At 62.1% G+C, this 57,671-nt stretch carries 42 protein-coding genes (1 of these 42 cut by a window edge); 18 read left to right on the top strand and 24 right to left on the bottom strand.

What is annotated here, in order from left to right:
* Together LPB405_RS07390 and LPB405_RS07385 are read right to left on the bottom strand one after the other, a co-directional pair.
* On the bottom strand, nucleotides 1-4,133 hold the 5' portion of the coding sequence (locus LPB405_RS07390) for an ATP-dependent DNA helicase (RefSeq protein ID WP_219100988.1). Its footprint begins 655 nt before the window's first position; 4,133 of the gene's 4,788 nt are visible here — the first part of the coding sequence; its start codon is at nucleotides 4,131-4,133; its stop codon lies beyond the left edge, outside the window.
* A 94-nt stretch (nucleotides 4,134-4,227) separates the two neighbouring features.
* Entirely contained in the window at nucleotides 4,228-8,088 is a 3,861-nt protein-coding gene (locus LPB405_RS07385; RefSeq protein WP_219100987.1) for a UrvD/REP family ATP-dependent DNA helicase, read from the bottom strand.
* A 173-nt stretch (nucleotides 8,089-8,261) separates the two neighbouring features.
* Between LPB405_RS07385 and LPB405_RS07380 the strand changes: the two genes are divergently transcribed.
* The 6 genes from LPB405_RS07380 to LPB405_RS07355 all read left to right on the top strand — a co-directional run bounded on the left by LPB405_RS07380 (nucleotide 8,262) and on the right by LPB405_RS07355 (nucleotide 15,336).
* Complete coding sequence (locus LPB405_RS07380) at nucleotides 8,262-8,957, top strand: 3'-5' exonuclease (RefSeq protein WP_219100986.1); 696 nt, start codon at nucleotides 8,262-8,264, stop codon at nucleotides 8,955-8,957.
* Nucleotides 8,958-9,109: 152 nt separating this feature from the next.
* Entirely contained in the window at nucleotides 9,110-10,477 is a 1,368-nt protein-coding gene (locus tag LPB405_RS07375; RefSeq protein WP_219100985.1) for a threonine/serine exporter family protein, read from the top strand.
* Nucleotides 10,478-10,687: 210 nt separating this feature from the next.
* Nucleotides 10,688-12,037: a glutamate-1-semialdehyde 2,1-aminomutase gene (gene hemL / locus LPB405_RS07370; RefSeq protein WP_219100984.1), complete on the top strand. Its 1,350-nt coding sequence runs from the start codon at nucleotides 10,688-10,690 to the stop codon at nucleotides 12,035-12,037.
* 32 nt (nucleotides 12,038-12,069) lie between these two features.
* The gene (locus LPB405_RS07365) at nucleotides 12,070-13,248 is read left to right on the top strand and encodes a sugar dehydrogenase (RefSeq protein ID WP_219100982.1); all 1,179 of its coding nucleotides are present in this window, start codon (nucleotides 12,070-12,072) and stop codon (nucleotides 13,246-13,248) included.
* A 154-nt stretch (nucleotides 13,249-13,402) separates the two neighbouring features.
* The gene (locus tag LPB405_RS07360; RefSeq protein WP_219100980.1) at nucleotides 13,403-14,602 is read left to right on the top strand and encodes a carboxylate transporter; all 1,200 of its coding nucleotides are present in this window, start codon (nucleotides 13,403-13,405) and stop codon (nucleotides 14,600-14,602) included.
* Between the two features lie 86 nt (nucleotides 14,603-14,688).
* Nucleotides 14,689-15,336: a hypothetical protein gene (locus LPB405_RS07355; RefSeq protein ID WP_257604892.1), complete on the top strand. Its 648-nt coding sequence runs from the start codon at nucleotides 14,689-14,691 to the stop codon at nucleotides 15,334-15,336.
* Between the two features lie 89 nt (nucleotides 15,337-15,425).
* Here the strand turns inward: LPB405_RS07355 and hemB are convergent, their stop codons facing one another.
* From hemB to hemE, 7 genes are all read right to left on the bottom strand, one after another.
* The gene (hemB, locus tag LPB405_RS07350) at nucleotides 15,426-16,427 is read right to left on the bottom strand and encodes a porphobilinogen synthase (RefSeq protein WP_219100978.1); all 1,002 of its coding nucleotides are present in this window, start codon (nucleotides 16,425-16,427) and stop codon (nucleotides 15,426-15,428) included.
* 55 nt (nucleotides 16,428-16,482) lie between these two features.
* A complete protein-coding gene (locus tag LPB405_RS07345; protein ID WP_219100976.1) occupies nucleotides 16,483-17,403 on the bottom strand; it encodes a uroporphyrinogen-III synthase in 921 nt (306 codons plus the stop codon).
* Between the two features lie 5 nt (nucleotides 17,404-17,408).
* Nucleotides 17,409-18,542, bottom strand: coding sequence for a hydroxymethylbilane synthase (locus LPB405_RS07340; RefSeq protein WP_219100974.1), 1,134 nt, complete (start codon nucleotides 18,540-18,542; stop codon nucleotides 17,409-17,411).
* 187 nt (nucleotides 18,543-18,729) lie between these two features.
* A complete protein-coding gene (locus LPB405_RS07335) occupies nucleotides 18,730-20,169 on the bottom strand; it encodes a ferrochelatase (RefSeq protein ID WP_219100973.1) in 1,440 nt (479 codons plus the stop codon).
* Nucleotides 20,166-20,987, bottom strand: coding sequence for a hydrogen peroxide-dependent heme synthase (gene hemQ, locus LPB405_RS07330; protein ID WP_070507612.1), 822 nt, complete (start codon nucleotides 20,985-20,987; stop codon nucleotides 20,166-20,168). The genes LPB405_RS07335 and hemQ overlap by 4 nt, the downstream gene beginning before the upstream one ends.
* Before the next feature lie 117 nt (nucleotides 20,988-21,104).
* The gene (hemG, locus tag LPB405_RS07325) at nucleotides 21,105-22,655 is read right to left on the bottom strand and encodes a protoporphyrinogen oxidase (protein ID WP_219100972.1); all 1,551 of its coding nucleotides are present in this window, start codon (nucleotides 22,653-22,655) and stop codon (nucleotides 21,105-21,107) included.
* Between the two features lie 130 nt (nucleotides 22,656-22,785).
* Nucleotides 22,786-23,982, bottom strand: a complete 1,197-nt coding sequence (hemE, locus tag LPB405_RS07320) for a uroporphyrinogen decarboxylase (RefSeq protein ID WP_219100971.1) — start codon at nucleotides 23,980-23,982, stop codon at nucleotides 22,786-22,788.
* Nucleotides 23,983-24,204: 222 nt separating this feature from the next.
* On the opposite strand from hemE, the gene LPB405_RS07315 reads away from it, so the two are divergent.
* From LPB405_RS07315 to LPB405_RS07295, 5 genes are all read left to right on the top strand, one after another.
* Nucleotides 24,205-25,467, top strand: coding sequence for a glutamyl-tRNA reductase (locus tag LPB405_RS07315; protein ID WP_219100970.1), 1,263 nt, complete (start codon nucleotides 24,205-24,207; stop codon nucleotides 25,465-25,467).
* A gap of 200 nt (nucleotides 25,468-25,667) precedes the next feature.
* The gene (locus tag LPB405_RS07310) at nucleotides 25,668-25,895 is read left to right on the top strand and encodes a DUF3107 domain-containing protein (RefSeq protein WP_219100969.1); all 228 of its coding nucleotides are present in this window, start codon (nucleotides 25,668-25,670) and stop codon (nucleotides 25,893-25,895) included.
* A 531-nt stretch (nucleotides 25,896-26,426) separates the two neighbouring features.
* Entirely contained in the window at nucleotides 26,427-28,154 is a 1,728-nt protein-coding gene (locus LPB405_RS07305) for a DEAD/DEAH box helicase (protein WP_219100968.1), read from the top strand.
* A gap of 8 nt (nucleotides 28,155-28,162) precedes the next feature.
* Nucleotides 28,163-29,428, top strand: a complete 1,266-nt coding sequence (locus LPB405_RS07300) for a DNA-methyltransferase (protein ID WP_219100967.1) — start codon at nucleotides 28,163-28,165, stop codon at nucleotides 29,426-29,428.
* A 637-nt stretch (nucleotides 29,429-30,065) separates the two neighbouring features.
* Nucleotides 30,066-31,730: a transcriptional initiation protein Tat gene (locus LPB405_RS07295; protein WP_257604890.1), complete on the top strand. Its 1,665-nt coding sequence runs from the start codon at nucleotides 30,066-30,068 to the stop codon at nucleotides 31,728-31,730.
* Between the two features lie 53 nt (nucleotides 31,731-31,783).
* On the opposite strand, the gene LPB405_RS07290 is transcribed toward LPB405_RS07295, so the two are convergent.
* Nucleotides 31,784-32,611: an S-layer homology domain-containing protein gene (locus LPB405_RS07290; RefSeq protein ID WP_246823834.1), complete on the bottom strand. Its 828-nt coding sequence runs from the start codon at nucleotides 32,609-32,611 to the stop codon at nucleotides 31,784-31,786.
* A 179-nt stretch (nucleotides 32,612-32,790) separates the two neighbouring features.
* Nucleotides 32,791-33,759, bottom strand: a complete 969-nt coding sequence (locus tag LPB405_RS07285; RefSeq protein ID WP_219100965.1) for a PHP domain-containing protein — start codon at nucleotides 33,757-33,759, stop codon at nucleotides 32,791-32,793.
* 216 nt (nucleotides 33,760-33,975) lie between these two features.
* Here LPB405_RS07285 and LPB405_RS07280 point away from each other — a divergent pair, with 216 nt between their 5' ends.
* Nucleotides 33,976-35,505 (top strand): aminopeptidase P family protein, encoded by a 1,530-nt coding sequence (locus LPB405_RS07280; protein ID WP_219100963.1) that lies wholly within the window; start codon nucleotides 33,976-33,978, stop codon nucleotides 35,503-35,505.
* A 147-nt stretch (nucleotides 35,506-35,652) separates the two neighbouring features.
* Here LPB405_RS07280 and LPB405_RS07275 read toward each other — a convergent pair whose 3' ends face one another.
* On the bottom strand, nucleotides 35,653-36,657 hold the full coding sequence (locus LPB405_RS07275) for a hypothetical protein (RefSeq protein WP_219100961.1): 1,005 nt from the start codon (nucleotides 36,655-36,657) through the stop codon (nucleotides 35,653-35,655).
* Nucleotides 36,658-36,787: 130 nt separating this feature from the next.
* Here LPB405_RS07275 and LPB405_RS07270 point away from each other — a divergent pair, with 130 nt between their 5' ends.
* From LPB405_RS07270 to LPB405_RS07260, 3 genes are read left to right on the top strand one after another with little or no spacing between them, the layout of a single operon-like run.
* Nucleotides 36,788-38,116 carry a magnesium transporter MgtE N-terminal domain-containing protein gene (locus tag LPB405_RS07270; RefSeq protein WP_219100958.1) on the top strand — a complete coding sequence of 443 codons (1,329 nt, stop codon included), beginning with the start codon at nucleotides 36,788-36,790 and terminating at the stop codon, nucleotides 38,114-38,116.
* On the top strand, nucleotides 38,109-39,023 hold the full coding sequence (locus LPB405_RS07265) for a DUF1003 domain-containing protein (protein WP_219100956.1): 915 nt from the start codon (nucleotides 38,109-38,111) through the stop codon (nucleotides 39,021-39,023). Before LPB405_RS07270 ends, LPB405_RS07265 begins: the two co-directional genes overlap by 8 nt.
* Nucleotides 39,013-40,215, top strand: a complete 1,203-nt coding sequence (locus LPB405_RS07260) for a P-loop NTPase (protein ID WP_219100954.1) — start codon at nucleotides 39,013-39,015, stop codon at nucleotides 40,213-40,215. Before LPB405_RS07265 ends, LPB405_RS07260 begins: the two co-directional genes overlap by 11 nt.
* 88 nt (nucleotides 40,216-40,303) lie before the next feature.
* Here the strand turns inward: LPB405_RS07260 and LPB405_RS07255 are convergent, their stop codons facing one another.
* The 4 genes from LPB405_RS07255 to dapE all read right to left on the bottom strand — a co-directional run bounded on the left by LPB405_RS07255 (nucleotide 40,304) and on the right by dapE (nucleotide 43,973).
* Nucleotides 40,304-40,681, bottom strand: a complete 378-nt coding sequence (locus LPB405_RS07255) for a twin-arginine translocase TatA/TatE family subunit (protein ID WP_012903155.1) — start codon at nucleotides 40,679-40,681, stop codon at nucleotides 40,304-40,306.
* 279 nt (nucleotides 40,682-40,960) lie between these two features.
* Entirely contained in the window at nucleotides 40,961-42,319 is a 1,359-nt protein-coding gene (locus LPB405_RS07250; protein WP_219100952.1) for a hypothetical protein, read from the bottom strand.
* A gap of 5 nt (nucleotides 42,320-42,324) precedes the next feature.
* A complete protein-coding gene (locus LPB405_RS07245) occupies nucleotides 42,325-42,705 on the bottom strand; it encodes a taurine ABC transporter substrate-binding protein (protein ID WP_219100950.1) in 381 nt (126 codons plus the stop codon).
* Between the two features lie 89 nt (nucleotides 42,706-42,794).
* The gene (gene dapE, locus LPB405_RS07240) at nucleotides 42,795-43,973 is read right to left on the bottom strand and encodes a succinyl-diaminopimelate desuccinylase (RefSeq protein ID WP_219100948.1); all 1,179 of its coding nucleotides are present in this window, start codon (nucleotides 43,971-43,973) and stop codon (nucleotides 42,795-42,797) included.
* Between the two features lie 101 nt (nucleotides 43,974-44,074).
* Between dapE and dapD the strand changes: the two genes are divergently transcribed.
* Both dapD and galE read left to right on the top strand, forming a co-directional pair.
* Nucleotides 44,075-45,040 (top strand): 2,3,4,5-tetrahydropyridine-2,6-dicarboxylate N-succinyltransferase, encoded by a 966-nt coding sequence (gene dapD / locus LPB405_RS07235; protein WP_005505235.1) that lies wholly within the window; start codon nucleotides 44,075-44,077, stop codon nucleotides 45,038-45,040.
* A 443-nt stretch (nucleotides 45,041-45,483) separates the two neighbouring features.
* The gene (gene galE / locus LPB405_RS07230; protein WP_070685409.1) at nucleotides 45,484-46,497 is read left to right on the top strand and encodes a UDP-glucose 4-epimerase GalE; all 1,014 of its coding nucleotides are present in this window, start codon (nucleotides 45,484-45,486) and stop codon (nucleotides 46,495-46,497) included.
* 134 nt (nucleotides 46,498-46,631) lie between these two features.
* On the opposite strand, the gene dapC is transcribed toward galE, so the two are convergent.
* From dapC to LPB405_RS07205, 5 genes are all read right to left on the bottom strand, one after another.
* Nucleotides 46,632-47,771: a succinyldiaminopimelate transaminase gene (gene dapC, locus LPB405_RS07225; RefSeq protein WP_219100946.1), complete on the bottom strand. Its 1,140-nt coding sequence runs from the start codon at nucleotides 47,769-47,771 to the stop codon at nucleotides 46,632-46,634.
* Nucleotides 47,772-47,968: 197 nt separating this feature from the next.
* Nucleotides 47,969-48,289 (bottom strand): ferredoxin, encoded by a 321-nt coding sequence (gene fdxA, locus LPB405_RS07220; protein WP_049354209.1) that lies wholly within the window; start codon nucleotides 48,287-48,289, stop codon nucleotides 47,969-47,971.
* Between the two features lie 500 nt (nucleotides 48,290-48,789).
* On the bottom strand, nucleotides 48,790-50,139 hold the full coding sequence (locus LPB405_RS07215; RefSeq protein ID WP_219100944.1) for a PIG-L family deacetylase: 1,350 nt from the start codon (nucleotides 50,137-50,139) through the stop codon (nucleotides 48,790-48,792).
* Between the two features lie 396 nt (nucleotides 50,140-50,535).
* The gene (gene typA, locus LPB405_RS07210) at nucleotides 50,536-52,446 is read right to left on the bottom strand and encodes a translational GTPase TypA (RefSeq protein WP_219100942.1); all 1,911 of its coding nucleotides are present in this window, start codon (nucleotides 52,444-52,446) and stop codon (nucleotides 50,536-50,538) included.
* A 210-nt stretch (nucleotides 52,447-52,656) separates the two neighbouring features.
* On the bottom strand, nucleotides 52,657-53,589 hold the full coding sequence (locus tag LPB405_RS07205; protein WP_219100940.1) for an NAD(+) diphosphatase: 933 nt from the start codon (nucleotides 53,587-53,589) through the stop codon (nucleotides 52,657-52,659).
* 128 nt (nucleotides 53,590-53,717) lie between these two features.
* Here LPB405_RS07205 and pgi point away from each other — a divergent pair, with 128 nt between their 5' ends.
* Complete coding sequence (gene pgi / locus LPB405_RS07200; protein WP_219100938.1) at nucleotides 53,718-55,394, top strand: glucose-6-phosphate isomerase; 1,677 nt, start codon at nucleotides 53,718-53,720, stop codon at nucleotides 55,392-55,394.
* A 127-nt stretch (nucleotides 55,395-55,521) separates the two neighbouring features.
* Here the strand turns inward: pgi and LPB405_RS07195 are convergent, their stop codons facing one another.
* The 3 genes from LPB405_RS07195 to LPB405_RS07185 form a co-directional block, all read right to left on the bottom strand.
* Nucleotides 55,522-56,226 carry a pyroglutamyl-peptidase I family protein gene (locus LPB405_RS07195; protein WP_219100936.1) on the bottom strand — a complete coding sequence of 235 codons (705 nt, stop codon included), beginning with the start codon at nucleotides 56,224-56,226 and terminating at the stop codon, nucleotides 55,522-55,524.
* Nucleotides 56,227-56,268: 42 nt separating this feature from the next.
* Complete coding sequence (locus tag LPB405_RS07190) at nucleotides 56,269-56,856, bottom strand: LOG family protein (protein ID WP_219100934.1); 588 nt, start codon at nucleotides 56,854-56,856, stop codon at nucleotides 56,269-56,271.
* 148 nt (nucleotides 56,857-57,004) lie between these two features.
* Nucleotides 57,005-57,523 carry an NUDIX hydrolase gene (locus LPB405_RS07185; RefSeq protein WP_257604889.1) on the bottom strand — a complete coding sequence of 173 codons (519 nt, stop codon included), beginning with the start codon at nucleotides 57,521-57,523 and terminating at the stop codon, nucleotides 57,005-57,007.
* Nucleotides 57,524-57,671: the final 148 nt, after the last annotated feature.

Raw genomic sequence — 57,671 nt, 5'->3', positions numbered from 1 at the left:
CCAATTGTTGCCGCACGCGAGGGACGCTGAGGCACCGGGCGCATCAGCTGATGCATCGTGCCCTGCGGGTCCTTGCTCAGGCGGATGAACGTGGATGCGGACAGATGCCCCGGCAGCTGGTTGCTGGGCACCGGGTCGGTCTGCCCCATCATGAGCAGTAGCAGGTCGGCTTCGCGTTCCCAGTCCACCGCCTGCTGGCGCAGGGAATCGGGAATGGCGGACTCACCCTGTGCCGCGGCTGCGGCAGATGCGGCGGGTGCAGGGTGGCTTGCGCTCTCCCCCGCGACATCCCCGCTCTGGTGCAGGTCATCGTCACCCGCGCCGACGGCGAGCTCCACCGCCAGGGCGGCACGCTCCACCGCCTCGCGACGGCTCGAGGAGTTTATCGCAATCTCACGTTCCAGGTGCTCATGCTGGCCGCGGCGAAGCATCTCCTTCGTACCCTGCGTGAGAGCGTCATCAGAAGCCCAACGCCAAATTACGGGGCGCTCCAGCGGATCAAAAGGCCACATGGCGGTCAGCACCGCACCCAGGTTCGGGTTCCTGTCCTCGTAGTTCTTCTGAGCGAATTGGCCGCGCACCTCAATCGGCAGCGCCGCCGCCACCGTGGGCGAGAAACCGGGCTGAGGCGGTTGCGTCTCACGCCATTTCTCCCGCTCGGTGGCTTCGATGATCCATTCGGGCACCGGCAGGTTCAGGCGGGTACAGTTCTCCGCCACCGTGCGTGCTCGTACGGAAGGAGCCGCCAGCTGCCAATCCTGCGCGAGGGCGGGAGCCATAGCCTCAACCAGCGCCCAAGCGTAGCGTTGCACCTGCTCGGCGTATTTTGCCCGAGCGTTCGCGCGCGCCTCCGCCTGTACGGGGATTAGCTCGTCGGCGTCTACGGGGTAGAGTTCCAGCTCTTCCAGCAGTGCCGCCTCATCTGGGGCGGGCGGCAGGTTCGAGGGGTCCACGACCGTACCGTGCACCAGGGTCACCGGCTCCGCCAGGCGGTACTTCGATTCAGCCAGCTGCTCAGCCCAGCGGCGCACATGGTTCAGGTGCACCTTCTTGCGCTTATCGGCGGGATTCGGCATCGTGTACGACAGGCCCATGCCCACCAGCTGCGGCGCCGCCCAGGGGGTATCCATCGTCTCTTCGAAGCGCACAGAGGGCGCGTCTACCGTGGGGGTGCCCATGTCAAAGAGCGACTTGAAAAGCATCTCCATCAGCTCCTCCCAGAAGGGCTGCACCGGCAGGGGGAGCATAGCGGCGCTCTTCCAGCGGTAGGCGCTCAACGCCAGCAGGTTACGGGCACGGGTCATCGCCACGTACATGAGGCGGCGGTCCTCCATGCCGGCATGCTCGGCGGCATCATCCTTGTGCTCGGCCAGGTAGTCTTCCAGGTCCTTCGCCTTCTCGAAGGCGGTAATCTCCTCCGGGGTCTCAAGGATCGAGGGAAGGTACTCGCGGTCGCCACGCAGCGGCCAGGGCAGCGCCGTATTAGCCGACATCTGCCACAGGTTCGGGGTCTGCCCGCCGGTGGCGCTACCGCACAGGCCCGGCAGAAGCACGTGATCCCACTCCAGGCCCTTCGCGGCGTGCATGGTCATCAGCTGCACCGCGTTCGGGTCAGGTTCCACAGTGCCCAGCGCCAGGCCTTTCTCCTCGTCATCGGCACGTTCAAGCCACGCGAGGAAGCCCATCACGTAGCTCACGCCGCCCGAAGACAGCAGGAAGCGGCGCGCACCCGGGTCGCCTTCCTCCGCGCTCACGCCGTCAGAGCCGGCGTAAATCATCGCGTTAATACGCGGCGCCGACATGCCGTAGGCGGCGGCCACCTCGTGGAAAGCGTCCAGGTTCGCGCGTGAACCCAGCGGGTCGGTACCCGGGCGGACCGCCAGCTCAATATCCAGCAGCATGGTCCGCTCAATCTCGTACAGCAGCGTGCCCAAGTCCTCGCTCAAACCGGCACGCAGCACGCGCATCTGCTCGGCAAAAGCACGCAGACGCTCCAGCGCCGCCGGGGAGAAACGGCGGCCGCGGTACTGCTCACCGTAGAGAGGTTCGCCGTCCGCGCCGTCCTGCGGTAGGTTCTCCACCGCCTCAATCAGGGAGGCGTAGCCGGAGGAATCCTCCACCGCGCCCTTGAGGGTTTCGTCCAGGCGTTCCTGGGCAGCACGCAGGTGCTCCGCCTGCAGGTTGATAGCAGCAGCGTCGTCGGCGTCGTCGGCGTCTTCAGCCTCCGCGAGCATACGCAACGCCATCTGCTCACGCAGGGCACGCTCACGCTCACGCACCAGCGACTGCGCCCAATCACCCAGCGCCAGCATATCTGCCGCGCCCAGGCGCCAACGCGCACCCGTCAGCAGGCGCGCCAGCGCATCCGAACGGTTCGGATCAGCCAGCACACGTAGCGCCGACACCAAATCCACAACCTCCGGCTGGGAGAGCAAACCGCCCAAACCCACCTGCTGCACCGGAATACCCAGACGCTCACACTCCACACGAATCGGGTCCAGCTGACCGTGCACACGCGCCAACACCGCAATCTCGGGCATCTTCAGGCGCGGACGCACCGAACCATCGCCGGAACGATGCGCCGCGTAGGCGCGCTCATACTCGCGCACCGCCTGCGTGCGCATCGCCGCAATACGCTCGGCGATAGCCACAGCCTCCTCGCGGTCAGAGTCGTGGTACGTCAAATCGACGCGCCCCACCATGCCCGCGGCAGCCTGCTCAAAAGCGGGCGAGCCAGGCTCCCCCACCAGGGCGCAGCGCGGGCGCAGGTCAGGAACCTGAGCGGCGGTAATATCGCCGTCGGCGGCACGCACCCACTCGGGAACTTCCTTCAGCTTTTCCGCCACGTGGTTCGCCGCGTTCAGCACCGAAATGTCGTTACGCCACGCAATGGACAGGAACAGCGGCTGCACATGCTTAGTCGGGAAATGACGGTAGAAGCTGAACATCTGGCCGTCCGAAGCACCACGGAAACCGTAAATCGACTGCTTCGGGTCACCCACAGCCATCACCGGATGCGCCGGAATACCCGCCGCCTCATCGGCACCGTAAATCGAGGAGAACAAGCTCATCTGCGCGTGCGAAGTGTCCTGGAACTCGTCCAGCAGAACCACCTTGAAGCGGGCACGCTCACCCTCGCGGATCGCCGGGTCAGCCTCCGCAATGCGGGCGGCAAAGCGCATCAGGTCACCAAAATCCAGCACCTGCATGCGCGCCTTCACGCGGGCGTAGCTCATCGCCATGCGCGCGTACACCCGGCGGTTACGCAGCAGACGCTGAACCTTCTGAATATCCCTCTCGGTCTTCGTCGCACGGCGCGGATCGGGCACCGCCGCGTACGCCGCCAGCTGCTCGGTGCAGAAGTCAATAACGTCCTGCGGGTCAACCAGGTGCTCCGCACACTCATCAGAGAGCTGCAGCAGCTGGTTAATCATGGTCGCCGCAGACACCGGCACGTCGTCCTTGTCGAGGGGCAGCTCCCCCTCCCAGTACTGCACAATCTGCGCGGCAAGCTGCCACTTCTGCGCGTCGCCAAGCATCTGCGCGTCCTGCTCCACGCCCAGGCGCAGACCGTACTCTTTGACCAGGTTGTTCGCGTAGGAGTGGTAGGTGAGCACGGTCGGGTCAGCGATGCCCTCGCGCAGCTCCTCATCGGTCGGGGCGACGCGGCGGCTACGGCGCAGAGTGTTCAGACCGGCACGCATACGGCTGCGCAACTCGGTTGCCGCCTTGCGGGTGAAGGTCACACCCAGCACCTCTTCAGGGCGCACAAAACCGTTGTCGACCAGCCAAATCACGCGGTCAACCATGGTCGCGGTCTTACCCGAACCCGCACCGGCAATGACGAGGGTCGGGGCGGGGCCCGCCTCAATCATGCGGATCTGCTCGGGGGTCGGCTTCTTACCGTCAACGCCGTTGAGCATCTCGGCAATATCAAGGGCGCTGCGGTAGTCGGCAGGCTTCAGCGCGGGGTCGTTCGAGGCGGCTTCTGCCGAGAAGAGCACGCCGTTGGGTAGCTGCCAGCTATTGTGCTCGCACCACTGGGCGGGGGTGAGCATGCCGGCGCCAGAACCGGGGTGAGTACCGGGGCGAGCGCCCGGGTGAGTAGCGCCGTATGCGCCAGAGTCAGTCATGATTCCTCTTCCTCATGGATCATTCTCATGGGAGGTTCGGGGTGAGTGATATCGAAAGTAAACGGGGGTGCGCGGCTACTAGGGTACGCGACTACTAGGGCTGCGTCACCTGACGGCCGCGCGTACAAATCGGGCAGATCTCCGGCAGACGGCACCCATAGCCGCCCTCACGGTGACGAGCCTGCACCTGCGAGCCAGCAATCAGCTCCGCGGCGTGCTGCACCAGCTCAGCCGCCCACGAATCGTGCTCCGTCAGGGCGGGCTGAACCTGCAGGCGAGTCTTGCTCTCATCGTTCACGCCCGAGGCGCCCAGCTGCACGAGCGCCGCGCCTCCGGAACGACCCGTATAGCCGGTGTACTCCAGCTCCCGAGGGCGGGCATCCGGTAGCGGTTCACCCGCCTCCAGGGCGGCGGCTTCGGCGCGGTAACGATCCTCCAGCTGCTCGCCCGCGCCAGCCTCCACCGCAATCTGGTAGGCGGCAAGCTGCGGATGCGTCTCCATCTCCGCACCGGTCGGCTTAGACTTGCCGGTTTTTAGGTCAACAATGGCGTAGCGGCGGGTGCCGTCCTCCGCCGGGGCGGTACCCTCGAGGCGGTCCACACGACCGGTGAGCAGCGCATCCAGCTCGCCGACTTCACCGGCGGGGTCGAAGGGCACGGGCACACGCACCGAGAAGGAGCCTTCAACACCGAGGTTCTGCCAGCCGGCGTCGCCCATGTGCTGACGGTAGTAGTAGCTCAGGCGCAGAATCATGCGCTTGGCGCGCTCGTAGAGGGCGTAGGATTCCCAGGGCACGCGCTCGCGGTACTCTTCGTCGGTTTCGTCCTCCTTGCGGGCGGGCACGCCGAGGGAGCTAATGCGCTCGTCGAGGGCGGTTTGGAGCTCTTCGAGGGTGCCGGTCGGGTATTCCTCGGCGATGGCGTGAACGAGCGTTCCGAGGGAGCGGGACAGGTCGGTCTGGGCCTCGGCGCGGGCGGCGGAAACCAGCCAGTCCAGCGGGGAGCTGTGAATGGTTTCCAAGCGTGAGGGCGAGAGCGCAATGGTGCGGCGACCGGGGTTTTCGGCAGGCTCTTCACCGTGGCTTTCGCCGTCTTCACCGTGGTTTTCGTCCAGTTCAGCGTGGTCTGCCGGGCTGTGCGCAAAGAGCAACTCCGTGCTAGAAAGCGGCAGCAAACCCCACCACTCGTCGGGTGCGGCGCCGGGTGCCTGCGCATTCGCCAGGCGCGCCAGAGTGCGGGAGGCGGCATCGAGTCGGTACGCGGAAGCCTCTGGGGTGAGCGCTTCCTCCTCCGGTGCGTTGTGCACCTGTGCGCCGTGCTGAGCGTCTTCGGCACGCATCGCGTTCATCGATTCCTCAACGAGGGTGCGGCGAAGCTCCGCCACCAGGGAACGCAGGGTGGCGGGGCGGCGCACGCGGGTGATGGGCACGTCCGTGGAGTCGCCGACCGCGTCGGTGGGTAGCACGAAGTCGAAGAACTCGCCGGGTGCCTGATCGTCGTTGCGTACGGCGGTGAGCACGAGGCGGGTGCTGGCTCGGGTGGCGGCAACGGCGAACATGCGCAGCTCGTCGTGGCGGGTGTCGCGCACGCGTTCGGGGTAGCTACGGATGCGGGCGGGCGGCACCGGCTGCTCACTCTCCCCCGTCTGTTGTTCTGCCTGCTGGGCACGCTGGCGGAGGCGCGCATCGCACAGATCCACGAGGTCACCGGTACTCAGCAGGGAGCCGCGCACGGTGGTGTTGGGCCAGGTACCTTCCTGCAGACCGCATACATATACGGTGCGCCAGGACTGACCGGCGGCGAGTGCGGGGGTGAGAATCTCGACCGCGTCTTGGCGTACGCCGCGGGCGGCGAGGGTGTCCATGGGCAGGTCCTGCGCGTCGATGAAGTCGAGGAACTGCTCGGCACCGGCGCCGCGCATCTGCTCGTCGAAGCGGTCGGCAGCTTCGAAGAGACCAATCATGGCGTCGAGGTTGCGGTGGGCGGCATCGGCGTCGGGGCCTGCGCCGCGCGACTGGGCGACCCAGACCTTTTCGAGGCCGCTGGCTTCCCAGAGTGCCCAGAGCACTTCGGTGCTGGTGGATTCGGGGCGGGCGAGTGCTTTACGTCCGGCGGAGAGCACGGCTGCGATGCGGTGCACGGCGCGTCCTACGCCCTCTTCGGGGAGGGTTTCGGGGTGTAGCAGGGCACCGAGGAGCAGGTCGTCACTGGGTCGGTGGCCACCGCTTTGCAGTTCGATGGATCGCAGCTGCTGGCGGAGTCGTCGCACGTCCATACTGGATGCGCCACCGAGTCGGGATGTGAGCAGGGTGATGGCGCTCTGCGCGCCACCGAGGGGGTTGGCGCGGCTTTCTTCGGCGATGACGTCGTCGAGGCTTCGGCGCATGAGCTCTTCAGCTTCGGTGGCGCTGAGGGTTTCGTAGCCGCCACGCTCCGCCGCCTCCGCACCTTCTGCACCTTCTGCGGCGGGCATGTGCACGGCGGGGTTGAGCGCCTTCTCGCCGCGCTTACGGGCATAGACGAGCAGACTGAGCGCGTCGAGGAAGGGGCGTACGGCGGGCTCGTCGCGCACCGGCACGAGCGCCGCGGAGGTACGCGAGGGAATACCGTTCGAGGAGAGCACGCGGCGAATGCGCGCCACGTCCGCACTGCTACGCACGATGATGGCGGACTCGCGGTAGGGGTGGTTGCCGTAGATGCGTTCTTCGAGCAGCATTTGGGCGATGAGGTTCGCCTCGTCCTGAGAACTGGAGAGCGCATACTTATACACACCGGCGGGTGCGGTGCGGTAGTGCGCGGGGTCGAGGATTTTGCCGTCGGCACCCAGGTGCAGCAGCGGTTCGTCGGCGGCACCCCAGGTGAGGGCTTCGTCGGCGGGGGTGGTGTTGATGCGTCCGAAGGTTGCGGGCGCACCGTTCTTTACCCCCTCCTGCACACCATTCTTCGCCCCACCCTGCTCGGCGGTGAGCGGCACGAACCGGGTGTAGCGCGGCAGGCGGCGGCGAATGTCTGCCACGAGCGGCATCATGAGTGCGGGCAGGCGGTACGAGGTGGTGAGCGTGCGGGTGCGCATGCTCGGGAAGCTTGCATGCAGGGTGGTGACGAGGTCGGGGCGGGCGCCTCGGAAGCCCTGGACGACGGCTTCATCGCTGTAGGTCATGACAACCTGGGGGCCTTCAGCGAAGAGGTCGGGGTGGGTTTCGGTCAGGTGCGCGGCGTCTGCGGGGGCAACTTCTGCGGCGATGAGGCGCAGCAGTCGGTAGATGGAGGGGCTGAGTTCCTGCACGTCGTCGATGAGGATCAGGTCGTAGCGGCGGCGTTCTTCGGCGAGGAATTCGGGGGCGCGCAGTAGCAGCCGGCAGGCGTCGTTGATGAGTACTGCCGGATCGTAGGCGTTTTTGGCGCGGAGGGCTCGCACGGCACGGTATTCGGTGTGCAGCTGGGCGAGGGCGTGCCAGGCGGGCTGGTTGTGTTCGGTGGCGAGGCGGTGTACGTCGTCGGCGGTGAGGTCGTATTCTGCCATGCGGTCGAAGAAGTCGCGGATTTCGTGGCGGAAGCCGCGGGTGGGTAGGGCGTCGCGGAGCACGTCGGGCCAGGTGGGGCCGGGTGCGATGCCTTGGGCGTGGTTGGCGAGTAGTTCGCCGATGATGACGTCTTGCTCGGGGCCGGAGAGGAGTTTGAGGTTGCCTTCTACGCCGCTGAGGAGCCCGCGGGTTTGGGCTCGTTTGAGCAGGTCGAAGGCGTATGCGGCCCAGGCGCGGGTGGGTGCTACGGAGAGGCTTCGGTCGCTGGATGCGGCGATGGTGTCTCGCATGCGGGTTGCGGCGGTGCGGGTGGGTGCGAGGATGAGTAGCCGGGCGGGGTCGTTCCCGTCGGCGAGGTAGCGCAGGGCGCGGTCGGTGAGGTGGTGGGTTTTACCGGTTCCGGGGATGCCGGTGAGAAGTTGGGTTGTCATGGTTTCAGTCTATCGGCTGTAGCGCGGTTGTACCTTGTCGGTTGTCATTCGGGCTCGTCGGTGGCTTATGCGCCGCCCCGGTGACTTATATATGTCGCCCTACCAGGGGGCTTATCCACAGCCGCGTGACGACCGGGCGCGCGCCTGCACCGCCGCTGGGTTAGTCTTATAGCATGACCTGGATGAACGGCCTGCGCGCCACTTTTGACCTTGAAACCACCGGTGTGGACGTCACCACCGCCCGCATCGTGACTGCTTCCCTGATTCTGCTGGATCCTCAGGGTAATGTGGTGCGCCGTGGCGAGTGGCTGGCTGACCCCGGTGTTGAGATCCCTGCCGGTGCCGCCGCCGTGCACGGTATTACGACCGAGTACGCGCGTAAGCACGGTCGTCCCGCCCGCGAGGTCGTGTGGGAGCTTGCCGGCGCGATTGGTGCGCTGAACCTTGACGGCGTGCCGATTATTGCGTTCAATGCCGCCTACGATTTTTCGGTGCTGCACCACGAGATGCTGCGCCACAATATTGCTAACGGTGAGCTACCGCCCGGTGTGGTGCTCGACCCGTACGTTCTGCATAAGCACGTGATTCCGCGTAAGCGCGGCAAGCGCACCCTGGAGGTTCTTGCCGCCGAGTACGGTGTCTCCCTGGAGAATGCGCACACCTCCGCTGATGATGCCCTGGCGGCGGAGCGTCTGCTCGTAAAGCTGACCGAGCAGTTCCCCGAGGTCCTCAACGTGGATGCGCGCCAGCTACACGAGCAGCAAATTCAGTGGGCGGTGGAGCAGGCGGCGAGCTTCCAGGCGTGGTTGCGTACGCAACCGGGTAAGGAATCTGAGGTCATTGACGGCCGCTGGCCGGTGCGCCGATAAAACTGCGCCGCTAAAAACCTAGGCAACATCCTCAAACACCTCTCCTTTACTGACGGGCTGACACTATCCCCGTTTGGGCTTCTCCCCTATGCTAGATAAGGAACCACACCTACACGAATAGCACGTGAATAGCACGACCCGGAAGGCCTCTCATGGATGATCAGCCCCGCACTACCGAGCCGTACCCTGACACTAATACGCGCAGTATTTATCTGGGGTCTACCCGTCTGGCTCATGAGCACCTGGTGGCGCAGTCGCAGGTGGTGCTCCGCCTGGGCCGCATCCTGATGAAGTCGGGTGCGAGCGCCTACCGTATTAAGGCGTCGATGGCGCGTTTGGCGAAGGCTGTGGGGTTGAAGGAGCATCACGCGCAGGTGACCTTCACCGAAATTTCGACTTCTTCGTACACTGACGGTAATTTCCGTACCGAGGTCGCTGAGCAGCGCACGATGGGCATTAACGCCCATAAGCTGGATCAGTTGGGTAAGTTCATTTCTGAGCTTCCTGAAAAGATTACTCCGGCGGAGGCGAATGCTGAGCTTGACCTTATTGATTCGGCGAAGCCTCTGTACACCCGCTGGATGTTGGCGCTGGCGTCGGCGGTGGCGTGTGCCGGGTTCGCGTTCTTGAACCGTGGCGGTCTGGTGGAGTGCACGGTGGTGTTCTTCGCGGCGGGTGCCGGCCAGTTTTTGCGTTCGACCCTGCTCAAGCGCGGGGTGAGCCATTTGGCAACGTGGATGGCGTGTGGCTTCCTGGCGGCGGGCCTGTACATTGCGATTGTTAATGTGCTGGTTGCGGCGGGTTTGATTAGTCACAATCATATGATTGGTTTTATTTCGTCGGTGCTGTTCTTGGTGCCGGGTTTCCCCATGGTGACGGGCATGCTCGATATTTCCCGCATGGACTTTTTGGCGGGTATTTCGCGTCTAACCTATGTGGGTTTGTTGTTGCTGAGTGCGTCATTTGCGGTGTGGGTTTTGGGTTCACTCTTCCACCTGCCGTTGGCGGCTCCTGCGCCTCTTAACCTTGACCCGACCCTGTATTTGGTGTTGCAGGTGCTTTCCTCGGGTGTTGCGGCGGCTGGCTTCGCGATGCTTTTTGCCGCTTCCCCGGTGGCGTGTGTGTGGGGCGGCGTGATTGCGGCGGTGGCGAACCCCATCCGTATTCATATGGTGGAGGCGGGTATGCCCGCGCATATGGCAGCGACGATTGCCGTGTTTGGTGTGGGTATTTTGGCTGAGATTGTGGCGCCGCTGCATCAGCGCAAGTACACGCGTATTTCCCTGTCGGTTCCGGCGGTGGTGACGATGGTTCCGGGTGTTCCGTTCTACCGTTCGATGTCGCATTTTGCTAGCGGTGACATGTACTCGGCGGCGAGCGGTTTCGTGCAGTCCCTGCTGATTTTCATGGCGTTGGGTATGGGCCTGGCGTTTGTGCGTCTGCTCTTTGATAAGAACTGGCTGTTCGATCAGGACACTCAGGTGCTCAACCGTCTGGACACTGACCGGCACCTGCGTTAGCGCGTTGCGCATCCTCTCTGTTCCCTAACTTGTCTGTTGTGTTTTATCGTCACCTTTCGGTACGTTCAGGTGCTTGTCACCTGCGGTTCATCTGTAGCGCCTATGATGGTTAGGGTACGGGACGTTAGTAGCGTGCGGGCTCCGTTGCCCGTTGCACGTCGTCCCTTGTAATTCTTTAGTTCGCCGTCTCGTTTGAAAGGCACCGATACGATGACTTCCTCTTCTACTCACCCGCTGCATCATGAAACCAGTGAGAAGCTTTTTGAGCGTTCTCGCGCGGTGATTCCCGGCGGCGTGAATTCCCCGGTGCGCGCTTTCAATTCTGTGGGCGGCACCCCCGCGTTTGCCGCGAAGGCTAAGGGCGCGTACCTGTACGATGCGGACGGCAACGAGTACGTTGACCTGGTCTGCTCGTGGGGTCCGTCGATTCTGGGTCACGCGCATCCGCAGGTGGTTGAGGCTGTTCAGCAGGCGGCTGAGCGCGGCCTGTCTTTTGGTGCGGCGAGCGCGCCGGAGGCTGAGCTGGCTGAGCTGGTGGTCAACCGTATTAACGCGGCGATTCCCGGCGCGATTGATCAGGTGCGTATGGTGTCTACCGGTACTGAGGCGACGATGACTGCGATTCGTCTGGCGCGCGGTGTGACCGGTCGTGACAAGATTATTAAGTTCGCAGGCTGCTACCACGGTCACGTGGATGCGCTGCTTTCCGAGGCTGGTTCGGGTGTGGCTACCCTGGCGCTGCCGGGTTCTGCTGGCGTGACTGCCGCAACCGCCGCGGAGACCATCGTTCTGCCCTATAACGACCTGGACGCTGTGCGTGAGGCGTTCGCGAACCATGAGGGTCAGATTGCCGCAATTATTACTGAGGCGGCGCCCTGCAACATGGGCGTGGTGACCCCCGAGCCCGGTTTCAACCGTGGCCTGCACGAGATTGCGCACGCGAACGGTGCGCTCGTCATTTTTGATGAGGTGCTGACCGGTTTCCGTGTGTCTTCGGCTGGTTACTGGGGTTACGCTGCTCCCGAGGACGGCGGCTGGGTTCCCGATATTTTCACGTTCGGCAAGGTTATTGGTGGCGGTATGCCCATCGCGGCGCTGGCCGGTAAGCGTGAGGTCATGGAATACCTGGCGCCGGTCGGCCCCGTCTACCAGGCTGGTACTCTCTCCGGTAACCCGCTGTCCGTCGCGGCGGGTATTACGACCCTGACCCTGGCTGATGCCGCCGTCTACGCGCACCTGGATTCGCGTAGCGCCCAGCTGCAGCAAGCTCTGACCGAGGCGTTCAACGCCGCCGGTGTGGACCACTCCATCCAGAGCGCCGGTAACCTCTTCTCGGTGGCGTTTGGCACCTCCGAGGCGGGCGTGCACAACTACGCCGACATCAAGGCGTCGGCAACCAGCCGCTACAACGCGTTCTTCCACTCCATGCTCGAATCCGGCGTGTACCTGCCGCCGAGCGCATTCGAGGCATGGTTCGTTTCTGCCGCCCACGACGATGAGGCGATGGAACGTATCATCTCGGCTCTTCCGGCTGCCGCCGCTGCGGCTGCCTCCGCGTAAGGGTTTGAGAGACGTAAGGAGGTGAGCGGCTCATGGATTTGAGCGCTCTGAGCCTGCCCATGGAGCAGCTACGCGACGTGTGGCTGGTCGCCTTCATGGTGTACGTGGGCTTGTGCCTGCTGGTGGATATCGCCTACCCGGTGCCCATCAAGAAGGAGAAGGCAGCCGACCTGTACCTTGAGGTGTCCGGTTCGCCCGTTGATGAGGCGCGCCGCGCCACCGCGGAACGTACCGCGATGGGTGCGCCGCTGAGCTCGTCCCGCAAGGGTAGCGCCACGAAGAAGGCGAAGAAGAAGCTGGATTCTATTGAGGGTGCCGGCGTGTTTAGCGGCTGGTTCCACACGGTCATGTACCTGTGGGCCTGGATTGTGGCGGTCTCTATCTTCACCCTGTACTGGGATATCGTGTATGACGGTGTTGTACTGCCGGCGTTGCTTCTGCCGTTCCTCATGGTGTACCTGGGTGCGCGTATTGGCCGCCGTCAGTGGCGTGCAGTTCGCGGATACAGCAAGGACAACCGTGTGCTGGGTATGCCGCGCATCTACTCGGCGACGCTGGGTAAGCTGAGCGCACCGTTCCGTGTGCGCGGCACCGTTCCGGGTGTGGAGCCGATTCGTGAGGACCGCACCGTCTACTGGGGGCTCAACGGTATTGCGTTCCTGCTCGCCTCGGTCTTCTTGATTTCGTTGGCAGGTATGAGCGACGAGGATTGGGGATCAATCTATATCGGTCACGCTTCTTGGTTCTTGGCGGCGGCGTACATTCCGCTGATCATCATGCTGCTGATGTACAACCGCGATTACGTGGTGTACAACCCGGATTCGTTCCAGGCTGGGCGTCTGCTCCTTCCGGCGAAGTCCCGCCCCTACTCTGAGGTTCGCGCGTTCCGTGTGTACCCGAAGAACCCGGACGCTATTAAGCTGAACCCGAAGGACGCGAGCCAGTGGCGGCTGGAGATTCTGCTTCCCAGCGGCCGCAAGCACGACTATGCGCTCAATGATCACCAGATTGATTGTTTGGTGGCGCAGATTGCGTTCAAGATTGAGCAGGAACGCTGGGCGCAGCTGGATTCGCCGGCGGACCGTGAATTGTTGGCGAAGTACTTCGTGGACGGCCGCGTGATCTGCACGACCATGGGTTACAAGCCTGCCGGTAAGCATGCGGAGGAGGCGGCACGCCGCGCGTCCTTCCAGAAGGCGCAGTACAAGTAGGCGGGTTGCTCCTAACCGCTCTTATACCGCGAGAAGCCACATGTGTTTCGAGAAGCCACATAAGACGTGGCTTTTCGAAACACATGTGGCTTCTGAGCACCATAGACACACCATCACCGATACCCCGTGGAGAGACACCGTAGAGAGGACAATCATGGACCTTGCCGCCCTCGGCCTGCCCCTAGAGCAGGTGCGCAACGTGTGGCTGGTGGCCTTCTTCATCTACCTGGCGTGCTGCCTGCTGGTGGAGGTCGCCTACCCGACGCTCATTGGTGCCTCGCGAGCGCGTGAAGTCTACGCGTCGGTGATGGGCTCCCCCGTCGAGGATACGAAAAAGGCAATCGCAGAGCTCGCTCAGGATGGCAATCCCCTCACTCCCGAGCAGGAAGAATCAGCAATCCGCAGGGCTGAGGCTCAGCTGGAAAGCATCAAGGGTTCGAACGTCCTTATGGATTTTGGGCATATCCTCGTGTACGGCTGGGCGTGTGTCATCGTCTATTCGACGTTCGCCCTGTACTGGGATATGGCGTATGACGGGATCCTGATTCCTGGGCTGATTCTGCCGTTCCTCATGGCGTATTGGGCGGCGCGCTGGGGCCGCCGAAGCTGGCGTACCGCACGCGGTTTCAGTCCGAACGAACGTCACCTGGGCATGCCCGCTATCTATACGAGGACGCTGGGGCGGCTCAGCGCCCCGTTCCGCGGCACGGTCGCGATGCCCAGTAGTGAGCCCATTCAGGTTGATTGGAAGGGGCAGGGAATCTTCCTCTTTGTGGCTCTTCCCGTCGGTGGTTTCTTCTTGCTCTGCTACCTTCATTCGCTCGCGAACACTGAGCTACTCGAGTATGTGCCCACCTATATCGGTAAGACGTCAATAGCGTTTCTTGTTGTCTACGCGTTGGCTATTCCGTACCTGTGGTGTACGGTGCGTTCGTACTACCAGTTCACGCCAACCGTGGTGAAGCGCGGGCGGTTTTTCCGTTCGCCTAAGGTCTACCAGTACTCCGATATTGAGCGGTTCAAGGTTTACCCCTGGTACACGGGCGATCCCGAGGATATTGACCCTGATGAGCAGATGCCCAGTGATTGGCGTCTTGCCGTCACCTTCTCCAACGGTGCCCAGCAGATTTTTGGTTTGGGGGATTACCGCATTGATTGTTTGGTGGCGCATATTGCGTTCAAGCTGGAGCAGGAACGCTGGGCGGATGTGGATTCCCCGGCGGACCGCGAGAAGCTGCCCCTGTATTTTGTGGAGGGGCGCGCCATCTGCCTGACGCTGGGGTACAAGCCGACGAACGAGCTGACAGAAAAGGCAGTGGCGCGCATCGTAGCGTCCTACAGTAAGACGGACTAGCGGCTAATACGTGCAGATATTAGCCAGCGACCTTTAACCGACGCGAGGCCACACACCATCACCGATACCCGTGGAGAGGACAATTCATGGAGCTAAGCGCTTCCGCACCCCTGGAGGAGATTCCTCCCCGAGCCAGACGAGTCTGGAAAAGAAACCAGTTCTATTTTGAAACCCACTTTGTGCTGTTCCTAGCCTTCTGCGTTTTCTTCTACGCGCTCATTGGCTGGACCATTCTGGGTGTCCGTCCGATGTCCCGCCGCGACGCGTCCATCATGCTGGGGATTGTCGCCGCGATAACCTTTGCGACTCGGTGGTACTGCAGGAGGCGGTACTTGCTGTTCAACCCCGATTCGTTCTACATTGGGCGGCTTTTCCTACCGGCGAAGAAGTACAGTTACCCCGACATTGAGGAGTTCTGCGTCTTCCCGAAGAATCCCGAACAGATCAAGCCGACCTTCTACGAGCCGTCGCAATGGCAGATAGAAATCAAGGTGCCGTCCAAAATCCCGCCGAACCTTGCCAAGCGCATGCCGTGGCTGCGCAGGCACATTGTGGCGGTGCACGATGAGCGCGTCGTCTGCCTGACCTCCCAGGTTGCGTTCTACCTTGAGCAGGAACGCTGGGCGGACCTGCGCTCCCCCGCTGACCGTGAGAAGCTCGCGGAGTACTTCACCAACGGCAACATTGTGTGCACCTCCCTCGGGTACAAGCCAGTCAGCGAAGAACAAGCCTAAACGGTGAAAAGCCACATGTGTTTCGAGAAGCCACCAAAGATGTGGCTTTTCGAAACACATGTGGCTTCTCAGCGTCTAGAAGAGAGGGGTTAGGCATCCAGCTCGTGGAGCCAGCCTGCCGCCTCCGTACCGTAATAGGTCAGGATGACGTCCGCACCGGCGCGGTGAATCGAACGTAGCGACTCCAACACCACAGCCTTACGGTCAATCCAGCCGTTCGCCGCAGCCGCCTCAATCATCGCGTACTCACCCGACACCTGATACGCCGCCACCGGCACCGGCGAAAACTCCGCCACCTCGCGCACAATATCCAGGTAGCTACCGGCAGGCTTCACCATGACCATATCCGCGCCCTCCTCCAGGTCAGCGCGCACCTCCAGCAGCGACTCGCGGCGGTTCGCCGGGTCCTGCTGATACGTCTTACGGTCACCCGTAAAGCTGGACTCCACCGCGTCACGGAACGGGCCAAAGAACGCCGAAGCGTACTTCGCCGAATACGCCAGAATCGACACATCCTCAAAGCCTGCCTCGTCCAGGGCGGCGCGCATCGCCGCAATCTGGCCGTCCATCATGCCCGACGGGGACACCGTGTGCGCACCCGCACGCGCCTGCGAAACCGCCATCTTGCAGTACAGCTCCACAGTCTCGTCATTATCCACCACGAGCGTGCCGTGGCCGTCATCAACCAGCACGCCGCAGTGGCCGTGGCTCGTGAACTCATCCAGGCAGGTATCAGCCATAACCACCAGGTCATCACCGAACTCCTCACGGCACACCGCAATCGCACGGTTCAGGATGCCCTGCGGATCCCACGCGGTCGAGCCGACCTCGTCCTTATCCTCATCGCGAGGAATGCCGAACAGGTCAATGCAGCGGATGCCCGCCTCGTAGGCCTCACGCACGGCGGGGATGATGCTCTCCAGGGTGTGCTGGAACTGACCGGGCATCGAACGAATCGGCTGCGGCTCGTCGATGCCGTCGCGAACGAAGAACACCTGAATCAGCTGCGCGGGGCGCAGAGTGGTCTCGGCGACGAGGGAGCGCATGGCTGCGGTGGTGCGCAGACGGCGCGGGCGGCGGGTGAGGTTCATGATCTCTCCTGAAAACTCGATAAAAATATGTGGTCTTAGTAGATGAGGGATGCGCCTACATGAGGGACGCGGCGGCGCGCGCCAAATCCTGCGGTGACGGCGAATCGGCCTGCACGTAGCGCAGGTTCAGGGCGCGGCATGCGGAGGCGGTACTCGCCCCAATCGCCACCACCGGCGGCATGGATTCGGGTCCTAGCGCGGGTGCGCCGTCGAGTAGGGCGTGCAAGCGGGAGGGGGCGGTCACCACCAGCACATCCGGCGAGGGGGTTTCCGGGGCGGTGATTTCCGGGTCGGCGGCATCTACGGCATTCCCCTGTACGAGCGAGCGAGCGGTGCTGAGGCTCAGCTCGCCGGGTGCCACCTGCTCGGCGGGCACCATATCGTAGAGTACACAGCGGCGGCTGTCCCAGCCCAGGTTTTTGAGGCCTTCGCGCAGGGTCGGGCGGGCGTTGGAACCCTCCAGAACCAGCACGGCGGCGGAATCAGTCGCGGCGGAATCAGCTGCGGGGTCTACGGGGGCGGGGCGCCCAAACTCCGCGAGCATACCGGCGGCGCTCTGCACCTGCGGCTGAAAATCCGTGCCCAGCCCCAGCTGAGCGTGTACAGCGCGGGCGGTTGCCGCACCCACACAGGCAATGCGCACTCCCCCGCTCGCGCAGGCGGGTGCAAACTCCGCGCCCCACAGCTCGGCGCAGGCGCGAACAGTGTTGGCGCTCGTGAAGCTCACCCACGCGTAGCGACCGGAGGCGAGCGCCTCCAGCGCGGCGGCGTGCTCTGCCCCCGGTTCGACGGTGCGTGCCTGCTGTAGCGGGGCGAAGAGTACCCGGGGCTCCCCCAACCCGTTCTGTGCGCTTTCCTCGGCGAGGGCGCGGGCAAAGGCGGCGCCCTGGGCGGCGGAGCGGGTCAGCAGAACCGTGCGCGGGGCATCAGCCTGCCGGGATTCAGAACGCGAGGTATCAGAAGGCGGGGCAGACATGACGCCTACTTCAGGTCCAAACCGGCAAGGGCAGCGGCACCCATCTGCAGCAGGTCTTCCGCCACGCGCACGCCCAGGCGTTCGGCGCCGGGCACATCCAGTTCGGCGGTTGCCGAGGTGTGGCGCAGCATGTCGGTGCCGTCCGGGGACGCCACCACAACGTTAAGCACCAGGTCGCCTTCAACCACGTGCGCGTACGCGCCGATGGGCGCGGCGCATCCGGCTTCGAGGCGGCGTAGCAGGGCACGTTCGGCGCTGACGGCGAGGCGGGTTTCGTGGTGGTTTGCAGCGAGCAGGGCACGGCCGAGGGCACGCACCGGGCGCGCCACCTCGGGGTCAGCGAGCACGGCGGGGTCCGGGTTCTCGAATTCGCTTTCGCGCACTTCCAGGGCGAGCGCGCCCTGGCCGGGGGCGGGCAGCATGCGGGTGGGGTCAAGGTACTCGGTGATGAGTTCTTCCTTGCCCAGGCGCTTGAGGCCGGAGACGGCGAGCACCACGGCGTCACAGTCGCCACTGCGTTCGGTGCCTACGCCGTGGTCGGCGCGTTCAGAAGTTTCGGTGTTCTGGCGGAGCACGACCTGCTTGCCGGCGTGCTCTTCCAGGCCCTTCACGCGGCCGATGCGGGTGCCCACGTTACCGCGAATGTCCACGATTTCAAGGTCGGGGCGCAGTGCACGTAGCTGGGCGGCGCGGCGGGGTGAGCCGGTGCCCACGCGGGCCCCCTCCGGCAGGGTGTCCACGGTCAAGCCGTCGCGTGCCACGAGGGCGTCGCGGGGGTCTTCACGCTTGAGGGTTGCGGCGACCACCAGGCCGGGGCAGGGCGCGGAGGGCAGGTCCTTGAGGGAGTGTACTGCCATGTCCACGCGGTTTTCTTCGGAGGCGTTCTCGCCGTCAAGCAGGCGCTGGCGCAGTGCCGCAGCGAATACGCCGGTGCCGCCAAGGGTCGCCAGGGGTCCGGTGAGCACGTCGCCTTCGGTTTTGACGGTGCGCAGGGTGAAGTCCACGACCTCGGCATCTGCGGCGCCGTGGTGTGACTGGTGTTCGGTGTAGAGGGAGGTGACTGTTTCAGCGGCAATACGGCTTTGGGTCAGGGCGAGAGCAGACCCGCGGGTGCCCAAGATGTACTCGTGATGGCTCATATCTCTCCTTTTCGGTGATGTGTGTGATAGCCCGTAGGCGTGTGCGTTTCCCAGAGGCTGTGTGTTTGCGACGCTGTGTGTTTGTCTAAATTCTGGGGGGGGGGTAGCCTGTAGGCACGTGCGCTCCGACCCGCCCGCACACCCCGGTCAGGGGGTGTTGGGGCGAGCCGGAGCTACAGGGGTGGTGTTAGTGGGAGCAGCATCCGCCGGAGCCGCATCCACCGGAGCGGCTAGCGGGAGCTTCCTCAGACCCGGCGGTATCAGCACCGGCTGCGTATTCGGCGATGACCGGCTTCGGTGCACCGCGACCGGGCTTGCAGCAGCCGGGGTCGCACTCGTCGAACCAGCCGTACTGACCGCTCGCGCTCGGGGCGAGGACGCTCTCACGTTCGGGGCGCAGGTCGGCTGAAACACCGTTCTCCACACGCTCCTCAATGAGGCGGCGCAGCGACTCCACGTACGCCGGATGCGTGCCGGGGGTGGGGGTGCGCACGGCAACCACGCCCAGGCGTTCGCAGGTGTCCAGCGCCTCGGTGTCCAGGTCCCACTTGACTTCCATGTGGTCGGAGACGAAGCCGAGGGGCACCAGCACGACGCCTTCCACGGGGGCTTCGCCGTCCTCCGCAGGGTTGGCGGGGGTGGGTAGCGCCTCCAGGGCGTCGTTGACGTCCGGTTCCAGCCACGGCATGGACGGCGGGCCGGAACGGGACTGGTACACCAGCTCCCATTCGACGTTTTGCAGAAGCTGCGGAGCCTCGTCGCGAACCAGCGAAAGCACGGCGCGGGCGACCTGCAGGTGCTTCTCCACGTAGGCGGAGCCGCCCTCGTAGTTCACGCCGCGCGGACCTGCCTCGTTCGCCGCGGAGGTCGGCACCGAGTGGGTGCAGAACATAATCCGCAGGCGCGGGTTCAGCGAACCGCTATCGCGTGCGGCGAGCTGCTCACGCACCGTGGCGAGGCCATCCTTCAGCCCGTCAGCGAAAGCGCGGGAGAAGCCGGGCACGTCGAAGAACTGGCGAATCTTGCCCACGTGCACGCGACCTTCCAGGCCGAGCTGCTCAATCGCCATGCCGTAGTCCTCACGGTACTGGCGGCAGCTCGAGTAGCCCGGGTAGGCGCTGGTCGCCAGCACGAGCACGTTGCGGTGGCCGTTCTCGTAGGCTTCGGCGAGTACGTCCTTCACGTAGGGCTTCCAGTTACGGTTCGCCCAGGTGATCGGGATGTGCGGGCCGCGCTCGGCGAGCGCCTGCTGCAGCGCGGCGAGCAGGGCACGGTTCTGCTCGTTAATGGGCGAGACGCCGCCGTTGGCGCGGTAGTGGGTGGCGACCTCTTCGAGGCGCTCATCCGGGATGCCGCGGCCAGCGGTTACGTTACGCAGGAACGGGATGACGTCCTCCTGCCCCTCGGGGCCACCGAAGGAGGAGAGAATCACCAGGTCGTAGGGGCGCACCTCTTCGACACGTTCACGGGTGATGCTACGTTCGCTTCGGTAGTCGCCGAGGGTCTGCTCGTTGAGCGCGGCGGGGCCGTTGGAGGCGGTGTTCGCCGGGTCGGTGCGGTTGGGTACCACGTCGTCCGGCAGGAGCGTGCCGTTGAGGGTTACGCCGTTGTTCGGCTGATGGCTCACGCCAGAACCTCTGCTACTTCGTCTGCGCCGATGCGGCGGCCGGTGTAGAAGGGGGTTTCCTCGCGCACGTGCAGGCGGGCCTCGGTGTTGCGGAAGTGGCGCATCATGTCGACGAGGTCAACGAGTTCGGGTGCTTCGAGGGCGAGGACCCACTCGTAGTCGTTCATGCCGAATGCTGCGACGGTGTTTGCCAGAACCTGCGGGAAGTCGATTGCCTTCATGCCGTGGTTCTTGAGCATTTCTGCGCGGCGTTCGGGGTTCATGTAGTACCAGTCGTAGGAGCGTACGAAGGGGTAGACGCAGACCCATGCTTCGGGTGCCTTGCCGCGTGCGTAGGCGGGTGCGTGGTTGCGGGTGAACTCTGCTTCGCGGTGTACGCCCATGGTGGACCAGACGATGGTGGTGCCTGCGAAGAGTGCGGTGCGGCGGATCTTGCGGACTGCTGCCTGCAGCTTTTCGGGGGTTGCGCCGTGGGTCCAGATCATGACGTCTGCGTTGTCGCGCATTGCGGAGACGTCGTAGATGCCGCGCAGGGTCACGCCCTCTGCTGCGAGCTGTTCTACGACCTTCTCGAACTCGGCGCGTGCCTCGTCGGTGTTGGACTCTGCGGGGCGTGCGCCGGAGCGTGCGAACACAGTGTACAGGGCGTAGTGCAGGGTTTCGCCTTCTTCGCGACCGCGGCGGTTCTCGTCAGCTGCGGAGTGCTGGACTGCGTAGCCCTTGGGTGCGCCGCCGTAGCCGTGGCCTGCGTGGGTGTAGCCGCCCTGACCTGCGCCGTGTGCGCCGCCGTGGCCGTGTGCTGCGTGATCGTGAGACATTGTGTGTTCCTTTCTTCAGCGAGGGTTCGCTGTGCTGGAGGCGCGGCTTCCGTAGCTGCGCGTTTTCTCAATTTTTTGGTCTAGTTACTGGCTGAGCTTCTGCCGCCGCTGCGCCGTCTACTTGGCGGTTGCGGCCTTGGGTGCGGTGACGCCTTCCCAGTCCTGTGCCGCGTGGTAGATGAGGCGGTCGATCTGTTCGTAGGTGTCTTTGACGGTTAAGACCAGGCCGGAGCCTGCCGCCCAGGAGCCGACGGTGCTGAGGGTTCCGAGTTCGCTGGCGCGTTCGCGGAATTCCTTGACTCGGTCGCGGTGGCCGGGGGTGGAGGCGGGTAGTACACCGCGCCAGCGTACGACGTCCGCGTCAACGAGGTTGTTGTGGGTGAGGGCTACGTCCATCATGCGGCTTGCGTCGCGCAGGGCGAGGGTGATGAGCTGCTCGTCTGCGAGGGCGACTTCGGAGAAGCGGGAGTCTTCGCCGCCGCGGCCGTAGGAGAGGCGCACAACGTGGCGTCCGGGGCCTGCGGCCTCGGCGACCCACTGCCATTTGGCGGTGGCGTGGGTGAGTGCCTTGGCGCGTACGGCGGTGGCTTCTTCGGAGACGAGCAGGCCGGTACCGCGGGGGTGCTTGTCCAAGGCGGGGGCATCAACGACGAGGGTGACGAGGGCGACTTCGGGGCCGGGTTCCAGGGCGGGTAGTGCGGTGGAGACGTGCGGGCCGATGAGTCGTGCCACGGTCGGGCCGTCGGTGGCGAGCACCAGGTAGTCGGCGTAGAGGGGGGTGTTTTCGCCGTCGGTGGTGTGGCGCTGGATGATGAACCACTGGCCGGTGGATTCGTCACGGTCAACGGCGATGACGTCGAATCCGGTGACGATGCGAACACCGGCGGCGTACAGGTCTTCGACGAGACGTTCGGAGAGCTGGTTCATGCCGCCCACAATACCGGCGACCTGTGAGCCTGCGGGGGCTGCCGAGCGGAAAGCGTGCGCTGCGGCGGCGAGGGAGCGGTGCTTGCGGAAGGCTTCGCGCAGACCGGGGATGGTCGCATCGACGTCGAGCTTATCGGGGTGGGTGGAGTACACGCCGGACACGACGGGTGCGACGAGGTTGTCGAGCACTTTCTGGCCCATGCGGATGCGCACGAGCTCACCGAGGGTCTTCGCGTTCTCGCCTGCGGAGACGGGCAGGAACTTGTCCACCTGGGCGCGGCGCAGACCGTTCTTACCGATGACGGGGATCAGCGACTTATCGTTCACATTGCCGGGGATGCCCATGATGCCGGTGCTGGGGGTGCGACGGGCGCCCTGCGGCAGGTACAGCCAGGAGCCGTAGGAGTTGGGGGTGACGATCTGGTCGCCCAGGCCGAGTTCCTTGACGAGGTCGCTGACAATGGGGCTGCGGGTTGCGAAGGATTCTGCGCCGGAGTCCAGCAGAAGGCCGCCAACTTCGTGGGCACCAACGGCACCGCCAAGGTGGTAACGCTGTTCGAGCAGGGTGACGCGCATACCGGCTGCGGCGAGGCGGCGTGCGGAGATCAGGCCGGAGGGGCCGCCGCCGATGACGATGACGGTGGGTGCCTTCTCGTTGCGGGTGAAAGCTCGTGCGTTCTGGGGCGCGGCGGAGGAACTGACCTGTGCGGTGCGGTACGGTGCCTGGTTGGTGTGGCCCATGGTGGTTCTCCTTTGGTCTGTCAGCGGGTCTGCCCGGTGGCGTTGTGCTCTATCAGCGTGTGCTGGGATTGGTGCTTTGGGGGCGGTATCCTGCGGTGCTGATATGTGTTAGCCCCGCGGGTCCGTCGCTTTAGTTCGCCGTTTTCTCGTGGATGTATGCCACGAGGTCGGTGAGCACCTGCGGGTCGGTGGTCGGGGGTACGCCGTGGCCGAGGTTGACCACGTGCGAGGGGGCGGCGTTGCCTTCTGCGAGGACCTCGTCTACGTGTGCGTAGAGGTTTTCGCTGCCTGCGGCGAGCAGTGCCGGGTCGATGTTGCCCTGCAGGGGTACGGCGCCGTTGAGCAGGGTATTCGCTGCCGAGAGCGGCAGGCGGTAGTCCACGCCGATGACGTCTGCGCCGGCTTCGTGCATGGCGGGCAGCAGGGCGGTGGTGCCGGTGCCGAAGTGGATGCGCGGCACACCGTATTCGCGCACCGCGTCGAGAGCGGTTGCGGAGTGCGCCTGCACGTAGCGGCGGTAGTCGCCTTCGCCGAGGGAACCAGCCCAGGAGTCAAAGAGCTGCACGGCGGATGCGCCAGCCTCGATCTGCGCGCGGAGGAACTGGCCTGCGGTGCGGGCTGCCCAGGCGGCGAGTTCGTGCCAGGCGGCGGGGTCGGCGTGCATCATGGTGCGCGGGCGCAGGTGGTCGCGGGAGGGGCCGCCTTCGACCATGTAGGCGGCGACGGTGAAGGGGGCTCCAGCGAAGCCTATGAGCGGGGTGTCGCCGAGCATTTCTACGGTGGCGGCGACGGCTTCGCGGATGGGGTCGAGGTCGCTGTCTTTGAGTTCGGGCAGGGCGCGCACCTCGTCGAGGGTGCGTACGGGCTGATCGAGCACGGGGCCCCTACCGGGCACGATGTCGACGTTGACGCCCGCGAGCTTCATGGGGATGACGATGTCGGAGAAGAAGATGCCGGCGTCGACCTTGTGGCGGCGGACGGGCTGCACGGTGATTTCTGCGGCGAGCTCGGGGGTGAGGCAGGCATCCAGCATGGGGATGCCTTCGCGTACCTGGCGGTATTCGGGCAGGGAGCGGCCTGCCTGGCGCATGAACCAGACGGGTCGGTGGCTGGAGGGGCGGCCGGTGAGGGCGCGGAGCATGGGCGAGTCGGCGGTGGTGCCTGCGCGCAGGGGGTGGTTGGCGGGTAGGTGTGCGAGCTGCTCGTCGGTGAGCAGGGGTCGCTGGGCGTCGGTGGGGTGTGCGGGCAGGGCGGGTGCCTGTGCGGTGCCCTGTGCCGACGCGGGGCCCTTTTCCGATGCGGGGGTGGTGTGCTGGTTTTCGCTCATAGTCTCTAGTGTGACAGGTTTATGTGGGCGTTTTTGCGACACTATGTCATGGTGACTCTTACCTAATGATGGCTTTCTTAGCAGTGAGGGACACCTTAGTTCATGCCTACTCTTCGTGCCCGCATCCCCCACCGCGCAGATTTTCTTGCCCCCTACGATGATGGAACTTAGGTTCTATGAGCTTTACAGGGGCTTAGTCGGCGTGGTTATGATTAATCTCTAGTGAGTACTTATGCATTTGTGGCATCGCACCACACCGTTGATCTGACCACCGTCGCTGCGTTGAGCGCCGGTGCCTCCGGCGTACCCGATGTTCTGGCGAGCGATATGGCGCGTCAGCTGGGTGTGAAGGGTGCAGTCGTTCTTGCCACCTGTAACCGTCTTGAAATGTATGTTCAGCTACACGTATCCGCGCATGTGCCTATGCTTCGTGAGCTGATTGTCGACTCTATTGCGCGCGCCTCCGGGCTAGACAAAGAACTGGTCAATTCCAGCTTCGATGTGTACGCCGATGATGAGGCCGCACGCCACCTGCTGACGGTCGCCTCCGGCCTGGAATCTGCCGTGGTTGGCGAGCGTGAAATCGCCGGTCAGGTGCGCCGCGCCCTGGCCGCCGCGCAGGCAAAGGCACAAGAGGACGGCGTGCCCCTTCCCGGTGAGCTGGTTCAGCTATTTGAGCATGCGGCGCATACCGCTCGTCAGGTGGGTCAGCATACGGCGCTTGGCGCTCAGGGCCGCTCGATTGTGTCTGTTGCCCTCGATCTTGCGGATGAGGTTGCCGAAAAGGATTGGGCAACCCGCCGCGCCCTGATTTTTGGTACGGGTGCTTACGCGGGCGCGACCATTGCGGCTCTGCGCGAGCGCGGTTGCACCGATATTTGGGTCAATTCCCGTTCAGGTCGTGCCGCCGAGTTCGCGGCAAAGCGCGAGGTTTCTGCGGTGCCGGTGGACGGCATGGAGCAGGCGATGGCTTCTGCCGACGTCATTATTGGTTGCTCCGGCGGCTCCGATCCGCTGCTTCCCGAGCAGATTCCGGGCGGTCACCACACGATCCTCGACCTGGCGCTTTCGCGTGACTTTGACCCCTCGGTCGCTGACCTGCCGAACGTTGAGCTGATCACCCTCGAATCGGTGCGCCTTGCCGCGCCCGAGGAAACCGAAGAGTCCGTGGCGACGGCTACGCGCATCGTGGAGTCTGAGCTTACGGCGTTCCTGTCTCGTCAGCGTTCCCGCACGATTGACTCCGCGATTGTTGCGTTGCGCTCGCACACCATGGACGTGCTGGATTCCGAGCTGGAGAAGGTGCGTAGCCAATTTGGTTGCGGTGCGGCGACGGAGCAGTTTGAGCTGGCGATGCGCCGCATGGTGAAGTCTCTGCTGCACACCCCGACGGTGCGCGCCAAGAAGCTTGCGGCTGAGGGCCGCACGGAGGATTACGTGCAGGCGCTGGAGACTCTCTACGGTATTCAGGTGGAGGACTCTTAAGAGCCTGCGCTCCCCCGCTCTTCCCGGCGTTTTCGCTCGCATTTTCACGCATCCGGCGGCGAGTATTTTATTAGCCCCCGGCGAAGTACCGCCCGTTCACGATGCCGACGGGCGCAATCGCGCTAGAGTAGAAGCTAAGTAAGGTAAGTTTCTTTCCGGGCGCGCGCATAGCGGCGCCGGACTATTCTGCGAGGAGACTCATGGAAATCAAGATTGGCGTTCGCCACATTGCTCGTGAAATTATTGTTGAGACCAGTGAGGCTAAGGAAATCCTCATGGAGAAGGTCTCGAAGGCTATTGAGGATGGCTCGCTGCTGCAGATTATGGACGATAAGGGCAACACCACCCTGATTTCTGGCGCTCAGATCGGCTACGTTGAGCTGGGCTCCGACGCTAAGCGTCACGTTGGTTTCGGTATCGGCGCCTAATTAGTTCGGTAGCTGTTTACCCTTTAGCTTGAGCTTTCCCCCGCATCCGCAATGATGCGTAACCGCGCTGTATGCGCTGTGTGCGTGCGCTGTATGCGCCGTACGGTTACGCCGTGCCGGATGCGGGGGTTTGCGTTTTAAACCGCCCGTGCGAAAACCTCGCGACACCCGGTTTTGGGGCGGTATATCGCCCATCACGGGCGCACACCACAACCGGTCGGGGGTGCGCCGGAAGCAAATCCGGGTTAATATTGAGGGGTTAAGTGAATGACCGGTCGTACCCCTTTCAAGACCCCGAGGCTGCACCGCCTTCTCATCATGAATAACCATGAGCACTAACCATGTGCATTGACCATGCGTGCAGGCGGCGTCTCGGCAAGAATTTCCCCTGTAAGAATTTCCCGTGTAAGAATTTCCCGCGGCCGGCTTTCGACGCCCGCCCGTCACCGCCTCCACCGTTGGGGCGCTGGCTGGCACACCCCCGTTACGGGGAGAAACACACCCCGAACAGGGGTAGAAAGATACGGTCCAGTGACTGAAACGAACACGCAGGAAACCACTCAGACTGCAAAGTCCTTCGCCGACTTCGGCGTTCGCCAGGATATTAGCGACGCCCTCGCGGCGGTTGGCATTACCTCTCCCTTCCCCATCCAGGAGCTGACTCTTCCCGTGGCTCTGTCTGGCCAGGACATCATTGGTCAGGCGAAGACCGGTACCGGTAAGACCCTCGGCTTCGGTCTGCCCACCATTCAGCGTGTGGTCGGCCGCGACGATGAGGGTTGGGCTGATTTGGAGTACCCCGGCGCACCTCAGGCGCTGATTCTGGTTCCGACCCGTGAGCTTGCCATTCAGGTGGGTGAGGACCTGGCGATTGCTGCGAAGCTGCGCAACGCCCGCGTCGCCACCCTGTACGGTGGTGTGCCGATTGAGCCTCAGGCTGAGCTGCTGCGCCGCGGCCTGGAGGTTGCGGTGGGTACCCCCGGCCGCATTATCGACCTGTACCAGCAGGGTTTCCTGAACCTGAAGCAGGTTAAGATCGTGGTCCTCGATGAGGCGGACGAGATGCTGGATTTGGGTTTCCAGCCGTCGGTTGAGAAGATTCTCAGCTACCTGCCGGAGGACCGCCAGAGCATGCTGTTCTCCGCAACCATGCCCGGCCCGGTCATTGCGATGGCACGCCAGTACATGACCAAGCCCATGCGCATTAGCGCCGCTGACCCCGAGGACGCCTCGAAGACTAAGGCGTCGATCCGCCAGGTCGTCTACCGTGCGCACCACCTGGACAAGGACGAGATGATTGGCCGCATTCTGCGCGCTACCGGCCGCGGCCGTACCGTCATCTTCACCAAGACCAAGCGTGACGCTGCCCGCGTGGCGGAGGAGCTGGTGAACCGTGGCTTCGCTGCCGCTCCCCTGCACGGTGACCTGAACCAGGTTGCGCGTGAGCAGGCGCTGAAGGCGTTCCGCTCCGGCAAGGTCGATATTCTGGTCGCGACCGACGTGGCGGCTCGCGGTATTGACGTTGAAGACGTGACCCACGTGATTAACCACCGTGTGCCCGAGGATGAGAAGACCTACCTGCACCGTACCGGCCGTACCGGCCGTGCGGGCAATGAGGGTACCGCTGTGACCCTGGTCGACTGGGATGACCTGCCGCGCTGGAAGGTCATTAACGACGCCCTGGAGCTGGGTGTTCCCGAGCCGGTTGAGACCTACTCTTCCTCTGAGCACCTGTTCTACGACCTGAACATTCCGCTTGGCACCAAGGGCCGTCTGCCGCGTGAGGAGCGTGTGGCTGAGGGCATGGGCGATGAGTTCTTTGAGAGCGCCCGTGATTCTCGTGATGGCCGCCCGGCTCGTTCTCGCGGTGGCCGCGACGGCGGTCGTTCTGGCGGTCGTGACGGTGAGAAGGGCTCGCGCCGTTCCCGCGGCTCCCGTGACGGTGGTCGTGAAGGTCGTTCCGGTGAGGGCCGCGGCGAGCGCCGTAGCCGCTCCGAGGGCCGCAAGCGCACTGAGCGTTCCGAGCGTGCAGAGCGTAACGAGCAGGGCGCATCCGAGCGTACCGAACGTTCTTCGGAGCGTTCTGAGCGTGCGCCTCGTCAGCGTCGCCGTACCCGCCGTGTTGAGGGTCAGCCGGTGGAGGGTGAGGGTCGCCGCCGCACCCGCCGCCGCTCTGAAGGCTCGCGTACTGAAGGCTCCCGTGCTGAGGGCTCTCGCGGTAAGGGCCGTGGCGCTGACCGTGCTGGTTCTGAAGGCTAGGGCCGGGGTTGGGTATTTCAGCATCCCCGGCGTCTGCCGCGCCCTCCCCTGCTGCTGAGGCGCACCCCGCGGATTCGGCTGTTTTCGATCCGCAGGGCCCGTCGCTGCTGGTGCAGGCAGATAACCTGGAGTATCTGCGTGAGCTGCCCGATGGTGCGTTCACCGTGATTTACATTGACCCGCCGTTCAATACGGGTAAGAAGCAGACGCGCCGCACCTTGAGCGCGGAGGCTTCTGAAAAGGGTGACCGCACCGGTTTTAAGGGCAAGAGCTATTCGAGCACCCTGCAGACTCTGGCGAGCTATAACGACTCGTTTGAGGATTATTGGGCGTTCCTAGCGCCGCGTATTGAGCAGGCGCATCGTCTGCTTGCGCAGGACGGCACCCTGTACCTGCACCTGGATTGGCGTGAGGTTCATTATGTGAAGATTATGTGCGACATGATTTTTGGTCGTGAGAACTTCATTAATGAGCTGATTTGGGCTTATGACTACGGTGCGAAGTCTACGCGCCGCTGGCCGACGAAGCACGACAATATTTTGGTGTACGCGAAGGATCACCGTAGCTATTACTTCAATACTGCGGAGGTTGATCGTGAACCGTATATGGCTCCCGGTTTGGTGACTGAGGAGAAGGCTTCTCGCGGTAAGCTCCCTACTGATGTGTGGTGGCATACTATTGTGTCGCCGACGGGTAAGGAGAAGACGGGGTATCCTACGCAGAAGCCTACGGGTTTGTTGCGTCGTATGATTGCGGCGAGTTCCCGCCCGGGTGATTGGGTGTTGGATTTCTTCGCTGGTTCTGGTTCTACGGGTGCGGCGGCAGCTCAGCTGGGTCGTAAGTTCGTGTGCGTGGATCAGAATCCGCCGGCTATTGAGGTGATGGCTAAGCGTCTGGGCGTGGATCCGGTGTCGTTCGCTGAGTATCGCGGTGTTCCGCGTGGGGCGAGTGTGTTGTTCACGCCGAAGCGTACGGTGGGTGTTCGTGGCGGTACGAGTCGTGATGCGTTGACGGCAGCGAGCCGTCATGCATTGAAGGCTGTGTTGGATACGCTCACGGAGACTACGCAGCCGGCTGAGGGCGCGTCCTGCCGGTTTGTGCGTCACCGGTCAATGGATGCGGTGGATAAGAAGATGCGTATTGATGGGCGTGATGAGTTGCGTCGTCAGCGTCAGCATCAGGCGCGGGCTAAGGCTCGTGCGGCGCGGGCTCAGCGGGATGCGGTTGCTGCGGGTGCGGTGTTGCAGCATCATGCTTCGCGTGAGAGCGTCTAGGCTGTCTTTTCTGCGCGTCCGTGAGAGCACGTGTTAAGAGTGTGGGGCGGGTTCCTAATCAAGGAACCCGCCCCACACTCTTTTGCGTTGCCCTAGTGTTCTGTTCTAAAGTGCTTTCTCTTTATAAATGCTTTAGATGCGCTTCGAGTATCAGCTATGCGCAACAGCTCAATAGCCTGTATATGAGTGGCTTGAATTGTCATGCATCGAACCACAGTTCGTCAACAGTCGCAACGTCGCTAGGTAAATACGTTCGGCCATCCTCAGTAAATTTCAGCCAGGCATATGCCCGATGTAACTCTGAACTGTAGGGGAGGCTATGGCGATATTCCTGCCAAAGAGATTCCAAAATTATGCTTTGTATTTCTTTTTAGTTTTAATTTAATGTTAAAAATCTTTAAAGTAATAGATTTTATAGGCTTCATTAATATATTGAAAAAAATTGAAATATTTACATGAAACTTGAAACGAATTTATGTAAAAATCATAAAATTTCTTGCAAAGGGAAGAAAAAGTGATACACACTAGAGGCATCTTCTGCAGCGCAGCACGGTGCTACGTGCAGAAGGTATCCGTCCACTAACATCACTTCGTCGTGATGAAGGGCAAATAATTCACTCACCTCTAGGAGACATCGATGTCTGAATATCATGCGCCATCGCGGCGCGCCCTTTTGGTAGGAGGAGCTCTTGCCGCAACCACTGCAGGAGTCTCAGCTTTCTCCCCAGCCCATGCGGAGCAAGCAAATAAGCCCGAGGAGTTTATGACTCCTGCCCCGGAATGGGTAGAGAATCCAACGAAGCGGCTAGACGAGTTCCGTACGCGTCTGCAATACCTCACGTACACTACCGAAGCGAGGGCACGCACAGTCCATAATCTTGCGAAGAACGGCCTTCACGTTAATGTTCTGGATTACTGCGTAGACCCCACGGGTGTAGAAGACTGCACCGATCAGCTGAATATGCTGGCGGAGCGGCTCTATTGGCTCGGTGGAGGGTCAATTGAGCTACCTGCCGGTATTTACAAGGTGTCGCACCCCTTCATTCACTTGCTCGATAAGGTGGAGTTTTTCGGTCATGGAATGTCCACCCGAATTATTGCGACGCCCACAGATAAGCTTGATGAAGCAGTTCGTGAAAATCGAGATGAATGTTTCGGTGTTTTCCATACGGGAACTTATCAGGAGCGGACATCTATGAAGGTGACAGATAACCGTCCGATGCGTTTCGGAGTGCGTGATATGTGGATTCGCACGAGCCCTCAAAAAGGGCATATCAACGTAGATCAACTTAGGGATAATACGCATACTAGGGCACCGCTAGCCCATGTGGCAGGGGTTATTCTGCATACTGAGTTTAGGGGTAAGCCTAATGACCCTGAGGCTGTTCCTTCCCTCTCTAACCTAGAAATTTGGGATGTAGATATGGGCGTTGCGATTTTGGGGCTTCATGACCGAGGTATGAAAGTCGATAAAATCCGTGTCCGTAAGTCTTTGCGTCAAGGCTTGCTGGTTGGCAAACCTGTCGGTCATCCGTTACGCCGCAAAGATGGCAATAATCCTGGTGGCGCAGATAATAAGTTCCTTACAGTAGATATCTCTGATGCCAACCTTTCAGGGAAAAACTACGCCGGAATTGAAATCTATGCCTCCCAATGCAAATTTTTTGGGTCAACCAGCTGGTACAACCGCCGATCCGTGCTACAAAATTCTATCTACGTAACACGGAAAAAGGACCAGTCCGACGATCAATACACCGCCAAAGCCGGTGCTGGATGGTATGTTGCTGGAACGCGTAACCTCTTTCAAGGATGCACGGCCCAAGAGAATGGCGGCCACGGATGGTTTGCCCTAATGCCGCGGAATAACTATGTGGGCTGTATCGGTGAATCCTCCAGCTGGCATGACGCAGTCTCAGATAAAGCACATAACCACGAGGCAGCGAACTGGTATATCAGCTCGTGGGCTAGCGACTGCACTTTCACGGGAGTACGCTCAGACAACCCCTACGGGCCAAGCCAAGAAGTACCCCTAGAAAGAATCCTCGCTTCACTGTGGGGCTTCTATCTTGAAGGTAGTGTTAGGCGTTTGAATATTATTGGAGCAAACGCATACGACGAATGCCACATGGACTACGAAGACAATAACAAACCTAAACCCAAGGTTCTGAACGATAAATGGAAGTTTTCTATTAAAAATTCCCTGAACCCACCCTACAAGATTGAAATTAATCAGTATGTCTATAAATCTACTGAGACTCCAGTGGGAACTTCCAATAAAAAAGAATATATAGTTGTGGAATAAATTCATAAACATATCCCCGCTTATGTATTGATACATAAGCGGGGATACGTTTCTTATTTAAATTTGAAAGATTTATCTGCCAGACGAATCACTTCAAAGGCCTGCTCATACGTAGCGTAAGTCAACCACTCAAATTCATCATTAGGTGATACGATACCATGCTGTCGATACGATACGTTCTCGACAGAATCTTTATTATTTGGATTCTGAAGACCATAGTATAACCAGGTGTATGCCTTATGAAGCTCCGAATTATAGGGCATATTCGGCCATTTTTCCTTCCAAGGAGTATATAGGAAATAGGCATTAGGATCGTCTACTTCTACCGTTACGTTTGGACTACCCGCCAATCGATACACCATCAAGGCAGTAGCAGCCTCACTAGCAGGGGTATCGTAATGGAAATTCCCATCACTCCAACCCCAGGTAATGCCCCGCTGACGAGCCCACATCACCACGGGAAAACGCGGATCATCAGTCTTAATATCACCATACGGAGACTGAGCCGGAAGATTCTTCACTTCGGGAGAACCTGACAGACGGTATAGATACTCCACAAACTGGCCGCGAGAAATAACACTATCTTTCTTGACCATTTTGTACTTCTGACGCTCAGAAATCAGACCAACACACTGTGCCCAACTAAAGATAACGCGACGCCCCAACTCGCCATCTTGCCGATAATACTCATATTCTGCGCGGTCGTTACAGGTCACTGCCGGTTCGTCCGGTTGCACAATAGGGGTCACCTCGTGAGGCTTCAAATGCCCGGTGGCATACGCCGGAACACTGCCGCACACCATGGCGCCAGCCAGCAGTACCGTGCCGCCAGCCTGGATAGCCCGCTTCGTAGGACGGGCGAATAATTGTCGAAGCATCATAGCTCCTTCAAAATAAGAGGGGAGGCACAATCTTTGTGCACCCCAATGAGTAGAACGTTCTCAGCGTATCAAAAATCCTAACCTTCAGGTAGAGATTTAGAGAATATGCAATGAGGTGAAAACAAAAGAGTGTGGGGCGGGTTCCTAATCGGGAACCCGCCCCACACTCTTTCGTCTTACTACTGGGCCGCCAGCTGCTCGCGGATACGCGCCACCGTCACCGCATCCGTCGTATTCTCACCCAGCAGGTTCGGCTTACCCGCACCGTGATAATCACTCGAACCCGTCACCAGCACCTCACGGCCCGCCGCACGCTGACGCTCAATGAACTCCAGCAGACGCGCCCGGTCCTCCGGGGAGTTCTCACGGTGATACACCTCCACGCCCGCCAGGCCAGCATCCACCATCAAACCCAGGTACTCCAGGCTCAACGCGGGTCCACGCATCGTACTCATCGGATGCGCAATCACCGGCACGCCCCCAGCCTCACGCACCAGACGCACCGCCTCCAACGGGTCCAGCGCATCCTGCGGCACATAGTAGGGGCTGCCCGTGTACAGCAGCTTCGCAAAAGCCTCAGAACGGTCAGCAACCACACCGGCAGCAACCAGCGCATCAGCAATATGGGGGCGGCCCACCGCCGTGTTCCCCTCCCCCACCTGCGCCAACACGTCATCCCAGGTCAGCGGGTAGTCGGCGGCAAGACGGCCCACAATAGCCTGCGCACGGCCCTCACGGCTGGCGCGAATCGCCTCCACACGGCGCGCCAACTCCGAACCCACCGGGTCAAAACCATAAGCGAGCAGATGAATGGTCTTCGTGCGTGCGCGGCCCTCACCGTCGGTGTACCGGTAACGGCAGGAGAACTCGGCACCCGGCAGAAAATCCAGACCGTGCTCATCCGCCAGCTGAGCCGCCTGCGCCCAACCAGCCGTCGTATCGTGATCTGTCAGCGCAAATCCAGCCAACCCGGCGCGAGCAATCAGCGGCACCAGCTCGGTCAGGCTCTGCGTGCCGTCAGAAATAGCGGAGTGAATATGCAGATCGTAACGCCCGGCACGGTTCAGGTTTTCAGGCGCGCCCGATTCAGCGGGCTGCGGTGCCTGCTGCGCATTAGGTGCACTATTTCGGTGTTCTGTCTGCGTCATATTCTCTCCTTCCCCGCCCCTGCTAGTTCGTCGCCACCTCAGCGGGGTTTTAAGGCATGTCATCTACTCTTCTGATTCAACCCTACCAATATCGGCGGCGCAATATCAGGCACCCGGTCGCAAGTCAAAGATATATTCTGTCCCACTGCACCCTCTCTTATGGTCAAAAGCGCTAAAACATCTGCCCACCTGTAATGAAGAGGCTATGATTAACCCATGACTGAGAACAACGAGAAGAGCACCGAAGCTCAGAAGACTGACCACCGCAGCACCCCCAAGGCGTCTGCGTTCACCGAATTCATTGCCGCAAACTGGGCACCTGCCGAAGATGACGGCTACACCCGCGAGCCCGTAGCAGACTACGCCGCTGAGCGCCGCGCCAAGATCTCCAAGGCATTCCCCGGCGAGCGCCTCGTCCTGCCCGCAGGCCCGCTGAAGGTCCGCTCCAACGACTGCGACTACCGCTTCCGCCCCCACTCGGCGTTTGCGCACCAGACCGGTCTGGGCATCGACCACGAGCCTGACGCTGTGCTGATCTTCGAGCCCGTCGAAGAGGGTACCGGCGACAACGGCTCCAACCACGAGGTCACCCTGTACTTCCGCCCGCTGGCTGGCCGCGACACCGCAGAGTTCTACGCGGATGCACGCTACGGCGAGTTCTGGGTTGGCCCCCGCCCCACCCTGAAGGAGTTCTCCGAGCGTTACGGTCTGCGTACCCGCGACCTGTCCGAGCTTGAGGTTGCTATCACCAAGAACGCCGGCAACCAGGGCCTGGGCGGCGTGAACATCCGCCTGGTCCGCAACGTTGACCCGGCTGTTGACGCGCTGGTTGACACCTCCCGCTACAACACCGGCGTGGAGCTGGAGCAGGCTGACAAGCTGGACTCCGAACTGGCTGTGGCGCTCTCCGAGGCTCGCCTGCTTAAGGACGCTATCGAGGTTGAGAACCTGCAGCGTTCCGTTGACATGACCGTCAAGGGCTTCGAAGAGGTCATTCGCTCCCTGCCGAAGGCTAAGGAGCACCACCGCGGTGAGCGCGTCGTTGAGACTGCGTTCTTCTCCGTGGCACGTACCGACGGTAACGACCTGGGCTACGACACCATCGCAGCGTGCGGTAACAACGCAACCATCCTGCACTGGATTCGCAACAACGGCACCGTCGACGACGGCAAGCTGCTGTTGCTGGACGCAGGCGTTGAGGACGACACCCTGTACACCGCAGACGTGACCCGCACCTTCCCCGTGAACGGTAAGTTCACCGAGGTTCAGGCGAAGGTCTACAACGCTGTGTTGGAGGCTGCTGACGCCGCATTCGCTGTGGCTAAGCCGGGCCGTAAGTTCCACGAACTGCACGACGCCGCGATGGAGGTTCTGGCTCACCGTCTGGAAGAGTGGGGCCTGCTGCCGGTTTCTGCCGAGGTTTCCCTCACCATTGAGGGCGGTCAGCACCGCCGCTGGATGCCGCACGGCACCAGCCACCACCTGGGCCTGGACGTGCACGACTGCGCGCAGGCAAAGGCTGAACTGTACATGTGGGCTGAGCTGGAGCCGGGCATGGTCTTCACCATTGAGCCGGCGCTGTACTTCAAGGAAGAGGACATGTCCATTCCCGAGGAGTACCGCGGTATCGGCATCCGCCTGGAGGACGACGTGCTCTGCACCGAGGACGGCAACGTGAACCTCTCCGCTGCACTGCCGCGCACCGTTGAGGGCATTGAGGAGTGGATGGCGAAGCTGGCGAAGTAAGCCTGACTCTTCACGCCACTAACACCGGTTAGTGCCGGTTGTATGTGCATAGCGAAAGCCCCTCACCGATTCGTTCGGTGAGGGGCTTTCGCGTGTCTTCTATGCTGCGTACCTTCTATGTCTGTTTCCCGCCGTTGTGCCTTACGGCTATTCAGAGTCCTTCGCTGAATTATCGTGCGAGGACTTATCGTGCAGGCCCTGCGGGCGCGGAGTCGGACGCTGCGGCTTGGGCTGAATCAGCTTCGCGTATTCTTCCGGGTCGTCCACGCGCAGACCGTACCGCTGTGCCGGGCGCTTCTGCGTATCTGACTTCTGACCGCTTGCCTGTTCAGCGCTTGCCTGTTCTGCAGGCTGAGTGGACTGTGCAGCCTGTGCGGACGGGGCGGGCTGAGTGGGGGCAACCGGTGCCGGCATGTTCTGCGCTGCACTCTGAGCCACCGCGTTCTGCGCGGTCGTATCACGCTCGGGTAGGTTCTGGTTCGGCGCCGGCTGGCTACCCGCCTGCGCACGGTACGAGGGAGCCTTCGGAGCGCCAGTCGGAACCGGTGCGCCATTCATCGAAACGGTGCTCTGAGCGGCACGAGCCTGCGAAGCTTCCGGAGCAGCCGCCGCACGCGCAGCCGCAACCGCCGCCGAGAAGCGAGGATGCGCGCCCAGCACGCGGCGTGCATCCTGAGCGTACTCCGGCAGGGCGTACATCACGGTACGCGAGGGAATCGCCTCGGTACGCATCGGGTAACGAACACCCCTGCCGCGGCGCAGGATGAACATCTGCCACAGCACAAACACCACCACCGACAGCGGCACGTACTTTAGCGCCACCGACGTAAAAGAGTCACCGGTCAGCGTCAACAGCACCGAAAACACCAGGCCCATCGACGCGCCCTGAATCGCCGAAGAAATCAAGGCACGACCGTAACCAGTCTGTACCGGGTACTCCACCTGGCGGATGCCGTCGTTGACCAGGTACAGCGCCGTGACCGGATAATCCTGCTCGCTGAGCACGTCAAAAGCGGCGAGCGCATCATCGTGACGCACGAAGGAGGCGATCGCCTCACCGGCGGGCAGGGGCTTGCCTTGAGCCTGCGCCAGGCGCGAGGCAACGAAAGAAGAAGTCGGGGTCGAGGGAATATTCGGCAGGTTAGAAGTCATGGCTTCTATTCTACCGCCCGCCCCAACCCTGGACCCGGTGGGCGGTCAGCTCCTCTACAGGCGTAGCGAGCACCTGTTCAATTAGGCTTCTCAAAGTGCGAATCCCCGCGGCGGGGCGTACCCTAGAGAGGTGAGCAATTCGAAGTTCAGCACCCCCAGCAAGATTTACATTGCCCGCCTTCTGGGCCTCGACGTTTTTGACCCTTTCGGTGACCGCCTCGGCCGTCTCCGAGATGTCGTCGTGCTCAAACGCGGCCTGGGCGCATCCATTGCGGGCGCCCGCCCCGCCAAGGGCAGCGAACCCATTGTTGTCGGCATCATCGTTGAGGTGCTCGGCAAGAAACGCGTGTTCATGCCCATGACCCGTGTGCGAAGTATCGACGCCTCACAGATCATTTCAACCGGCCTGGTGAACCTGCGCCGCTTTGAACAGCGCAACTCTGAGACTCTCATCGTCGGTGAGCTCTTTGACCGCCGCGTGCGTCTGCTCGACGGCAGCGGCGACGCCGTCATTGAGGACGTCGCCATTGAGCAGCGCCGCAACGGCGACTGGGGCGTGACCGAACTGTTCGTTTCCCGCGTCAGCTCCTCCTCCAGCACGTGGCGCCGCCGCTCCAAGGAGACCCTCATCGTCGACTGGGACGAGGCTCTGCTCTCCACCGACGTGGAACCGCAGGCGGCAACCGCGTTCGTGGCGAACCACGAGAATTCCAAGCCCGCCGACCTTGCGGACGCTATCCACGAGATGAGCGATAAGCGCATGGTCGAAATCGCCGCCGAACTGCAGGATGAACGCCTCGCAGACGTTCTGCAGGAGCTACCCGCCGAGGACCAGGTGCAGATTCTGTCGCACCTGGACGACGAGCGTGCCGCGCAGGTCCTCGAAGAGATGGAACCGGACGACGCCGCCGACCTGCTTATCGAGCTGGACGACGCCCAGCGTGAAAAGCTGCTCGAGCTCATGGAACCCGACGAAGCAGACGACGTGCGTCGACTGCTCGAATACGACGAGGGTACCGCCGGTTCGCTCATGAACCCGGTGCCGATTATCCTCTCCCCGGAGGCGACCGTTGCGGAGGCGCTCGCGCACATCCGCGCCGAGGAGATCCCTCCGGCGATGGCGGCTGCCGTCATGGTGACCCGCCCGCCCCTGGAAACCCCGACCGGCAAGTACTTGGGCCTGGTGCACATGCAGAAGCTGCTGCGTGTGCCGCCGAGCGAGCCGATCGGTCACATCCTCGATACCGACACTGAGCCTGTCTCTGACCAGGCAAGTTTGGAAGAGCTGGCACGTGTGCTGGCAACCTACGACCTGACCATCGTTCCCATTGTGAACGAATCGCACCGCCTGGTAGGCGCAGTGACCATCGACGACGTGCTCGATGCGCTCCTGCCCGAAGACTGGCGCACTTACGATGATGGAACTCCCGTACGAAAGGTAGGACGACGCTTTGGCTGATTCGAACCGCCGCGACGCAAACCGTACCGAAGAGAACCCCCGCATCGATAAGGCGCGTATTCTCAAAGACCGTCTGGAGAAGAAGTACGCTGAACGCAACCGCGAGCGCGGCGACTCCCGCCCGCAGCGTAGCGACTCGCAGCTGAGCACCCCCGGCACCCGCAAGCCGAAGCTGTTCACGAGCCCCAACCCGGACGCTTTCGGCCGCATGACTGAGGCGTTCGCACGCTACATGGGTACCCCGCAGTTCCTGATGTGGATGACCATTTTCTGTGGCGTGTGGCTTGCCTGGAACTCCCTGGCGCCGGAGGAGATGCAGTTCGACCCGCGTAGCCTGAACTTCACCCTGCTGACCCTGATGCTGTCCCTGCAGGCTTCTTACGCTGCTCCCCTGCTGCTGTTGGCGCAGAACCGTCAGGATGACCGCGACCGCGTGGTGGCGTCTGAGGACCGTAAGCGCGACCAGCAGAACCTGGAGGAGACCCAGTACCTGACCCGCGAGATTGCTTCGCTGCGTATTGCTCTGCGTGAGGTTGCGACCCGTGACTTCGTCCGTAGCGAGCTGCGTGACATTCTTGAGGAACTGCAGAACATTGCGCAGGAGCAGGAGCGTCACGCCGAGCAGCTGCAGGACATCAGTGAGGACATTGAGGACCTGGAGGAGGCTATCGACGATATCGACACTTCCGAGGGTGAGGAGAAGGACGCTGAGGAGCAGGGCGCTGAGGGTACTGAGAACGGTACCGAGCAGGTGCCTGACAAGGCTGAACGCTCCGCGAAGGACTCCACGAAGGACTCCGCACAGGATCCCCACCGCGGCGATTTGAGCCAGCCTCAGAGCCGCGAATCCCAGCAGGCACAGCAGCAGGCAGAGCGCGCCCGTGAGGGAGGCGCCCGTGACCGCTAATTCTTCCCTGCAGGATGCGCTCTACGCGGCGCTTTCCCGCGTCGAGGACCCCGAATTGCGCCGCCCCATTACGGAGCTGGGCATGGTTGAGACTGCGCTCGTGCATCCTGAACTGGATGAGCACGGTGAGCCGATTCCCGGCCGCCACTGGGCTGAGGTCACGGTGCTACTCACCATTGAGGGTTGCCCGCTGAAGAACACCATCGAGCAGCAGGTTCGTGACGCCGCCGCCACCGTTGAGGGTGTTGAGCGTGTGCAGCTGCAGGTGGGTGCGATGAACCCGCAGCAGCGTTCCGCCCTGCGTTCGATGCTCAAGCCGGAGCGTTCCAACCCGTTCACTGCCCCCGGTTCGCTGACCCGCGTGTTCGGTGTGGTGTCCGGTAAGGGTGGCGTGGGTAAGTCCTCCATGACCGCGAATCTTGCCGCGGCGTTCGCTTCGCGTGGGCTTGCGGTGGGCATTATTGACGCGGACGTGCACGGCTTCTCCATCCCGGGTCTGCTGGGTATTACTGACGCCCCGACCCGCCTGGATGACCTGATTCTTCCGCCGACCGTGGACGTTCCCGCCCCCGCCCAGCGTTGGGGTGAGCAGAAGGTCAGCGGCGGCTTTATTCGCGTGATTTCTATCGGCATGTTCCTCAAGGGCAACGAGCCGGTGGCGTGGCGCGGCCCCATGCTGCACCGCGCCTTGGAGCAGTTCATCATGGACGTGCACTTCGGTGCCCTGGATGTGCTGCTGCTCGATTTGCCGCCCGGCACCGGCGATATTGCCATCTCCATGGCTCAGCTGCTGCCGAATGCGGAGCTGGTACTCATTTCCACCCCGCAGCATGCCGCGGTGGATGTGGCGGAGCGTGCCGGCACCCTGAGCTTGCAGACCGGTCAGAAGGTCGTGGGCGTGGTGGAGAACATGGCTGCCATGACCCTGCCGGACGGTACCGTGCTCGACATGTTCGGTTCTGGCGGCGGTCAGGTGCTCGCTGAGCGTCTTTCGGAGGCGCTCTCCTACCCGGTACCGCTGCTCGGTTCCGTCCCGCTGGATGTGAACCTGCGTACCGGCGGCGACGAGGGCACCCCGGTGGTCTGGAGCCACCCGGACTCCCCCACCGCCGAAGAGATTCAGTCCATCGCCTCGCAGCTACTGCAGGCTGGCGAGTCGAGGGCGGGTCAGAGCCTGCCGCTCTTTGTCTAAAGATTGAGCATCTAGAAGCTGACGGCAAAAGCTGAGAACAGAAAGAACCCCGCACCATCACGGTGCGGGGTTCTTTCATTTCAAAATCTTAGGTTGCGTCCACGTCGAAGGGGGCGTATGCGCCTCGCGGAAGAGCACGGCTCTCCGACTTTTCCTTCTCCTTCAGCAGCGCCTCTTCACGTTCCCTCGCCTCACGCTCGCGCTCGGCGTCATCCTCAGCGAACGCCTGCTTCACAATCACGCGCGGATCGTACTGGCGGGGGTCGTACTGGCGCCAGTTAATATCTTCCAGACCCGTCTCGCCCAGGGCTTCCTTGAAGTCGTCCTTCGCATCGAACGCCATGCGGCGCACGGTCTTGACGAATTCGCGGATCTGTCGGGCGTATTCGGGCATGCGTTCGGGGCCAATCACCACGAACGTGATGATGGCCAAAATAATCAACTCGGTGCCACTAATACCAAACACAGAATATAGATTATCAGTTCCTAGCCAGCACCGCCGAACCCGCGGCACTTTCTGGACGTGTCTTTAAGCTCTGGACAAGCAGAAGGCGTACGCTACAGCACCGCGGAAGGGCATTGCGCCCACGGCTAAGAGCACCACATCAATGGTTTACGGCGGGTAGTCTTCACCGCCGGGTTAAAACGCTGCGGCTCCAACCGCGGGCACGCCCGCCTCCCGAACACAAAAGACCGCCGGCAACACACCGGCGGTCTCAAACATCCGTTGGATAGATTCAGCGGTTTACGGCGGGTAGTCTCCGCCGCCGGGGAGTTGCTTCCAATGCCACAGCCAGCCAACCCAGCCCCATTGCGCACACGCACCCGCCACCAGCAACGCCCAACGATACGCCCGCGAACGGCTCGCCGCCGCCACCACAATCACCAACGGGAACAACGGCAACAACAGACGGAACGTCGACGACTGCGGATTCAAAAACAGAATCAAATACGCAAAATAGCTCAGGCACCACAGGTTCAGCGGAGCCGCCAAAACCCTACGCGCCAGCGGGCTCAAACACAGAGCGATAAAGCCCAAAATCAGAAGAGTCAGCAACACCGGAGCCGCATACCCAAAGTACAGGTACCCCTGCGAAAGCCACGGCTGAATCGGCGCCAAATGGGTACCGCGCCACGCCGTCTCCGTGGCGGTGTACGCATCCACACGGCCCGTAGCCCACCACGCAATCGCAGGCCACACCAGCGCACACGCACACACCACCAAGGCGCTGACCAGCTGCCCCAGATGACGCACAAACGCCGTGCCCATGCCCGACTGGCGGCTCGAACGCACCCAGCACGCAAACCACCACAGGCCGGCAGCCGCGCCCAGGGGCACACCCACCGGGCGGGACAGGCACGCCAACGCCGCCACAGGAACCAGCAGACCGTATCGTCCCTGAACCAGGCACAGCAGCGCACCGGCAAGGAACACCAGGTTCAGCGACTCCGCATACGGCACCTGAAGCACCGGCGCCACCGGCAAGAACGACACCAACGCCACAGCCCACATGGACAGCGCAGAAGGCGACTCCTCACTCTTGAAACCGGTCGCCTTCAACGACGCCTCAAACAGCAGGTAAATCACCCACGCCGCCGCAAAACCAGCAAGCAGAGCAACCGTCGCCGCCACCGGGTAGTACCCGATGCCCGTCGCATGGCTAATAGCACCGGAAAGCTGCGGGAAAATCGGGTAAAAAGCCCACTGATTCTGCTGAACCACACCCGCCGCATTCACCGGCAGCTCACTCGGGTAACCCTGTACCGCGATCTGCTCATACCAGCCGGCATCCCAGATGCTAATGAACGACAAATAATCCAGATGCTGACCCCACGGGCTGCGCAGCTGCTGCTGACCGACCACGGCAAACACCACGAAACCCCATACTCGGGACAGACCGTAAATCAGTAGCACCGACAGCCACGCGGGCAGGGCACGCAGACGCTCCCCCACCCTGCGCAAACGCTCACCGGCGGCGGTATACGCCCAGGTCAGAAGCTCATCAAAAGACTCGCTCCGTTCCTCGCCGGAGGCGGGGGTGGCGGCACCCTGCGCGGGAGAATACGCGGGGGAAGCACTATTACGTTCAGGCGAAACACTCACGGGCGTTAGTTCCCCTCAGCCTGCGGGTTCTTTCGCTTCTCCACAAAGTCATGCGCGCTCAAGGTGCTCTCCGCATCATCAGCCAGCGGAACCGCACCGCGACGAACCGGCTCAGCGGCAGCGACGTTAGCATCAGCAGATTCTGTAGCCGAAGCGGTAGCCTCCGCGGCGGGTGCGTTCTCGAGTGCCTTGTCATCTTCGGGAGCACCGACGAGAGGAGCGATAAAGCCGAAATCCTCCACACGGTCAAAGGTGCCCAAACCATCACGGCCCACACCGCTGAAGAACGCGGCACCGGGCACGGCACGCTCACCGGAGAGCGCCACAACGGAGAGCACCGCAATGCCCGAAATCAGCAGGGCAAGCAGAATCAGAAGAAAGTTCATGTCAATCTCATATCATGCAGGACCGTCAACCCCTGACGGTCACCTAAATTCAAATAGTAGCGCCAGCACCGGCAGAATCAGCGTCGCGGTTAGTCCTCGTCGCGGTCGCTGAGCAGCCAGGCACGCAAATCCGCGTGGCAGCGGGTCAGCTGGCTAAAGCTCACGTGCTCGTTATCGGTATGAGCCAGCAGGGCGTCACCAGGGCCGAAATTCACGGCGGGAATACCAATCTCGCTCAGGCGAGCTACGTCCGTCCAACCGTACTTCGGCTGGGGCTCCTCTCCCACCGCCTCAATGAGGGAAGCCGCCAGCGGGGTGTCCAGTCCGGGGCGAGCCGCTGGGGAAAGATCCACAAAATCCAGCTCGTATCCGGCGAAGACCTCACGCACGTGGGCGATAGCCTCATCCAGGGTCTTATCAGGGGCAAAACGGTAGTTCACGTGCATTGCCGCCGCATCAGGAATCACGTTACCGGCGACGCCACCAGAAATCTGCACCGCGTTCAGACCCTCACGATAGTCCAGGCCCTCCACCGCGATAGTCTTCGGTTCGTAGGAGGCGAGCGCCGCCAACGCCGGTGCCAGGGCGTGAATCGCGTTCTCGCCGCGCCATGCACGTCCCGAGTGGGCGGCAAGGCCGCGGGTGCGCACGAAGAAACGCATGGTGCCGTTGCAGCCGCCCTCAATGGTGCCGTTGGTCGGTTCAAGCAGCACACCGAAGTCTGCGTCAGTGATGAGCTCACCGTGATTGCGGATCAGACGCGCCAGGCCGGAGAGTTCGCTGGCGACTTCTTCGTTGTCGTAGAAGATGTAGGTCAGGTTGTAGTCGGTGTCCTGCGCGGTCAGTTCGGCGGCAAGCTTCAGCTGAACCGCCACGCCGCCCTTCATGTCGGTGGCGCCGCGACCGTAGAGCACGCTGTGGCCGTCCTCTTCACGTACCGTGGACGGCACGGTACCCAGCGAACCCTCAACGGTGGGCAGGGGCACGGTATCCAGGTGACCGGCAAGAATAATGCGGGTGCGTTCCCCCTCAACGCCGGGCAGCGGCGGGAACTCGGTGCGGGCGATAATGGCGTCCCCGTCACGGGTCAGGTGCAGGTGCGGGCAGAACGACAGCGCCATGTGCACGGCGTCAGCAATTGGCTGCTCATTGCCGGAAACCGACTCGTAATCCAGCAGGGCACGGGTCAGCTCGGGCATGGACACGTCCAGGTTCAGGGGCGGCTGCGGTACAGGGTGAAGCTCAGAGTTCTTGGGGGAAACGCTCATCCTTCCACCTTACAGGTTCGCCCGCGCCCACCCCCACGCCCACAACGCCGATATCGAGCATATGAGACGGTCTTGAAGGGGCTCTCACCCCCAAAACTATAATGGGAGGCATGTCTGAAAACACTCCCCGTTACGCCTCCGGCGTCGCACTGGTCAATGTTGTTGTCTCTGGCGAGCACGCCGGCACCGTCCTGGATGCCTGGTTCCCCGCCCCCTCCCTCACCCAGACCCCCGACCTGTCCATCGCGGACGAGCTGGAGGACCTGGCCGTTGAGCATCCGGCGCGCAATGCCCGTACCGAGGTGCGTACCGCCTCCATCAACCTGGATGAGGCACCCGAAGATGCGGTCGACGCGTACCTGCGTCTGCACCTGCTCTCGCACACTCTGGTTCGCCCCAACGAGCTGAACCTGGACGGTCTGTTCGGCACCCTGGCGAATGTTGCGTGGACCAACCACGGCCCGGTGCTTGCCGCCGAGTTCCAGAAGCTGGCGATTGGTCTGCGCAAGCTGGGCCACCTGAGCGTGAGCCACATTGATAAGTTCCCGCGCCTGGTGGATTACGTGGTTCCCGCCGGCGTGCGTATTGGCGACGGTGACCGTCTACGCCTGGGTGCGCACTTGGCGTCCGGCACGACCGTGATGCACGAGGGCTTCGTGAACTTCAACGCCGGTACCCTGGGCACCTCCATGGTTGAGGGCCGTATTTCTCAGGGCGTTGTGGTGGGCGACGGCTCGGATGTGGGTGGCGGCGCCTCCACGATGGGTACCCTCTCCGGTGGTGGCACTCAGCGCGTCTCTATTGGTGAGCGTTCTCTGCTGGGTGCGGAGTCCGGTATCGGTATTGCCCTGGGTGATGACTGCGTGGTTGAGGCTGGCCTGTATGTGACCGCTGGTTCGCGCGTGAGTGTTCTGCTGCCCGGTCAGGAGGCGCGCGTGGTGAAGGCTGCGGAGCTGTCCGGTGTGTCGAATCTGCTGTTCCGCCGCAATTCAATCAGCGGCGCGATTGAGGTTCTGCCGCGTGCGAAGAACACCGTGGAGCTGAACGAGGCGCTGCACCTGAACTAGTCTGCACCTGAACTAGTCTGCACCTGAACTAGTCTGTACCTGGACTAGCGCTGGTTGCCCTTGCGAACGTTGGGGGTCGGCCCGTGAACTTTAGGGGCCGGGATGCGTGAAGCATCCCGGCCCCCTTTTCTGCGCCTGGTGTTCCCTCTTCGCCGCTCTCACAGGCTGGGCGCGAATCCGCGGCGGCTACGATGACCGTTTTCAGGGCGGGATGCTCGGGCTTTCGCTAGGCTGGTAGTACCGGGTACAGCGCACCCGCCGCTGCAGACGAGTGGCGGCACACCTCAATAACGCCTCCCACGTGCTCACACCAGAGTGCACAAGCGCACAGTGTCCCGCAGTACTTACGCCCCGTGCACGGCTGTACTATTAGATACAGCTCAACAGCTTTTGTCCCCCATCCGGAGCACTTTTTCCGGATATATAAAGCCCGAAAGGACATCATGAAGGTACTCGTTACCGGCGGCGCCGGCTACATCGGCTCCCACACTGTACTTGAACTGCTCAAGGCAGGTCACGACGTCGTCGTCATGGATAACCTTGCAAACTCTTCCGAGGAGTCCCTCAAGCGCGTCGCTGAACTCGCTGGCCGCGCCCCCGAGTTCCACAAGGTTGACCTGCTCGACCTCGAAGGCATGAAGGCTCTCTTCAAGCAGGTTCGCCCCGACGCTGTGATTCACTTTGCGGGTCTGAAGGCTGTGGGCGAATCCGCCGAGAAGCCGCTGTGGTACTACCAGACCAACGTGGCTGGCACCCTGAACCTGCTGTACGCAATGGACGAGGCTGACTGCCACTCCATCGTGTTCTCCTCCTCCGCTACCGTGTACGGTGAGCCCGAGTCCATGCCTCTGATTGAGAAGATGAACATGGATGCGCAGTCCTGCTACGGCCGCACCAAGGAGCACATCGAGGACATGCTGGTCGACCTGGCTGCTTCTGATTCCAAGTGGAACATTGCTCTGCTGCGTTACTTCAACCCCGTTGGTGCGCACGAGTCCGGCCGTATTGGTGAGGACCCGGCGGGCATCCCGAACAACCTGGTGCCCTTCATCGCGCAGGTTGCTGTGGGTCGCCGCGAGTACCTGAACGTCTTCGGTAACGACTACCCGACCGTTGACGGTACCGGCGTGCGCGACTACATCCACGTGGTTGACCTGGCTGACGGCCACCTGAAGGCGCTGGATTACATTACCCAGCACGGCGGTCTGCACACCTGGAACCTGGGTACCGGTAACGGTTACTCGGTTCTGCAGGTTCTGCACGCGTTCGAGGAGGCGTGCGGTAAGGAGCTGCCGTACAAGATTGTGGATCGTCGCCCCGGTGACGTTGCGGTCTCTTACGCTGATCCTTCCTCTGCTCTGGCGGATCTGGGTTGGAGCGCTAGCCGCGACATTAAGACCATGGTTCGCGACCACTGGAACTGGCAGAAGAACAACCCCAATGGTTACGAAGCCTAAGCTGTTTTAGCCCCTTGTGAGGGGTGTTGAAGAGTGCCCGATAGGTGTTATCTCACCTATCGGGCATTTTTGTGCGCTTCGGGCTAGGTAGTTACCGGAACTGTAGCCCCGTCGGGAGCTACCTGGCAGCAACATTACTTAGATGCAGATACCTTCAGACGCTCAGCAGCCTTCGCCACCGCCTCATCGGAGGCAGTCAGAGCGATGCGCACGTAGCCTTCGCCGTCCTCGCCGTAGAACACGCCGGGGCCAGCAATAATACCCAGCTCCGCCAGGCGACCAATCGAATCCCAGGTAGACTCGCCGAAAGTGGTCCACAGGTACAGGCCAGCTTCAGAATTCTCGATGCGACCACCGGCGGCGATAATCGCCTCCTCCAGCACCTCGCGGCGAGCACGGTACAGGTCCTTCTGCGCCGCCACATGCGCCTCATCAGCCAGCGCCACCATCATGGCAGCCTGCACCGGGGCGGGCACAATCATGCCTGCGTGCTTGCGGCTATTAATCAGGTTCGGCATCAGCTCGGGGGCACCGGCGATGAACGCGGCACGGTAACCGGCAAGGTTCGACTGCTTCGACAGCGAATACACGGCAAACAGGCCGGTGAAGTCACCATCGCACACGCGAGGATCCAGGATGGACGGCACCGGCTGACCGCCACGCGCCTCATCCCAAGCACCCCAACCGAGCTCAGCGTAGCATTCATCGGACGCCACCACGGCACCAATTTCACGCGCCTGCGCCACAATCTCACGCAGCTGCTCCACGGTACGCACCACACCGTTCGGGTTCGCCGGGGAGTTCACCCAAATCAGCTTCACACGGCTACGGGTATCAGCATCCAACTCGTCCAGGCTGTCGGCGGGTACAGACTCGGCGCGAGCAAAACGGGCACCCATATCGTAGGTGGGGTACGCAACGCGCGGGTACACGACCACATCGCCCGGGCCCAGCCCCAGCAGGAACGGCAGCCACGCCACGAGCTCCTTCGAACCCACCGTGGGCATAATCGCGTCAGGGTTCAGGCCGGTCACGCCGCGGCGGCGCGCAAACCACTCGGCAATAGCCTCACGCAGGGCGGGGGTGCCGTGGGTGGTCGGGTAGCCGGGTGCGTTGGAGGCAGCCGCCAGCGCCTCACGAATGTTCTGCGGGGTCGGGTCGACCGGGGTGCCGATGGACAGGTCCACCGGACCGTCCGGGTGGGCGGCCGCGGTTGCGCGGTAGGGGGCGAGCGCCTCCCAGGGGTATTCGGGCAGGTTCAGGCCGTAAGTCATTGTGTCACCTGGTTGCTTGGGAATAATAGTTTTCGTCATTTTAGTCTAGCGTCCGTGCGCTGGCGTGCCTACAGCAAGAGCCTCCATTCCAGCGCCTAGACGGTGCGTGGGCACCGGGTGCTGTGATGGAGGCTCTTGGCACCCGTTAGCGGGTGCGGTCAGTCTATGCGGTTGTCGCTATTATTCGCCGCAGGCTACTACTCACCACGAGGGGGCAGTGCCGCGATGAAGGGCACGTCCTTGCCGGTGGGGCCGAGCTTTGCGGCACCGCCGGGGGAACCCAGGTCGTCGAAGAAGTCTGCGTTGGCGCTGACGTATTCAGTCCACTCTTCGGGGACGTCGTCTTCGTAGTAGATTGCTTCTACGGGGCAGACGGGCTCGCAGGCGCCGCAGTCCACGCACTCATCGGGGTGGATGTACAGGGTGCGTTCGCCTTCGTAGATGCAGTCGACGGGGCATTCTTCAACGCATGCGCGGTCTTTGACATCCACGCAGGGAAGCGCGATTACGTAGGTCATTGGTGTGCCTTTCTAGAAGCTGTTCGCCCCGTGCCCGCCGTTCTGCGGGTCGTCTGCTGCAGGGCAGAATCTACAGAGTAAACCGCCGAGTGGTTGGTACCCGGCGGGGAAGTCTGTGTATAGTCTATCGCGCGCTGACTGTTTAACAGTATTTTCGTGGTGTATCAGACAGTGGGTCATTGGGTTTGTGGGGGTATTTTTTAGGCTAGGCTGACCTGGTATTTATTTGCATTACGACTAGTCGGCTGGCTTTTAAAAATAGATTAAGCCAAAAATGAAATCTTCGTCACATGAATTTTTTGATGAAGTTGCCATTATTTCCACCTCCGCTAAATTCACCGAATAACGCATAAATTTTCTTCCCTATTGTCCTCTACCTGAGCCTCTATCCGGCGGGTGCAGAAGACAGCAGCGGTGCAGCGCCCAAAAACAGCAGGAGGGGCGTCCCGGCTAACCGGAACGCCCCTCCCCCACGTTATGACATAGTAATAGCCTTCAGGCTACTTCTTAGCGCGCGCACGCTGATGCGCCGCACGCGGCGAGAAATACTGCGCGTCCTTCACGCGAGCGCGCGTGTACACGAGCATGCCCAGCATCGCCGCAACCGGGGCACCAAACCACCACAGGGCACCGTAGAAGCCAATCGCCGAATGACCCGGGTTCACCAAAACAAACGGCGAATCGGGGCGACCGTATCCGAGCACGTACACGGTCACGAACACGGCAACAGCCACAACCGCCGCCGCGTAGCCGCGGCGCAGCGACAGGGCGCACCACAGGGCGGTAAAGAAAACCGTCAGGTACGCCACCAGCAAGCCGAGGGGCAGGGCGGTATCCCCCGCATACACGACCCAAGCGTGGTAGATCGACCCGGCAATACCAGCAAAAATACCCAGAATCGAGCCGGTCAGAACGCCCGCCACCAGACCGGCCTCCTGCGGCTTCGGATGCACGGTCGCCGTCGGGTCGCCGTCGAGCACACGGAAAGTCTCCACGGCAGAAATCTTCTGCGGCACCTTATTCGAGTACTCAAAAGTCTTCTCGTCCACCACCGTAATCTGGGTGCGGTGCGCCTCCATTGCCTTGCGCTTGGCGGTGCCGTCACCGTAAATAGCAGCCTGCAGGCGCTGATCAGCCGCGTCGAACTCACCCTCAATACCCCAGGTAAGAATCGGGCGGTCCTCGTCATCTTCAAGAATCTGCAGGGCACGGTGCACAATCTCGTACACGCGCACGTGGTCGGGGTGGCCGTAGCCGCCGTCCGAATCGTAGGTAACCAGAACATCCGGGGTGAGGGCGCGGATAGCGGCAACCAGCGCCTGAGCCTGCGGTTCCAGCGGCTGCGCGGTCAACGAGTCCTCCGCCGCCACCGGGTTGGCGACGGGCTTACCCTCCGGGCCCCACGCCATGCCGGAGTCACGGTACAGGGGCAGCGCGCCCTCAGCGACGGCGGGTTCCTGACCCAGGAAGAATTGCTTCTTCACGCCGAGTGCCTTAATAGCGCCGGCAAGCTCACCGGTGCGATACTCACCCAGCGCCTCACCATTATCACGGCAGCCGGGCTTACCGACCTCCAGGTGGTGTAGCTCCTCGGGGATGACCTCACCTAGTTCACCGCGGGTAGCGGTCAGCAGGTACACCTCCGCGCCCTTCTGCGCATAGTACGCCATGGTTGCGCCGGTCGAGGAGGTTTCGTCGTCCGGGTGTGCATGCACAAACAGGATGCGTGCCTTCTTCGCATCGTAGTTATTCGGCAGCAGGTCACGGCGCGATCCGGGGGCGATGCGCTCACCCTGCGTGGGATAGCTAGGGGTCGCAGAATCAGGCTGAGTGTTCTCGGTTTCAGACACAGGCTTTCCCTCTCATACGCAGGGTTGGGTTTCTTGGACGGTCAAAGCGCGCCGGCAATTTACATCGTTGATCAGCAGACGTTGAGTAGCTGACGGGTGCCACCACCGTGCAGGCGCATTATTTTATCTTACACACTCGCATGTACAGCGCGGGGTGTTCAGGCTTTTCAGAAGCGGTTTTTGGAGGCGGTTTTCAGTAGAAAGCAAAAGCGCCCGGCTCTCCTCCCCCTTCTCCCCCCGCTGCCCCGCTGTTATTTCCCGAACGGAACGGTTAAACAGAACCGCCGCCACCTTCCACATGAAAGGTAGCGGCGGCTCCTACGCAACGACAGCGCTCGGGCAACGACACCCGCTACAGCAGGTTAGTCGCTAACGCTAACAGTCATTCGCGCTGTATTAGTTCGCGCGGGCGCGGCGGCGGAACTCGCGGACACGCTCGTTGGAATCCAGGATGACCTTACGGATACGAATCGCCTCGGGGGTCACCTCAACGCACTCGTCTTCGCGAGCGAACTCCAGGCACTCTTCCAGGGTCAGCTTCTTCGGCGGGGTCAGGTTTTCGAAGTTGTCCGCAGTCGAAGAACGCATGTTGGTCAGCTTCTTTTCCTTGGTGATGTTAACTTCCATGTCGTCTGCACGGGAGTTCATACCAACGATCATGCCCTCGTACACCTCAGAGGTGGGCTCCACGAAGAAGGTGCCACGCTCCTGCAGGTTAATCATCGCGTAGGGGGTCACCACGCCGGCACGGTCAGCAATCAGCGAACCGTTGGTGCGGTACTCAATCTCGCCAGCCCACGGCTCGTGCTCAATCGAGTAGGAGGAAGAAATACCGGCACCGCGGGTCTCAGTCAGGAACTGAGTACGGAAACCAATCAGACCACGTGCGGGAACAGCGAACTCCATGCGGACCCAACCGGTACCGTGGTTCGACATGTTCTCCATGCGGCCCTTACGTGCAGCCATCAGCTGGGTGACAGCGCCCAGGTACTCCTCGGGCACGTCAATGATCATGTGCTCCATGGGCTCGTAGACCTTGCCGTCGATGGTCTTGGTAACCACCTGGGGCTTACCCACGGTCAGCTCGAAGCCTTCGCGGCGCATCTGCTCCACGAGGATAGCCAGGGCGAGCTCGCCACGGCCCTGAACTTCCCACGCGTCCGGACGCTGGGTGGGCAGAACCTTGATGGACACGTTACCGATCAGCTCGCGGTCCAGGCGGTCCTTCACCTGACGTGCGGTGACCTTTGCGCCCTTGACGCGGCCAGCCAGCGGGGAGGTGTTAATACCGATGGTCATGGAGATCGCGGGATCGTCCACCTTGATCAGCGGCAGGGGCTTGGGGTTCTCAGCGTCGGTGAGGGTTTCACCAATGGTGATGTCCTCGATACCAGCCACTGCGACGATTTCGCCGGGGCCAGCGGACTCTGCGGGAACACGCTCGAGAGCCTTGGTCGCCAGCAGCTCGGAGATGCGGACGTTCTTGATCTCACCGTCGTGACGTGCCCACGCAACGGTCTGGCCCTTCTTCAGGGTGCCGTTGAAGATACGGACCAGTGCCAGACGGCCCAGGAACGGGGAGGAGTCCAGGTTGGTCACGTGTGCCTGCAGAACCTCGTTGGGGTCGTAGGTGGGGGCGGGCACGTGCTCGATGATGGTCTTGAACAGCGGCTCAAGGTTGTCGTTGTCGGGCAGCTGGCCGTCTGCGGGCTGGTTCAGGGATGCAGCGCCAGCCTTACCGGATGCGTACACCACCGGAACGTTCAGCACGGCGTCCAGGTCCAGGTCGGGAACCTCGTCCGCCAGGTCGGATGCCAGGCCGAGCAGCAGGTCCATGGACTCGCCAACAACCTCGTCAATACGGGAGTCGGGGCGGTCAACCTTGTTCACCACGAGGATTACGGGCAGCTTAGCAGCCAGTGCCTTACGCAGCACGAAGCGGGTCTGGGGCAGCGGGCCTTCGGATGCGTCCACGAGCAGCACAACGCCGTCAACCATGGACAGGCCGCGCTCCACCTCGCCACCGAAGTCGGCGTGGCCGGGGGTGTCAATAACGTTAATGGTGATGGTCTCACCGTTGGCGGAAGGGCCGTTGTAGAACACGGTGGTGTTCTTCGCCAGAATGGTGATGCCCTTTTCCTTTTCGAGGTCACCGGAGTCCATGACTCGGTCTTCAACATCTGCGTGGGCAGAGAAGGCGTGGGTCTGCTGCAGCATCGCGTCGACGATGGTGGTCTTACCGTGGTCAACGTGTGCCACGATAGCCACATTGCGAAGGTCGGGGCGCGAAGCGGTGTTTTCAGACATGCGTTAAGTTTCTCGCTTAAATCTAGGGGATAGTCTTGCCAACGGGTGCGCTCTAGACAGCGCAGGGGGTCACAGGGCAGTACCCACAGATAGGTATCTGGTGGTCGTTGCCGGTTTGGGTGTTTGCCGATGGACCCGCTCTGCGATGAGAACGTTTCCGGGCACGCCAAAACGGACCCCCCTCCGTTGGGCTTAGCTACCAGTGTATCACTAGGGCTTTTCTGCGAGCCACTCATCAATCATGCGGCGGGCGACGGCATTCGTGCCGGGCAATTCCAGCTTGGCGGGGTCGTCCTCGTCGCTATTGCCGCGTTCCTCCGAAATGGCAATCGCCTCACGCAGCTCAGCGGCGGTGAACCAGCGTGCGGCGCGAATCTCACCGTCGTGATGGATGATGGGCTCGTTCTCATCCACGCGCACCCGGTAGCAAATCATGAGCGAACGCGGAAAAGGCCACACATCGCTCATACGGTACTCGGTGCTCAGGGCGTGCAGGCCGGTTTCTTCGTAAACTTCGCGGGCAATTGCCTCTTCGAGGTTTTCGCCGGGGTCAACGAATCCGGCAATGAGGGCGAACCGGTTGGGGTGCCACTGGCGGTTATTCGCCAACAGCACGCGCTCGCCGTCACGGCTGGTCACCAGCGCCATCACGGCGGGTTCAATGCGGGGGAACACCATCTCGCCGGAGGCGGTGCGGCGGATTCCCTTCGAGCCGAGGGGCGCCTCCTCGCCACTGTAGGCGGAGTAGCGCATGTCGATCAGGTAGTCGCGGCGTGCCAGGGCGGTGGCGTAGTGGGCGCGGCCTTCCGGGTTCTCGTGGACCGGGTAGTAGCGGAAACCACTGGCGGAGGCGCGCACCCGAGGGTTATTCAGGTCGGTAGCGACCTGCGCGAGGGTTTCGTCCTCGCAGTAGAGCACGTGCACCTCCGCACCACTATTCTTCTGGGCGTCGGCACCGTAGGCGGCGGGGCGAATCACGCTACGCGCAAGGATGGCCTCTTCGGTCAGCGGCTCAGCAGCATCGTGACCGGTCAGGTAGTGCACGGTTCCGTCATCGTTGAGGAGGGTTTCCCCTTCATGGGAAATGAGCAGGTAGCGCGGTGCATGAGTATCAGCGGGAGTGTGTTCAGATGAAGAAGTCATGGGGTTTACTCTACATCTTGATACTGCAAGGCCACAATGACGTGCCAGGTTTCGATTTTTTCGCCGTATCGTTCCATATCACCTTCGAAAGAGGTGACAGAGACCCCCGAAAATAAGAGAATGGAAACATGACTACTTCTATTGACCCCACGACTACTTCTGCATGGTCGGCTCTGTCCGCTCATCACAAATCCCTCACCCCGAACCTGCGCGAATGGTTTGCCGCTGACCCGGAACGCGCGCAGAAGTTCAGCTTCACCGCCGACGAACTGCACGTCGACCTGTCCAAGAACCTGATTACCTCCGAGACCGTTGAGCTGCTGCTCAAGCTCGCTGAAGAGGTCAAGCTGGAGCAGGCCCGCGAGGCAATGTTCTCCGGTGAGCACATTAACGTCACCGAGGACCGCGCCGTGCTGCACACCGCACTGCGCCGCCCCGAGGGTTACACCCCCGCGCTGACCGTTGACGGCCAGGACGTTGACGCAGACGTTCACGCCGTGCTGAAGAAGATTTACGCATTCGCTGAGCGCGTGCGCAACGGCGAGTGGACCGGCATCACCGGCAAGCGCATCGAGACCGTCGTGAACATCGGTATCGGTGGCTCCGACCTGGGCCCGGTCATGGTGTACGAGGCTCTCAAGCCCTACGCAGACGCAGGCATCACCGCACGTTTCATCTCCAACATTGACCCGACCGACGTGGCAGAGAAGGTCTCCGACCTGGACCCCGAGACCACCCTGTTCATCGTCGCGTCCAAGACTTTCGGCACCCTCGAGACCCTGACCAACGCGCGCGTGGCACGCGAGTGGCTGCTGTCCGCACTGGCTGAGGCTGGCGCTCTGGAAGGTAAGGAAGCATCCGAAGCTGTGGCTAAGCACTTCGTGGCTGTCTCCACCGCACTCGACAAGGTTGCAGCATTCGGCATTGACCCCGAGAACGCTTTCGGCTTCTGGGACTGGGTTGGCGGCCGCTACTCCGTAGACTCCGCTATCGGTACCTCCCTGGCTATCGTGTTCGGCCCGAAGGTTTTCGCTGACTTCCTCGCAGGCTTCCACGCGATGGATGAGCACTTCCGCACCGCTCCCCTGGCTCAGAACGTACCCGTTCTGATGGGTCTGCTGAACATCTGGAACGTGAACTTCCTCGGCGCTGAGACCCACGCGGTTCTTCCCTACGACCAGTACCTGCACCGCTTCCCCGCGTACCTGCAGCAGCTGACCATGGAGTCCAACGGCAAGTCTGTTCGCGCGGACGGTTCCTTCGTCAACTACGCAACCGGTGAAGTGTTCTGGGGCGAGCCCGGCACCAACGGCCAGCACGCCTTCTACCAGCTGATTCACCAGGGCACCCGCCTGATTCCCGCGGACTTCCTGGCCTTCGCCAACCCGGTCCACCCGACCAAGGACGGCGAGCAGGACGTTCACGAGCTGTTCCTGGCTAACTTCTTCGCACAGTCTCAGGCTCTGGCGTTCGGCAAGACCGAGGAAGAGGTTCGCGCAGAGGGCACCGCGGAGCACGTGGTCAACGCACGTATCTTCAGCGGCAACCGCCCCTCCACCTCCATCATGGCACCGCGCCTGACCCCGCGCGTTCTGGGCTCCCTGATTGCCCTGTACGAGCACATCACCTTCGTTCAGGGTGTTGTGTGGGGCATCGATTCCTTCGACCAGTGGGGTGTTGAGCTGGGCAAGAAGCTGGCCCTGGACCTGGTTCCCGCTATTGAGGGTGACCGCGAGGTTCTGGAGCGTCAGGATTCTTCGACCGCCTCGCTGATTGACTACTACCTGAAGAACCGCACCAAGTAGTAGTTCGAACCTATCCCCGAGGGTTTTATAGCCTGCGGGTATAGGATGCAAAACCGCCGGATAGGCTCCCAGTTAGGGAGGCTATCCGGCGGTTTTGTTATAGGGGTTCTAGCTCAGTACCGTGCTGCTAGTTCACGGCGGGCAGGGTGTCGGAGGCAACCTCAGCAATAATGCGCACCACGGTGGATTCGGGTAGCTGCGGGATGCCCTGCTCGTCACGGACAACGCCACCGGCGTCACGGTGGGCGGTCATGCCGGTGTCTTCGGTGGCCTCTTCGCCGTCGGCGCAGGTTGCGGGCACGTGCACGAATCCGGCGGGGATGCTCAGACCCAGTTCACGGCTGATGCGCTGACCCTCGTAGAACACATGGTTGCACACGTAGGTTCCGGCGGTGTACGAAATCTCGACCGGCTCCCCCGCCGCACGCAGGCGCTCAAAGCTGGCGCGCACCGGCAGGGAGGAGAAGTACGCCTCCTGACCGCCCGGAGCGATCGGCTCATCGCAGCGTCGGTCGCCGTCGTTATCCTCAATGCCCGCGGAGTCCAGATTGATGGCGACCTGTTCGAGGCTGACCACGTCGCGGCCAACCGCTACGCCCAGGCTGATGAGCGCGTCGGGTTGCACATCCTGCAGGGCGGCGCGCAGGGCGGCGCTGGATCCGTCGTAGCTGACGGGCAGCTCGCGGGCCACGACGCGCAGGTCCGGGCGGGCGGTATTCAGCGCCCGCACGGCGCCTTCTGCGAGCGCCACGGTGGGGTTGACGGGCACGCCGGGGAACGGTCCGAAGTAGGTCAGTAGCAGGGTGCGTGCCTGGGTGGGGGTGGTTGCCATAGTCAATCTCGTTTTCTGCGTTGGTTTTATGCAGTATTGGTTTTATTCAGCGGCATTCTTTTCGGCGGCGCGGCGCTCTAGGTCCTTGGCGAGCGCATCCAGCAGCTCCTCGGGGGTAGTGACGATGATGAGCTCGTCCAGGTAGCGTTCGTTGAGCAGACCGGTGGACGCCATGTAGTGCATGGCGTCGATGAGCTTATCCCAGTAGCCGTTGACGTTCAGCAGGGCGACCGGCTTAGAGTGAATATCGAGGAACTGCCAGCTGAAAACTTCAAAGAACTCTTCGAGGGTTCCGGGGCCGCCGGGCATGGCGACGAACGCGTCAGCCTTGTCGATCATGGCGATTTTGCGCTGGTGCATGGTGTCCACAATTTCGAGGGTGGTCTGGCCGGGGTACACGCCCTCCAGCCCGACCAGCTTGTGGGTGACCACGCCGTAGACCACGCCGCCGGCGTCCAGGGTTGCGCCCGCGACGGTGCCCATGAGGCCGGTGCGGCCGCCACCGTACACCACGCCAATATTGTTCTGGGCGCAGAGGGTGCCGAGCTCCTGGGCGCGGGTGGTGAAGAGCGGGTCGTTGCCGGAGCGTGCACCGCAGTAGACGGCAAGGTTGTAGTTGGTCTTCTTCATGGTTCTCCTTGGGGTGTATGGGGTTTCGGGGTGGAGCGCCTCTATGCGTTCTACCGCGCGATAGATGTTGTTGTGTTGAGGGTACCGGATGCACCTGTGTACCTCATGTGTGCCGCCCGCCAGTTCAGGGGCACGTTAGGCACGGTGATTACGGTAGCGGGGTGCGCGCCAGCAGCGGGAAAATCTGCTCGGTATTCAGCGGTGCCTGCGCTACAGAATCGGAGGGGCTGCTCATGTCGGGGTTGACCCAGCGTAGCTCAGCGATTTCTGCCTGCGGCACCAGCATAGCCAGCTGTTCGTGCTGCTCGTCGGTGGGTGCGTATTCATAGGTTTCGGCGCGTACCGTAAAGCCCGCCTCGTTCAGCGCCGCTGCCTCCAGGAGTCCACGATGGTGCATCCGGGCGGGGTCGGGGGTGAGCCCGATTTCTTCGTTCACTTCGCGGCAGGCGGTCTGTAGCGGGGTCTCCCCCGGTTCGGGTTTGCCGCCGGGCATCATGAACCCGTCGCTACCCTGCTTGCGTACGGTGAGTACGAGGCCGTCCCGGTTGCGGATTGCTACAGCGCACACATTCACGACGCGGTGCGCGCTGTCGATGGCGCTGTGCTCAGTAGCACTGTGCTCGGCGGGCGGGGCTGCTTCTACTCGGTTCTGCGGGTTCTTCTGCATGGGCATCTTTCTACCCTAGCATTTCCGTATCCTCCACCCGGCACAGTGCGTATTTGTCTTATTATTCCACCCTATTGTGCGCCCTGTAGGCATTGGTTTTACGTAATATTTCGGCGAGTTATCTTATGTCCGGTTCATGCGTTTAGGC

The organism is Rothia mucilaginosa (assembly GCF_019334805.1).
Lineage (GTDB): Bacteria > Actinomycetota > Actinomycetes > Actinomycetales > Micrococcaceae > Rothia > Rothia mucilaginosa_C.
Note: the sequence above shows the minus strand (reverse complement) of the source record. Positions and strands in the feature narration are given on the sequence as shown.

Bases quoted from the DNA above. Each gene is read 5' to 3' on its own strand.
- LPB405_RS07195 (WP_219100936.1), bottom strand. From the start codon at position 56,226: ATGGCAACCACCCCCACCCAGGCACGCACCCTGCTACTGACCTACTTC.
- galE (WP_070685409.1), top strand. From the start codon at position 45,484: ATGAAGGTACTCGTTACCGGCGGCGCCGGCTACATCGGCTCCCACACT.
- LPB405_RS07380 (WP_219100986.1), top strand. From the start codon at position 8,262: ATGACCTGGATGAACGGCCTGCGCGCCACTTTTGACCTTGAAACCACC.
- LPB405_RS07190 (WP_219100934.1), bottom strand. From the start codon at position 56,856: ATGAAGAAGACCAACTACAACCTTGCCGTCTACTGCGGTGCACGCTCC.
- LPB405_RS07280 (WP_219100963.1), top strand. From the start codon at position 33,976: ATGACTGAGAACAACGAGAAGAGCACCGAAGCTCAGAAGACTGACCAC.
- LPB405_RS07205 (WP_219100940.1), bottom strand. From the start codon at position 53,589: ATGACTTCTTCATCTGAACACACTCCCGCTGATACTCATGCACCGCGC.
- LPB405_RS07345 (WP_219100976.1), bottom strand. From the start codon at position 17,403: ATGTCTGCCCCGCCTTCTGATACCTCGCGTTCTGAATCCCGGCAGGCT.
- LPB405_RS07295 (WP_257604890.1), top strand. From the start codon at position 30,066: ATGTCTGAATATCATGCGCCATCGCGGCGCGCCCTTTTGGTAGGAGGA.
- hemQ (WP_070507612.1), bottom strand. From the start codon at position 20,987: ATGTCTCACGATCACGCAGCACACGGCCACGGCGGCGCACACGGCGCA.
- LPB405_RS07375 (WP_219100985.1), top strand. From the start codon at position 9,110: ATGGATGATCAGCCCCGCACTACCGAGCCGTACCCTGACACTAATACG.
- hemE (WP_219100971.1), bottom strand. From the start codon at position 23,982: ATGAGCGAAAACCAGCACACCACCCCCGCATCGGAAAAGGGCCCCGCG.
- pgi (WP_219100938.1), top strand. From the start codon at position 53,718: ATGACTACTTCTATTGACCCCACGACTACTTCTGCATGGTCGGCTCTG.
- LPB405_RS07290 (WP_246823834.1), bottom strand. From the start codon at position 32,611: ATGATGCTTCGACAATTATTCGCCCGTCCTACGAAGCGGGCTATCCAG.
- hemL (WP_219100984.1), top strand. From the start codon at position 10,688: ATGACTTCCTCTTCTACTCACCCGCTGCATCATGAAACCAGTGAGAAG.
- LPB405_RS07310 (WP_219100969.1), top strand. From the start codon at position 25,668: ATGGAAATCAAGATTGGCGTTCGCCACATTGCTCGTGAAATTATTGTT.
- dapE (WP_219100948.1), bottom strand. From the start codon at position 43,973: ATGAGCGTTTCCCCCAAGAACTCTGAGCTTCACCCTGTACCGCAGCCG.
- LPB405_RS07355 (WP_257604892.1), top strand. From the start codon at position 14,689: ATGGAGCTAAGCGCTTCCGCACCCCTGGAGGAGATTCCTCCCCGAGCC.
- LPB405_RS07245 (WP_219100950.1), bottom strand. From the start codon at position 42,705: ATGAACTTTCTTCTGATTCTGCTTGCCCTGCTGATTTCGGGCATTGCG.
- LPB405_RS07385 (WP_219100987.1), bottom strand. From the start codon at position 8,088: ATGACAACCCAACTTCTCACCGGCATCCCCGGAACCGGTAAAACCCAC.
- hemG (WP_219100972.1), bottom strand. From the start codon at position 22,655: ATGGGCCACACCAACCAGGCACCGTACCGCACCGCACAGGTCAGTTCC.
- LPB405_RS07340 (WP_219100974.1), bottom strand. From the start codon at position 18,542: ATGAGCCATCACGAGTACATCTTGGGCACCCGCGGGTCTGCTCTCGCC.
- LPB405_RS07275 (WP_219100961.1), bottom strand. From the start codon at position 36,657: ATGACTTCTAACCTGCCGAATATTCCCTCGACCCCGACTTCTTCTTTC.
- LPB405_RS07360 (WP_219100980.1), top strand. From the start codon at position 13,403: ATGGACCTTGCCGCCCTCGGCCTGCCCCTAGAGCAGGTGCGCAACGTG.
- typA (WP_219100942.1), bottom strand. From the start codon at position 52,446: ATGTCTGAAAACACCGCTTCGCGCCCCGACCTTCGCAATGTGGCTATC.
- LPB405_RS07365 (WP_219100982.1), top strand. From the start codon at position 12,070: ATGGATTTGAGCGCTCTGAGCCTGCCCATGGAGCAGCTACGCGACGTG.
- dapC (WP_219100946.1), bottom strand. From the start codon at position 47,771: ATGACTTACGGCCTGAACCTGCCCGAATACCCCTGGGAGGCGCTCGCC.
- hemB (WP_219100978.1), bottom strand. From the start codon at position 16,427: ATGAACCTCACCCGCCGCCCGCGCCGTCTGCGCACCACCGCAGCCATG.
- dapD (WP_005505235.1), top strand. From the start codon at position 44,075: ATGGGAGGCATGTCTGAAAACACTCCCCGTTACGCCTCCGGCGTCGCA.
- LPB405_RS07185 (WP_257604889.1), bottom strand. From the start codon at position 57,523: ATGCAGAAGAACCCGCAGAACCGAGTAGAAGCAGCCCCGCCCGCCGAG.
- fdxA (WP_049354209.1), bottom strand. From the start codon at position 48,289: ATGACCTACGTAATCGCGCTTCCCTGCGTGGATGTCAAAGACCGCGCA.
- LPB405_RS07285 (WP_219100965.1), bottom strand. From the start codon at position 33,759: ATGACGCAGACAGAACACCGAAATAGTGCACCTAATGCGCAGCAGGCA.